The 55,575-nt window shown below is 69.7% G+C and carries 55 protein-coding genes and 1 pseudogene (3 of these 56 running past the window's edge); 23 read left to right on the top strand and 33 right to left on the bottom strand.

All coding sequences use genetic code 11. The features are described from left to right. The 5 genes in view from ccsB to ABC337_RS10910 are tightly spaced (at most 16 nt apart) and all read right to left on the bottom strand, a layout consistent with a single transcriptional unit that may run on beyond the window. Positions 1–973, bottom strand: the 5' portion of a protein-coding gene (gene ccsB / locus ABC337_RS10930; RefSeq protein ID WP_412883936.1) for a c-type cytochrome biogenesis protein CcsB. 137 nt of this gene lie to the left of the window's left edge; only the first 973 of its 1,110 coding nucleotides appear in the window; the start codon lies at positions 971–973; the stop codon falls past the left edge of the window. Next, a complete protein-coding gene (gene resB / locus ABC337_RS10925; protein WP_412883937.1) occupies positions 973–2,832 on the bottom strand; it encodes a cytochrome c biogenesis protein ResB in 1,860 nt (619 codons plus the stop codon). The genes ccsB and resB overlap by 1 nt, the downstream gene beginning before the upstream one ends. Further along, positions 2,832–3,587, bottom strand: a complete 756-nt coding sequence (locus tag ABC337_RS10920; protein WP_290256115.1) for a cytochrome c biogenesis CcdA family protein — start codon at positions 3,585–3,587, stop codon at positions 2,832–2,834. Before ABC337_RS10920 ends, resB begins: the two co-directional genes overlap by 1 nt. Positions 3,588–3,603: 16 nt before the next feature. Next, complete coding sequence (locus ABC337_RS10915; RefSeq protein ID WP_412883938.1) at positions 3,604–4,215, bottom strand: TlpA family protein disulfide reductase; 612 nt, start codon at positions 4,213–4,215, stop codon at positions 3,604–3,606. 2 nt (positions 4,216–4,217) lie between these two features. Next, complete coding sequence (locus ABC337_RS10910) at positions 4,218–4,883, bottom strand: histidine phosphatase family protein (protein ID WP_412883939.1); 666 nt, start codon at positions 4,881–4,883, stop codon at positions 4,218–4,220. 213 nt (positions 4,884–5,096) lie between these two features. Between ABC337_RS10910 and ABC337_RS10905 the strand changes: the two genes are divergently transcribed. The 3 genes from ABC337_RS10905 (at position 5,097) to ABC337_RS10895 (ending at position 7,249) form a co-directional block, all read left to right on the top strand. After that, complete coding sequence (locus tag ABC337_RS10905; protein WP_412883940.1) at positions 5,097–5,645, top strand: YceI family protein; 549 nt, start codon at positions 5,097–5,099, stop codon at positions 5,643–5,645. Between the two features lie 153 nt (positions 5,646–5,798). Then, entirely contained in the window at positions 5,799–6,320 is a 522-nt protein-coding gene (locus ABC337_RS10900; protein ID WP_412883941.1) for a hypothetical protein, read from the top strand. A 140-nt stretch (positions 6,321–6,460) separates the two neighbouring features. Further along, on the top strand, positions 6,461–7,249 hold the full coding sequence (locus ABC337_RS10895; protein WP_412883942.1) for a hypothetical protein: 789 nt from the start codon (positions 6,461–6,463) through the stop codon (positions 7,247–7,249). Between the two features lie 40 nt (positions 7,250–7,289). Here the strand turns inward: ABC337_RS10895 and ABC337_RS10890 are convergent, their stop codons facing one another. Continuing rightward, complete coding sequence (locus ABC337_RS10890; protein WP_290256121.1) at positions 7,290–7,997, bottom strand: redox-sensing transcriptional repressor Rex; 708 nt, start codon at positions 7,995–7,997, stop codon at positions 7,290–7,292. 107 nt (positions 7,998–8,104) lie between these two features. Then, positions 8,105–8,389, bottom strand: coding sequence for a glutaredoxin family protein (locus ABC337_RS10885; protein ID WP_412883943.1), 285 nt, complete (start codon positions 8,387–8,389; stop codon positions 8,105–8,107). Between the two features lie 172 nt (positions 8,390–8,561). Between ABC337_RS10885 and ABC337_RS10880 the strand changes: the two genes are divergently transcribed. Beyond that, the gene (locus tag ABC337_RS10880; RefSeq protein WP_412883944.1) at positions 8,562–9,380 is read left to right on the top strand and encodes an HAD family hydrolase; all 819 of its coding nucleotides are present in this window, start codon (positions 8,562–8,564) and stop codon (positions 9,378–9,380) included. Between the two features lie 116 nt (positions 9,381–9,496). Here ABC337_RS10880 and ABC337_RS10875 read toward each other — a convergent pair whose 3' ends face one another. From ABC337_RS10875 to ABC337_RS10865, 3 genes are all read right to left on the bottom strand, one after another. Then, positions 9,497–9,595, bottom strand: coding sequence for a 30S ribosomal protein bS22 (locus tag ABC337_RS10875; protein WP_003792170.1), 99 nt, complete (start codon positions 9,593–9,595; stop codon positions 9,497–9,499). 193 nt (positions 9,596–9,788) lie between these two features. Continuing rightward, positions 9,789–10,001 carry a helix-turn-helix domain-containing protein gene (locus tag ABC337_RS10870; protein ID WP_290256124.1) on the bottom strand — a complete coding sequence of 71 codons (213 nt, stop codon included), beginning with the start codon at positions 9,999–10,001 and terminating at the stop codon, positions 9,789–9,791. Positions 10,002–10,098: 97 nt separating this feature from the next. Further along, entirely contained in the window at positions 10,099–11,271 is a 1,173-nt protein-coding gene (locus tag ABC337_RS10865; RefSeq protein ID WP_412883945.1) for a 3-deoxy-7-phosphoheptulonate synthase, read from the bottom strand. Between the two features lie 387 nt (positions 11,272–11,658). Here ABC337_RS10865 and ABC337_RS10860 point away from each other — a divergent pair, with 387 nt between their 5' ends. Together ABC337_RS10860 and ABC337_RS10855 are read left to right on the top strand one after the other, a co-directional pair. After that, positions 11,659–13,065 carry an alpha-hydroxy acid oxidase gene (locus ABC337_RS10860; protein WP_412883946.1) on the top strand — a complete coding sequence of 469 codons (1,407 nt, stop codon included), beginning with the start codon at positions 11,659–11,661 and terminating at the stop codon, positions 13,063–13,065. A gap of 98 nt (positions 13,066–13,163) precedes the next feature. Then, positions 13,164–14,606 (top strand): IS30 family transposase, encoded by a 1,443-nt coding sequence (locus ABC337_RS10855; RefSeq protein ID WP_487247082.1) that lies wholly within the window; start codon positions 13,164–13,166, stop codon positions 14,604–14,606. Positions 14,607–14,703: 97 nt separating this feature from the next. Here the strand turns inward: ABC337_RS10855 and ABC337_RS10850 are convergent, their stop codons facing one another. Further along, a complete protein-coding gene (locus tag ABC337_RS10850; RefSeq protein WP_412883947.1) occupies positions 14,704–15,282 on the bottom strand; it encodes an ArsR/SmtB family transcription factor in 579 nt (192 codons plus the stop codon). Positions 15,283–15,337: 55 nt separating this feature from the next. After that, positions 15,338–16,561 (bottom strand): acetoin utilization protein AcuC, encoded by a 1,224-nt coding sequence (locus tag ABC337_RS10845; protein ID WP_412883948.1) that lies wholly within the window; start codon positions 16,559–16,561, stop codon positions 15,338–15,340. A 100-nt stretch (positions 16,562–16,661) separates the two neighbouring features. Here ABC337_RS10845 and ABC337_RS10840 point away from each other — a divergent pair, with 100 nt between their 5' ends. Continuing rightward, complete coding sequence (locus ABC337_RS10840; RefSeq protein WP_412883949.1) at positions 16,662–18,095, top strand: TrkH family potassium uptake protein; 1,434 nt, start codon at positions 16,662–16,664, stop codon at positions 18,093–18,095. Beyond that, a complete protein-coding gene (locus tag ABC337_RS10835; protein ID WP_290256130.1) occupies positions 18,088–18,774 on the top strand; it encodes a potassium channel family protein in 687 nt (228 codons plus the stop codon). The genes ABC337_RS10840 and ABC337_RS10835 overlap by 8 nt, the downstream gene beginning before the upstream one ends. 54 nt (positions 18,775–18,828) lie before the next feature. Here the strand turns inward: ABC337_RS10835 and ABC337_RS10830 are convergent, their stop codons facing one another. The 5 genes from ABC337_RS10830 to ABC337_RS10810 all read right to left on the bottom strand — a co-directional run bounded on the left by ABC337_RS10830 (position 18,829) and on the right by ABC337_RS10810 (position 23,373). Further along, positions 18,829–19,410 carry an HhH-GPD-type base excision DNA repair protein gene (locus tag ABC337_RS10830; RefSeq protein WP_412883950.1) on the bottom strand — a complete coding sequence of 194 codons (582 nt, stop codon included), beginning with the start codon at positions 19,408–19,410 and terminating at the stop codon, positions 18,829–18,831. A 37-nt stretch (positions 19,411–19,447) separates the two neighbouring features. Continuing rightward, positions 19,448–20,281, bottom strand: a complete 834-nt coding sequence (proC, locus tag ABC337_RS10825; RefSeq protein ID WP_412883951.1) for a pyrroline-5-carboxylate reductase — start codon at positions 20,279–20,281, stop codon at positions 19,448–19,450. 273 nt (positions 20,282–20,554) lie between these two features. Further along, the gene (locus tag ABC337_RS10820) at positions 20,555–21,733 is read right to left on the bottom strand and encodes a Ppx/GppA phosphatase family protein (RefSeq protein ID WP_412883952.1); all 1,179 of its coding nucleotides are present in this window, start codon (positions 21,731–21,733) and stop codon (positions 20,555–20,557) included. Between the two features lie 89 nt (positions 21,734–21,822). Next, positions 21,823–22,260 (bottom strand): SseB family protein, encoded by a 438-nt coding sequence (locus ABC337_RS10815; RefSeq protein WP_412883953.1) that lies wholly within the window; start codon positions 22,258–22,260, stop codon positions 21,823–21,825. Between the two features lie 189 nt (positions 22,261–22,449). Next, positions 22,450–23,373 carry a type IV toxin-antitoxin system AbiEi family antitoxin domain-containing protein gene (locus tag ABC337_RS10810; protein WP_412883954.1) on the bottom strand — a complete coding sequence of 308 codons (924 nt, stop codon included), beginning with the start codon at positions 23,371–23,373 and terminating at the stop codon, positions 22,450–22,452. Between the two features lie 194 nt (positions 23,374–23,567). On the opposite strand from ABC337_RS10810, the gene ABC337_RS10805 reads away from it, so the two are divergent. Together ABC337_RS10805 and ABC337_RS10800 are read left to right on the top strand one after the other, a co-directional pair. Beyond that, positions 23,568–23,990 carry a transposase gene (locus tag ABC337_RS10805; protein WP_412882304.1) on the top strand — a complete coding sequence of 141 codons (423 nt, stop codon included), beginning with the start codon at positions 23,568–23,570 and terminating at the stop codon, positions 23,988–23,990. Beyond that, positions 23,954–25,000 (top strand): IS3 family transposase, encoded by a 1,047-nt coding sequence (locus ABC337_RS10800; RefSeq protein WP_412882303.1) that lies wholly within the window; start codon positions 23,954–23,956, stop codon positions 24,998–25,000. Before ABC337_RS10805 ends, ABC337_RS10800 begins: the two co-directional genes overlap by 37 nt. 87 nt (positions 25,001–25,087) lie before the next feature. Here ABC337_RS10800 and topA read toward each other — a convergent pair whose 3' ends face one another. From topA to ABC337_RS10785, 3 genes are all read right to left on the bottom strand, one after another. Next, positions 25,088–27,823, bottom strand: coding sequence for a type I DNA topoisomerase (gene topA / locus ABC337_RS10795; RefSeq protein ID WP_412883955.1), 2,736 nt, complete (start codon positions 27,821–27,823; stop codon positions 25,088–25,090). Positions 27,824–27,956: 133 nt separating this feature from the next. Continuing rightward, complete coding sequence (locus tag ABC337_RS10790; protein WP_412883956.1) at positions 27,957–28,406, bottom strand: SRPBCC family protein; 450 nt, start codon at positions 28,404–28,406, stop codon at positions 27,957–27,959. Positions 28,407–28,460: 54 nt separating this feature from the next. Further along, on the bottom strand, positions 28,461–29,111 hold the full coding sequence (locus tag ABC337_RS10785; protein WP_412883957.1) for an ArsR/SmtB family transcription factor: 651 nt from the start codon (positions 29,109–29,111) through the stop codon (positions 28,461–28,463). A 29-nt stretch (positions 29,112–29,140) separates the two neighbouring features. On the opposite strand from ABC337_RS10785, the pseudogene ABC337_RS10780 reads away from it, so the two are divergent. After that, positions 29,141–30,436, top strand: a pseudogene (locus ABC337_RS10780) (MFS transporter); the annotation flags it as partial. A gap of 48 nt (positions 30,437–30,484) precedes the next feature. On the opposite strand, the gene ABC337_RS10775 reads toward ABC337_RS10780, so the two are convergent. Further along, positions 30,485–32,122, bottom strand: a complete 1,638-nt coding sequence (locus ABC337_RS10775) for a DUF7059 domain-containing protein (RefSeq protein WP_412883958.1) — start codon at positions 32,120–32,122, stop codon at positions 30,485–30,487. A gap of 51 nt (positions 32,123–32,173) precedes the next feature. Further along, positions 32,174–32,932 carry a MerR family transcriptional regulator gene (locus ABC337_RS10770; protein ID WP_412883959.1) on the bottom strand — a complete coding sequence of 253 codons (759 nt, stop codon included), beginning with the start codon at positions 32,930–32,932 and terminating at the stop codon, positions 32,174–32,176. A gap of 134 nt (positions 32,933–33,066) precedes the next feature. Here ABC337_RS10770 and ABC337_RS10765 point away from each other — a divergent pair, with 134 nt between their 5' ends. The 5 genes from ABC337_RS10765 (at position 33,067) to ABC337_RS10745 (ending at position 37,581) form a co-directional block, all read left to right on the top strand. Next, positions 33,067–33,522, top strand: a complete 456-nt coding sequence (locus ABC337_RS10765; RefSeq protein ID WP_412883960.1) for a DUF6023 family protein — start codon at positions 33,067–33,069, stop codon at positions 33,520–33,522. 186 nt (positions 33,523–33,708) lie between these two features. Continuing rightward, entirely contained in the window at positions 33,709–34,596 is an 888-nt protein-coding gene (locus ABC337_RS10760) for an ABC transporter ATP-binding protein (protein WP_412893228.1), read from the top strand. Continuing rightward, positions 34,593–35,924, top strand: a complete 1,332-nt coding sequence (locus ABC337_RS10755) for an ABC transporter permease (RefSeq protein WP_412883962.1) — start codon at positions 34,593–34,595, stop codon at positions 35,922–35,924. The genes ABC337_RS10760 and ABC337_RS10755 overlap by 4 nt, the downstream gene beginning before the upstream one ends. Before the next feature lie 61 nt (positions 35,925–35,985). After that, positions 35,986–37,041, top strand: a complete 1,056-nt coding sequence (locus ABC337_RS10750) for a zinc-binding metallopeptidase family protein (RefSeq protein ID WP_412883963.1) — start codon at positions 35,986–35,988, stop codon at positions 37,039–37,041. 9 nt (positions 37,042–37,050) lie between these two features. Beyond that, a complete protein-coding gene (locus tag ABC337_RS10745; protein WP_412883964.1) occupies positions 37,051–37,581 on the top strand; it encodes a DUF6023 family protein in 531 nt (176 codons plus the stop codon). Between the two features lie 68 nt (positions 37,582–37,649). On the opposite strand, the gene trhO is transcribed toward ABC337_RS10745, so the two are convergent. Continuing rightward, positions 37,650–38,543 (bottom strand): oxygen-dependent tRNA uridine(34) hydroxylase TrhO, encoded by an 894-nt coding sequence (trhO, locus tag ABC337_RS10740; RefSeq protein WP_412883965.1) that lies wholly within the window; start codon positions 38,541–38,543, stop codon positions 37,650–37,652. A 233-nt stretch (positions 38,544–38,776) separates the two neighbouring features. Between trhO and ABC337_RS10735 the strand changes: the two genes are divergently transcribed. Together ABC337_RS10735 and ABC337_RS10730 are read left to right on the top strand one after the other, a co-directional pair. Then, positions 38,777–39,469 (top strand): GNAT family N-acetyltransferase, encoded by a 693-nt coding sequence (locus ABC337_RS10735; RefSeq protein WP_412883966.1) that lies wholly within the window; start codon positions 38,777–38,779, stop codon positions 39,467–39,469. 51 nt (positions 39,470–39,520) lie between these two features. Beyond that, positions 39,521–41,959, top strand: coding sequence for a DEAD/DEAH box helicase (locus ABC337_RS10730; RefSeq protein WP_412883967.1), 2,439 nt, complete (start codon positions 39,521–39,523; stop codon positions 41,957–41,959). Between the two features lie 45 nt (positions 41,960–42,004). On the opposite strand, the gene ABC337_RS10725 is transcribed toward ABC337_RS10730, so the two are convergent. The 7 genes from ABC337_RS10725 to ssd all read right to left on the bottom strand — a co-directional run bounded on the left by ABC337_RS10725 (position 42,005) and on the right by ssd (position 47,516). Beyond that, positions 42,005–42,442 carry an Rv3654c family TadE-like protein gene (locus ABC337_RS10725; protein WP_412893306.1) on the bottom strand — a complete coding sequence of 146 codons (438 nt, stop codon included), beginning with the start codon at positions 42,440–42,442 and terminating at the stop codon, positions 42,005–42,007. A gap of 77 nt (positions 42,443–42,519) precedes the next feature. Beyond that, the gene (locus ABC337_RS10720) at positions 42,520–42,966 is read right to left on the bottom strand and encodes a TadE family type IV pilus minor pilin (RefSeq protein WP_412883969.1); all 447 of its coding nucleotides are present in this window, start codon (positions 42,964–42,966) and stop codon (positions 42,520–42,522) included. Positions 42,967–43,061: 95 nt separating this feature from the next. Next, positions 43,062–43,361 carry a DUF4244 domain-containing protein gene (locus ABC337_RS10715; RefSeq protein ID WP_412883970.1) on the bottom strand — a complete coding sequence of 100 codons (300 nt, stop codon included), beginning with the start codon at positions 43,359–43,361 and terminating at the stop codon, positions 43,062–43,064. A 134-nt stretch (positions 43,362–43,495) separates the two neighbouring features. Further along, positions 43,496–44,113 carry a type II secretion system F family protein gene (locus ABC337_RS10710; protein ID WP_412884947.1) on the bottom strand — a complete coding sequence of 206 codons (618 nt, stop codon included), beginning with the start codon at positions 44,111–44,113 and terminating at the stop codon, positions 43,496–43,498. Further along, a complete protein-coding gene (locus ABC337_RS10705; RefSeq protein WP_412893227.1) occupies positions 44,107–44,535 on the bottom strand; it encodes a hypothetical protein in 429 nt (142 codons plus the stop codon). The genes ABC337_RS10710 and ABC337_RS10705 overlap by 7 nt, the downstream gene beginning before the upstream one ends. A gap of 492 nt (positions 44,536–45,027) precedes the next feature. Further along, positions 45,028–46,332 (bottom strand): TadA family conjugal transfer-associated ATPase, encoded by a 1,305-nt coding sequence (locus ABC337_RS10700; protein ID WP_412883972.1) that lies wholly within the window; start codon positions 46,330–46,332, stop codon positions 45,028–45,030. Further along, positions 46,329–47,516 carry a septum site-determining protein Ssd gene (gene ssd, locus ABC337_RS10695; protein ID WP_412883973.1) on the bottom strand — a complete coding sequence of 396 codons (1,188 nt, stop codon included), beginning with the start codon at positions 47,514–47,516 and terminating at the stop codon, positions 46,329–46,331. The genes ABC337_RS10700 and ssd overlap by 4 nt, the downstream gene beginning before the upstream one ends. A 133-nt stretch (positions 47,517–47,649) precedes the next feature. Between ssd and ABC337_RS10690 the strand changes: the two genes are divergently transcribed. Together ABC337_RS10690 and ABC337_RS10685 are read left to right on the top strand one after the other, a co-directional pair. Next, positions 47,650–49,359 carry a bifunctional 3'-5' exonuclease/DNA polymerase gene (locus tag ABC337_RS10690; protein WP_412883974.1) on the top strand — a complete coding sequence of 570 codons (1,710 nt, stop codon included), beginning with the start codon at positions 47,650–47,652 and terminating at the stop codon, positions 49,357–49,359. A gap of 181 nt (positions 49,360–49,540) precedes the next feature. After that, on the top strand, positions 49,541–49,732 hold the full coding sequence (locus ABC337_RS10685; RefSeq protein WP_412883975.1) for a YegP family protein: 192 nt from the start codon (positions 49,541–49,543) through the stop codon (positions 49,730–49,732). Here the strand turns inward: ABC337_RS10685 and ABC337_RS10680 are convergent. The 3 genes from ABC337_RS10680 to ABC337_RS10670 form a co-directional block, all read right to left on the bottom strand. Then, positions 49,729–50,409, bottom strand: coding sequence for an NUDIX hydrolase (locus tag ABC337_RS10680; protein ID WP_412883976.1), 681 nt, complete (start codon positions 50,407–50,409; stop codon positions 49,729–49,731). The two genes, ABC337_RS10685 and ABC337_RS10680, sit on opposite strands and share 4 nt — an antisense overlap. Then, a complete protein-coding gene (gene nth / locus ABC337_RS10675) occupies positions 50,406–51,176 on the bottom strand; it encodes an endonuclease III (protein ID WP_364134673.1) in 771 nt (256 codons plus the stop codon). The genes ABC337_RS10680 and nth overlap by 4 nt, the downstream gene beginning before the upstream one ends. Positions 51,177–51,267: 91 nt before the next feature. Next, positions 51,268–52,608, bottom strand: coding sequence for a hypothetical protein (locus ABC337_RS10670; RefSeq protein WP_412883977.1), 1,341 nt, complete (start codon positions 52,606–52,608; stop codon positions 51,268–51,270). A gap of 434 nt (positions 52,609–53,042) precedes the next feature. Between ABC337_RS10670 and acs the strand changes: the two genes are divergently transcribed. Beyond that, a complete protein-coding gene (gene acs / locus ABC337_RS10665; RefSeq protein WP_412883978.1) occupies positions 53,043–55,070 on the top strand; it encodes an acetate--CoA ligase in 2,028 nt (675 codons plus the stop codon). Between the two features lie 44 nt (positions 55,071–55,114). Then, positions 55,115–55,575, top strand: the 5' portion of a protein-coding gene (locus ABC337_RS10660) for an SRPBCC family protein (RefSeq protein ID WP_412883979.1). 1 nt of this gene lie beyond the right edge of the window; the window shows 461 of its 462 coding nt (coding positions 1–461); its start codon is at positions 55,115–55,117; its stop codon straddles the right edge of the window (only 2 of its three bases are visible, at positions 55,574–55,575). Continuing rightward, a protein-coding gene (aroQ, locus tag ABC337_RS10655; protein ID WP_412883980.1) for a type II 3-dehydroquinate dehydratase crosses the window boundary here: on the top strand, positions 55,573–55,575 show its start. Its footprint extends 501 nt past the window's final position; 3 of the gene's 504 nt are visible here — the first part of the coding sequence; it begins with the start codon at positions 55,573–55,575; the stop codon falls past the right edge of the window. The genes ABC337_RS10660 and aroQ overlap by 4 nt, the downstream gene beginning before the upstream one ends.

The following is a 55,575-nucleotide window of genomic DNA, read 5'->3' as shown; positions in this document are numbered from 1 at the left end:
GGTATCCGGCGTAGACCACCCAGATCACGAACGTCCAGACTTCCTTGGTGTCCCAGCCCCAGAAGCGGCCCCAGGCCTTCTCGGCCCAGATCGCACCGAACATGAGTGTGAAGGTCCAGCCGACGAAGGCGATGGCATTGATCCGGTAGGAGAGGTTCTCCAGGCTCAGGGCGTTCGGGACCAGCCGCATGAAGCCCAGCTTGTCCTTGCCGCCGGCCGCCACGGTCTTCTGCCGGTGCGACTGCACCAGCTGCAGGGCGGACATCGCGAAGGTCAGGGTGAACAGCGCGGAGGACAGCACCGCGATGGAGACGTGGATCAGCAGCCAGTAGCTCTGCAGCGCCGGTACGAGGTGGCCCACGGGGGTCCAGAAGGCGACGGAGGCGGCCACCAGCATGATGATGGCCAGGCCGATCACGAAGGTACCCAGGAAGCGCAGGTCGCGGCGGATCAGCACCAGCAGGAAGACCGCCACGGCAACGAAAGCGCCAGTGGTGAGGAATTCGTACATGTTGCCCCACGGCACACGGCCGGCGCCGAAGCCTCGGGTGATGACGCCCGCGGCGTGGATGGCCGCACCCAGGACTGCGAGGGCGACGGCGACGCGGGCGGGAACCCGGCGCTCGGAGCCGTAGCGCATGCCGCCGTCGGCCGTCAGACCGGCACCGTCGGCGGCGGATCCCGCGGCGGAGGAGGTCGGCCGCTCAGCCCGGTCGGCGGGACCGGTCAGCTCGGGACCGCCAGTGCTGCCACCGGCGGCGCCGACCCCGGCGCCCACCGGGACGCGCGCGGACTGGGCCGTCGAGCGCTCGGCCGCTGAGAGCTCCGCCGCCTTCTGGTCCACGGCGCGGAGCATCTTGCTGCTCTTAGCCAGGTCCCAGGCGAAGGCGATGAACGCGATCGTGTACGTACCGGCCGCCAGGAGCATGAAGAGCTCGCTGTACTGGCCCATGGTTTCGTTGATGGGGAACATTACTGATCCTTCTTTGACTCGGTAGAGCCGGGTGTGGGCTGGGTGGCGTCTGCGGCGGCGTCCTCCGGGGCTGTTGACTCCCCGGCGCCGGGCAGCGCGGTCTCCGCCCGGCCATTATCCGCCATGGTGCTGGGAGCGGGCTGGGAGGCTGGGCCTTGCGCCCCGCCGCCGGGAGCCTTTCCAGAGTCGGATTCCTCGTCCAGCGGCCAGGCGGCGGCGAGCATGGCGCGGATCGCGGCGGCTTCACCGGCCAGCCGGTGGTCCTCGCCGCGGGCCAGGAGGCCGTATTCGACCATGGTCCGGCCGTCCGGGTGGGTTCCGGTGCGGACCCAGGCCCGGCGCCGGTTGACGTAGAGGGAGGTCACCAGGCCGGCGACGGCGATCAGGGCGAACGCGAGGGCGGAGGCCTGGCCGGGGTTGTGGTGGATGTCGACGCCGACGTAGCGTTTGACGCCGTCGAATGTGATGGAGCCCTTGCCGTCCGGGAGGGTCTGCGTGGCACCAGGGGTGAGCACGATGCCCTTGGTCGGCAGGTTTCGGGCGTTCAGCGGGGTCAGCTTCTTGACGTCGAGCTCGAAGACGTTCTGCGGGGCGCCGTCGTTCAGGCCCAGGTCGCCGTAGTAGGAGTTCAGCGTCAGCTGGGGGTTGAACAGCTCGGGGTCCCCGCTGAAGGAGACACCCTCGGGGGTGATGAAGGCGGTGGGCAGGAAGAACCCGGCGAACGCGAGCTGGTCCGGCTTGGCGTCCGGGACCTTGATGACCACGGAGGAGTAGTAGTTGTCGCCCTGCAGCTTGGCCACCACCGGGCCCTGCATGGCGACGTTGCCGGCGCCGTCGCGGACGGTAACCACAGGGGCGTAGCCGTTACCGGTGAGGTAGACGCTGGTGCCGCCGAGGCTGAGCGGGTCGTTGACCTTCAGCACTTCCTGCTTGGCCGGCGAGTCCGGGGTTTCCTTGGTGGTGACGTCGGCCTTGAAGTCGATCGGCTGGCCGAACTTGCCCTTCGACTCACGGTCGAAGGTGATCTGGAACTTGTCCAGCTGGATCGAGTACGGCTGCAGCTGGCTGGACTGGAAGTTGGTGCCGGGGCTGAACTGGTCGTAGCCCACCAGGGTGTTGACGAAGGTGTCGCCCTCCACCAGGATCCGCTGGCCGCTGTAGCCGAAGAGGCCGCCGGCGGCGACGGAGACCAGCACGCCGATCAGGGCGGTGTGGAAGACCAGGTTGCCGACTTCCTTGAACAGGCCGCGTTCGGCGCCGACGGAGGGCCGTTCGCCGTCGCGGTCCCTGACCTCTACGCGGTAGCCGCGCTTCTTCAGCAGCGCCGCGGCGTCCTCGATGGCGCGCGAGGCCGGGATCCCGGCGTCGGCGGGGATGATCAGGGTGCCGTATTCGGGCAGCCGGGACAGCCGGGCCGGGGTGCGCGGGGGCTGGGACCGCATCGCCTTGTAGTGGACGATGGCGCGCGGCACCACGCAGCCGATCAGCGAGATGAACAGCAGCAGATAGATCGCGGAGAACCACGCCGATGAGTACACGTCGTAGAGCTGCAGCGAGTCGAGCAGCTTGCCGTAGTCCGGGTGGTCCTTGATGTACTGCGTGACGATGGCGGGATTGGCCGCCCGCTGCGGGAACAGGGACCCGGGGACGGCCGCGACGGCGAGGAGCAGCAGCAGGAACAGCGCGGTGCGCATGCTGGTCAGCTGGGTCCAGGCCCAGCGCAACATGCCCAGCGGGCCCAGCGTGGGCAGCACCGCCTCGGACTTGGCCGAGGAGACTGCCTTCTTCCGGGGCTTGGTGGTGGTGCCGCTCTTGCCGTCCGGCGTGGTTTTCGTTTGTTCGTTCACTCGCTCGCTCATCAGATCGGCAACTTCACATCGGTTTGGAACCAGTACTGCAGGCCGGACACCCAGGCGCCCCACACGCCGGTGGCCATCAGCAGCCCCAGGGCTATCAGGATGCCGCCCCCGGTGCGCTGGATGGCGAGCCGGTGCTTGCGGAAAAAGGACATGACGCCGACGCCGCGGCGCACGGCCAGGGCGATCAGCAGGAACGGGATACCCAGGCCCAGGCTGTAGACGAAGGCCAGCAGGGCGCCCTTGGCGGCGGAGGAGCCGCCGGAGAGGCTCAGGAGCTGGACGGCGGAGTAGGTGGGGCCGATGCACGGCGCCCAGCCAAGACCGAAGGTGACGCCCAGCAGCGGAGCGCCCCAGAGACCGGCCGGCGGCTTGGCGTGGATCTTGGCGTCACGCTGCAGCCAGGAGAATCCGCCCAGGAAGACCACGCCCATGATGATCACGAGGATGCCGAGCAGCTGGGTGATCCAGCCGTTCTGGGATCCGGTGATCAGCGTGCCGAGCTGGCCGAACGCCCCGCCGAGCAGGACGAAGATGACCGAGAAGCCCAGCACGAACAGCCCGATCCCGGCCAGCATCCGTCCGCGGCGCTGTTTCTGCAGGTCGACGCCGGTCAGTCCGGTCACGTAGCCGAGGTAGCCGGGCACCAGCGGCAGCACGCAGGGGGACAGAAAGGACACGAACCCGGCCAGCAGGGCCACCGGGATGGCCAGCAGGAGGGATCCGTTGAGGATGGCTTCGGCGAAGGGACTGTTCACGGCGGCAGCTACCGGCTCACTCGGCCACGGCTGCGGCGATGAGGGACTTCAGGGTGCCCTTCTCGATTTCGCCGAGCACGCGGGAGGCCACCCGGCCCTGCTTGTCGAGAACCAGGGTGGTGGGGACGGCGCCGGGCGGAACCAGGCCGGAGACGGCCAGAAGGACCGCCCCGTCCTTGTCGTTGAAGCTCGGGTAGGTCAGGTTAAAGGTCTTGTCGAACGCGTCCGCCGTCGCCTTCTCGTCGCGGAGGTTGACGCCGTAGAACTGCACGCCCTGGTCCTTGAACTCCTGGTGCAGGGCCTCCAGCGACGGGGCCTCCACCCGGCAGGGGGCGCAGGCGGCGAACCAGAAGTTCAGCACGGTGACCTTGCCCTGGAACTGCGCTGCGGTGACGGTGGTGCCGTCGAAGAGGGTGCCCTTGAGGTCCACCGGCTTCTTCCGGTCCGCGGCAGCGAATTCGGTGACGGAGCCGTCGCCGGCAACGTAGTTCTTGTTGTCCCCGGCCTTGGCCTGCTTGGCCAGGTCGTCTTCCTGGGCGCAGCCGGTCAGGCCCAGCACCGCGGCCAGGCCCGCACCGCCGGCGGCGAGGAGGCCGCGCCGGGTGACGCGGACGTTCGTCGTCTTCATGCTCAGGCTCCCGGTGTGCTGGACGCGCCCGGAAGCAGGGCGGCGGCGGGTTCGCTGTAGTCCACGCGCAGCAGCGTGCCGTCGTCGTTGAACACCAGGGAGGTGACGGACGTCAGGGTGCATTCGCGCTTGCGGGGATCGTGCCACAGCCGGCGGCCTTCGGCGCTCAGGCGCGTGGCCCAGATGGGCAGCTGGTGGCTGACCAGGATGGCCTGGGCGTCGTCGCCGCCGAGTTCCACGGCCTTGAGCCGGGCGTCCTGGACGGCGGCGCGGACGCGGGTGGCCTGCTCCTGGTACGGCTCTCCCCAAGAGGGGCGGAGCGGGTTGCGGAGCATGGGCCAGTGCCGGGGCTTGAGGATTTCGGAGCGGGACACCTGCATCCCCTCAAAGTAGTTGGCCGCCTCGATGATGCGTTCCTCGGTGGCGATCGGCAGGCCCAGTGCCTGCGAGATCGGCTGCGCCGTCTCCTGCGCCCGGGTCAGGGGCGACGCCGCCAGATGCACGATATTGGCGCCCTCGGCGACGCGGCGGCTGAAGTGGTCCGCGACGGTCTGCGCCATCTCCCGGCCCAGCTCGGAGAGGTGGAATTCCGGGAGCCTGCCGTAGAGGACGCCGTCGGGATTATGGACCTCGCCATGGCGGAGCAGATGAACAGTCGCGTGGGGCATGTGTACCAGTTTCTCAAAGGGCAGGGGCAATGACGAAATCTTCTACGAGGAGTAGAACTCAAGTTTTTTCCGAAATGTTCCCCGCAGGTGGAATAAAAGATGCAAATGCATGTTTATACTGGGTGAAGCAGTTAGTTGAGACTTCAACCAATGAGGCCGCGACCGACGATCAGACAACGATCCGAACGAACCACTTACTCAAGGAGAACCACCATGGCACTTCCCGCTAACCTCACCGCCGGCACCTGGACCCTCGACAACTCGCACAGCGAGATCGGCTTCACCGTCCGCCACGCGGGCATCAGCAAGGTCCGCGGCCAGTTCAAGGAAGCCGACGCCACCCTCGACCTCTCCGAGAACGTCGCCGACTCCAAGGTCAACGCCACCATCAAGACCGCCAGCTTCGACTCCGGCGACGCCAACCGCGACGGCCACGTCCGCGGCGAAGATTTCTTCGACGTCGAGAAGTTCCCGGAGATCTCCTTCGTCTCCAACGGCATCGTCGAGAAGGGCGACGCCTACGAACTGCAGGGCGACCTGACCATCAAGGGCATCACCCGCCCCGTCACCCTCGAGACCGAGCTCAACGGCGTGGCCGTCGACCCCTTCGGCAACACCCGCGCCGGCCTGACCGCCGAGACCACCATCAGCCGCAAGGACTTCGGCCTGACCTGGAACGCCATGCTCGAAGCCGGCGGCGTGCTGGTCAGCGACAAGGTTGCCATCAACCTGGAACTGGCCTTCATCGCCCCCGCAGCCTAGTCTGCACACCCGGCAGCGCCGGGCACTTCCGGCCACCGCGGCCGGCCCCACGAATGCCCCGCACCTCTTCGGATGGTGCGGGGCATTCGCGCATTTACGCGGTCCCCGGGTGGCGGCTCGAAACCGTCAGCGGGTCCGTCTACAGTGAAATTCATGAGCACCACCGGCGACCTTCCCGAGCCACCCAAGCCAGGCGCCAACCGGTTCGCGTGGCCCGCAGACCACCCCCGGAGCTTCCGCGAAGTTCTGCCGGGGGGCGGTTACGCGGGAATGTTCATGGTCCCGCCGATGCCCGTGCCCCTGAGGATTTCCTACTGGATTTGGGTGGCCGGCGGCCTCCTCGGGCTGCTGGCCGGCGTCGTCGGACTCTTCGGCGGGCTGGTCCTCTTTGTCGTCTCCCCCGGCCCCGGCATCCTGTTGCTGCTGCTGGTCCTGATCGCCCTGGCCCTCGCGGCTGCCCAGGTGACGCTGGCCATGAAGATGAAGGAGGGCCGGGAATGGGCCCGGTACGCCCTGACCGTCGCCGCGGGGGTGAGCCTCCTGCTGGCCGCCGTCAGCACCGGGTTAGCCGGGGGCGGGAGCTGGCCCAGCTTCGTCATCTGCCTCGCAGCCACGCTGCTGATGTGGCTCCCGGCGGCCCAGGCCTGGTTCGACGCCGGCAAGTCCCGGACCTGAGACCGCCGGACTTCAGGGGAAGTGGGCGGCATCCGTTCCCCCACAAGGGCGCGCGGGCGGGGTACGGTGGGACTATCCACGCTGGGGGCAGGGTCTAGGCGCTGATCCCGGCAGTTCGCCTTCGAATGCAGAGGACCGCCATGACCAACCCGCCAGTCGAGCCCTCCAGCCCTGACGGGCACGAGTCCGGCACACCCCAGTACGGACAAAATGCGCCGCAGTCCGGCCAGCCCCAATACGGGCAGAACGCTCCCCAGTACGGCCAGCAGGCTCCCCAATATGGGCAGCAACAGCCGCAGTACGGGCAGCAGGCACCCCAGTACGGGCAGCAGCCGCAGTACGGGCAAAATGCACCGCAATACGGCCAGAACGCGCCGCAGTACGGGCAGCCTCAGTATGGCCAGCAACCCCCGGCGTACACCAACGGCCCCTCGCCGTACGGGTACCCCTCCGAGCAGCCGCAGCAGTCCGCCGCGGGCCAGCCGCAGCTGCTGAACACCGCGTTCTGGCTGCTGGTGACCTCCGGCGTCGTCTGGGTGATCTCGTTGCTCCTGGCCCTCGGCACCCTGGACAACCCCGCGATGCGCAGCACCGTCGAGCAGCAGATGGCCGCCGGCGGCGCGGACATCAGCTATGACAGCATCAAGGGCGCGGTGGTGGTCAGCATCATCGTCTTCGCCGTGATCAGCGCCGGCCTGTACGCCCTGGTGGCCCTGAACGTCCGGAAGGGCCGGAACTGGGCTCGCATCCTGGGCACTGTGCTGGCGGCCCTGTCGCTGCTGAGCCTGTTCCCGCTGAGCCTCGGCACGCTTGCCGTGGTCCTCGGCGTCGCCGGCATCGTGATCCTGTACATGCCCGCCGTCGCGCCGTACTTCAAGAAGCAGCAGCCGTTCGCCAACCCGTACGGCCAGAACCCGTACGGCCGCTAGACTCACGCGCTGGGCGCGGGGGCCGGGGCCGCCGACTGAATCAGTCGGCGTCGTCCGGGTCCTGCGCCCTTTGTGCGTGGTAGGCAAGGATCTGCAGTTCGGTGGCCATGTCCACCTTCCGCAGGTTGACCCCGTCCGGGACCTGGAGCATCACCGGGGCGAAGCTGAGGATGCTGCGTACCCCGGCGGCCACCACCCGGTCGCAGACGCTCTGGGCGACGGCGGCGGGCAACGCCAGGACCACCATGTTGGCGCCGGTGCGGTGCAGGACCGCCTCGAGGTCGGCCGCATCGCTGACCCGCAGCCAGCCCACCTCGCTGCCGATCACCATCTGGTCGGCGTCGAGGATGGCGACGATGTCGAAGCCGCGGGATTCGAACCCGCCGTACCGGGCCAGGGCCTTGCCCAGGTTGCCAGCGCCGACGATCGCGACTTTCCAGTCCCGGGTCAGTCCCAGGGCCGCGGCAATGTGCTGGTTCAGGTACTGCACCTCATAGCCGACGCCGCGGGTGCCGTAGGAGCCGACGTAGGACAGGTCCTTGCGGAGGGTGGAGGAGCTGACCCCGGAGGCCTCGGCGAGCGATTCGGAGGAGACCCGGTCCACTCCCTCGGACAGGAGCGTGGTCAGGGCGCGCAGATAGAGTGTCAGCCGCGCCACGGCCGCGGGCGGGATCTGCTTGGCGGCTGCGCCGGCACCCGCGGCCAGGGCGCCGGGGGTGGGGTCCAGCGAGGTCACTATCTGCTCCATCGAGTTTTGTTGTGTTCCCACTCTAGGGCCGGGCGACTTCGGCCCACAAAGCAGGGGCGGCCGGACGGCTAATCAGTGCCAGGCTGAGTGACCTGCTCAGTGACGGCTTAGTGGCCGGTGCCGAGCGCACGGGTGAGGGTCCGCGTCAGCCGCGCCTCGTCGATCCGCCAGAAGTCACGCTGCACGCCGTCCACCAGCACCACCGGAATCTCCTCGGCGAAGCGCTCCCGCAGGGCCGCGTCGTCGTCGATCGACTGCTCTGACCACTCCAGGCCAAGCGCGGATGTCACCCGGGTCACTGCGTCGCGTGCGTCCTCGCACAGGTGGCAGTTCGGCTTGGTGATGAGGACGACGGCGGGACTGGGCGCCTGGTGCGGGTCGGTGGTGGCCATGGTTTAACGGTAGCCGGGGGCCGCCGCCGTCGTCGACGCAGCATCGGCTGGCCCCGACGAAGGCTCATGGTCCGTCTCCCGGCCCCGTTTCCCCGGCATTTCGGCGCGGCCCTTCGGTGCGGCGGACGGCTCCGATCACGGGGATGCCTGCCGCATTGACTAGACTCGTGGCATGCCCGAGGAGAAGATCGTCGCCGTCGCCGCGCGGACGGCAGCGTCACCGAAGCACGGCGAAGCTGCCTTCTTCGACGTCGACAACACGCTGATGCGCGGCGCCAGCCTCTTCCACGTGGCACGCAAAATGCACCAGCGCGGGGCGTTCACCCTCCGCCAGGCCGCCGGGTTTGGCTGGAAGCAGCTGATGTTCGTCTGCCGCGGCGAGAATCTCGAGGACGTCCACGCCGTCCGCGATACCGCCCTCAGCCTGGCCTCCGGCTTCACCGTCAGGGACATCGAGGCCCTCGGCGAAGAGGTCTACGACGAGATGATTGAGTCCCGGATCTGGCCCGGTACCAAGGCACTCGCCGAACAGCACCTGCGGATGGACCGCCCGGTCTGGCTGGTCACCGCGACGCCGATCGAGGTGGCCACCGTGATCTCCACCCGGCTGGGCCTCACCGGCGCACTCGGCACCGTGGGCGAGATCCACGAGGGCTCGTACACCGGGCGGTTGGTGGGCGACATCCTGCACGGTCCGGCGAAGGCCGTCGCCGTCCGCCGCATCGCCGAGGAGCAGGGCCTGGACCTGTCCCGCTGCTGGGCCTACAGCGACTCGCACAACGACATTCCCCTGCTGAGCATGGTGGGCCACCCCGTGGCGATCAATCCGGACGCCCGGCTGCGCCGCCACGCCCGCGAGAACAACTGGCCGGTCTACGATTTCCGGTCCGGCCGCCGCGCAGCAACCCTGGGCCTGAAGGCGGCCACGGTCGGCGGCGCCATCTACGGCCTCTGGCGCAGCTACTCCCGCTTCCGCGGCCCCTCCGCCTAAGCTCCCCCGTCTTCTCCCGGCCGTAAACCACGGACGTCCCGCCCGCGCCTAAATCCGGGCAAAGAAAATGCCCGCTGCCGGAAGGCAACGGGCATTTCACGCTGAACGAAGTATCTCTACTTCTTGTTGCGGCGCTGGTGGCGGGTCTTGCGAAGCAGCTTGCGGTGCTTCTTCTTGGCCATACGCTTGCGACGCTTCTTAATAACTGAACCCACGAAAGTTCCTTACCGGCTAGATGCAGTACCTGCCCGTTGGGAAGTGTCCGCGGGCTTAGCAGCAGACTGAAACAACTGACAGGTTCTTACAATGACGTAAAACGTTCCTTAACAGGGTACCGCCTTTGCGGCCCCTACCACGACCGCGGCCCGGGCAAGGGTGTACTGCGGCCCGGGCTGAACGGCGGCGGACTCAGGCTGTTTCGGTGTGCCCGTCGACCACAGCACCCTTGAGGTACTGTTCGACGGCGCTTTCCGGAACCCGGTAGGAGCGGCCAAAACGCACCGCCGGCATTTCACCGGAGTGCACCAGGCGATACACGGTCATCTTGGATACGCGCATGACCTCCGCGACCTCGGCCACAGTGAGAAAGCGCGCGTTGGAGAAGTTGGCCTCCGAAGACATTTCCCTTATTCCTTTTGCTCAAGCGAACGGCTGCCCCGTCTGAACGACATGGCGGTGTGCCGATGCTGAGCCATCAAACAACCATGTGCTAGATACTCTAGGGGTTTCTGGTGCCAATGTGAAAGAGTTCCTCAGGAATTGGGCAGGACGACTCCGCCGAAACCCGGTCCCGGCGGGCGCGGGCCGAAGCCGCCAGCTGATCCAGGACGGACGCCGTGACGTCCCAGTCCATGCAGGCGTCCGTCACGCTCTGGCCGTAGGTCAGGTCGTCGGTCCCGGCGGCGTGCGCCTCGACGTCGAGCGCCTGGGCCCCGCCCACCAGGAAGCTCTCCAGCATCACGCCGCCGATCGCCGCCGCGGACGCCCCGCCGTTCTCCAGCTGCGCTCCGACCTCCAGGGCCACCTCGGCCTGCCGGTGGTGGTTCTTGCCACTGTTGGCGTGGCTGGCATCCACGATCAGGCGCGGGTTCAGCTGCCGTCCGGCCAGCTTGGCGGAGGCCTCCTCGACGTCGGCGGCGGCGTAGTTCGGGCCGCCACTGCCGCCGCGCAGGATGACGTGAGTGTCCGGGTTGCCGGCGGTGCTGACCATGGCGGCCCGGCCGTCGCTGTCGATGCCGAGGAACGCCTGTGCGGCGGCGGCCGCGCTGCAGGCATCGAGCGCCACCTGCAGGCCGCCGTCGGTGCCGTTCTTGAACCCGATCGGCATGGACAGGCCCGAGGCGAGCTGGCGGTGGATCTGGCTCTCGGTGGTGCGGGCACCGATCGCACCCCAGGACACCAGGTCGGCCATGTACTGCGGGCTGATCGGCTCCAGGAACTCGGTGGCGGTGGGCAGGCCCAGGGCGGTGACCTGGCGCAGGAACTGCCGGGCGGCCCGCAGGCCGCCCGCGATGTCGTGGCCGCCGTCGAGCCCCGGATCGTTGATCAGGCCCTTCCAGCCCACCGTGGTCCGCGGCTTCTCGAAGTAGGTCCGCATGACGATCAGCAGGTCCCCGCGGTGCTTCTCGGCCTGGCTGACCAGCCGGCGGGCGTATTCCAGCCCGGCCTTGGGGTCGTGGATCGAGCAGGGGCCCACGATCACCAGGAGCCGGTCGTCGACGCCGTCCATCACCGCGCGCACCTCGTCCCGGCCGCGGGCGACGACGTCGGCGCAGCGCTCGTCGAGCGGCAGGTCGGCAATCATCGCCTGCGGGGTGGGCAGCGGGGTGAAGTCGTTGATCCGCAGGTCAGAGGTGGACTGCTGGCGGGCCGGGGCTGCTTCGATGCTCATGATGGGTCCTGTTCCGGATGGGGAGCGGGCCCTGATCAGAACCCGCCGGAGAAATGGCGAAGGGCAGAGAATGATCTCTGCCCTGTTGGCTCTGAAGGAAAGTTGGATGCGTGTCAGTTAGACGCGGGCCCCTCCAGAGCCAACGAAAAATACGCATACCAACGGTTAGTCATGGCAATGACCATAGCCCCGCGGCCGGGCCGCCGCAAAAAGCGGCCCGTAACATTCGCCCGGGCGGACGATGGTTGAACTGGGCGCCCCGCCGTCCTACAGTGTGGTTAGACCACACGATCCAGGGCCACCTTCCCGCGATCCATGGACCATGGCATGCACCGAATTCCAAAGACCGACACCGCAATCCACAGCGTGAGAGACCCGGAGGCAGCAATGACGCAACCCGTAGGGACCACCAACCCCGAGGCGCCCACCACACCGCAGGACACCGGAGCGGATGACGCTTCGGGCACCTTCGACGGCGGCGCCGGGGCGGACGCCGGCGCACCTGCCGCCCAGCCGGCGTCCCAGCAGACAGGCGCCCAGGCGCACGCCCTGCCGCACGCCCTGCCCGACGCCCTGCGGCGCAGGATCCCGAAGTACGCGGACCTGGCGCCGCTGATGCAGTTCAAGAAGCCGGAACTCGGCCGTGCCGCCCGCCTCCGCCGTGCCAGCACCATCTGGGACCTCCGCGCCATCGCCAAGCGGCGGACGCCCAAGGCCCCGTTCGACTATACGGACGGCGCCGCCGAGGCAGAGATCACCCTGAACCGCGCCCGGCAGGCCTTCCAGGACATCGAATTCCGCCCGGGCGTGCTTCGCAACGTCTCCGCCATTGACCTGGGCACGGACATCCTGGGCAAGCCCTCCCGGCTGCCGTTCGGCATCGCCCCCACCGGCTTCACCCGGATGATGCAGTCCGAGGGCGAGTACGCCGGTTCCCGGGCGGCCGCCGCGGCAGGCATCCCCTACACCCTCTCCACCATGGGTACCGCCTCCATCGAGGACGTCGCGACCGCCGCGCCGGAGGGCCGGAACTGGTTCCAGCTCTACCTCTGGACGGACCGGGACCGCTCGCTGGAACTGATCGAACGGGCGGCGAAGGCCGGGAACGACACCCTGATGGTCACCGTGGACACCGCCATCGCCGGGGCACGGCTGCGCGACGTCCGCAACGGCATGACCATCCCGCCGGCCCTGACGCTGAAGACGGTCCTGGACGCCTCCTACCGGCCGGAATGGTGGTTCAACTTCCTCACCCACGAGCCGCTCACGTTCGCCTCGCTCTCGCGGTACACCGGCACGGTGGCCGACCTGATCAACTCGATGTTCGACCCCACCCTGACCTTCGAGGACCTGGACTGGCTCCGGGAAACCTGGAAGGGCAAGCTGGTGGTCAAGGGCATCCAGACCGTCGACGACGCCCGCAAGGTCGTCGATCACGGGGCCGACGGCGTCGTGCTCTCCAACCACGGAGGCCGGCAACTGGACCGCGCCCCGATCCCCTTCCACCTCCTGCCGGAGGTCACGGCGGCGCTCCGTTCCGACAACAGCGACGCGGCCGTCATCCTGGACACCGGCATCATGAGCGGCGCGGACATCATCGCGGCACTGGCGATGGGGGCGGACTTCACGCTGATCGGACGGGCCTACCTGTACGGGCTGATGGCCGGCGGCCAGGCCGGCGTGGAGCGGGCCATCGAGATTCTGGCCACCGACATGCGCCGCACCATGGCGCTCCTGGGCGTGAGCCGCATCGCGGACCTGACCCCCGACCACGTGCACCTGCTGCAGCGGTAGGAGCCGCCCGCCCCAGAGGACACACAGATCAGGCCGCCATGAACGGCGGGTTCTAGCGGTCGTTGCAACACCCAGAATTTTTGGGAGTTGCAACGACCGTGTCGTCTTTAACGGCAAAGCCACGAACCAGCAAGAGATACACCCAGGAACAGAAGGATCAGTTCTTTACCGTGTTTGACCGGCTGAGGAGCACGCGGGCAGCGGCCAGGGAGCTTGGATTCAGCCCGGATACGTGCGCTGCCTGGGTGCGTAAAGCTGGCTTGAAAGGTCAGGGGAAGCCGGGGGCGCGCCCGCACCAGGGACGGGACGAGTACTTCCGGTTGCGCGGTACCGGCTGGAGCCGGCGGGAGGCGGCCACGATGGTCGGCGTGCATCCCAGGACGGCGGCGGAGTGGGACCTTGGGATCCGTAAGTCCAACGGCCGACGTATTTACGCTGATGGTCGCATGGTCGATTACAAACGTGGTGTGACCACAATGACCACGCCCGCTGCCGGGCTCGGAATGGCGCCCGTTCCTGCGATGCCGGTGTCGGCGCTGGAGAAGACCATCGATTCGCGGTTTCTGAGTGTGCAGGAGCGGGAACTGATCCGGGATCTGCAGGCCGCAGGCTCCTCAATCAGGGCAATCGCCCAGGCGCTTGGTCGTGCGCCGTCATCGATCAGCCGGGAGCTGCGCCGGAACGCCGATGCGCGGATGGGGTATCTGCCGCACGGGGCTCACCGGAAAGCCGCCGCCCGCCGGAGACGCCCCAAGATGGCCAAGCTCGCGGGCGGGTCGGACCTGCGTGACTATGTGAAGGGGAAATTGCTCATACGCTGGTCACCGGAACAGATCAGCCACACACTGGTCGAGGAGTTCCCCGACAACCCGGAGATGCGCGTGAGTCCCGAGACGATTTACCAGTCCCTCTACGTCCAGGCGCGGGGCGGGCTTAAACGCGAAGTCCAGGCGGCGCTGCGCACCGGCCGGACCCGCCGTAAATCCCACCGGACAGGGGAACAACGCACCCCCAGGTTCGTGGATCCGATGGTCATGATTTCCGAGCGGCCACCAGAGGTCGAGGACCGCGCGGTGCCCGGGCATTGGGAAGGAGACCTCATCACCGGTGCGCTGAACCAGTCAGCGATCGGCACCCTGGTCGAACGCACCACCCGCTACGTCATGCTCGTCCACCTGCCCGGGAACCACACGGCCGAAACCGTCCGCGATGGACTCATCAACACCATGGCCGCCCTGCCGGCGCACCTGCGCGGCTCACTGACCTGGGACCAGGGAGCGGAAATGGCAGGGCACAAAACCTTCACCCTCGCCACCGACATGCAGGTCTACTTCTGCGACCCGGCCAGCCCATGGCAACGCGGCTCGAACGAAAACACCAACGGGCTGCTGCGCCAGTACTTCCCCAAAGGCACGGACCTTTCCGCCTACGGCCCCGAAGACCTCGAACACGTAGCCCAGGAACTCAACGGCCGCCCACGCAAAACGCTCGGCTGGAAAACTCCAGCCGAGCGTCTGCGTGATTTACTAATACCCACCTAACCAGCAGGTGTTGCAACGACCCCTAGAAACCGCCAACATTCATGGCGGCCTGATGTGTGCGGTCAGGGTCTTGCGGCCCGAGTCGTGCGGCCCCGCGTTACTTCTTGCGGCCGAACTTCGGCAGGTTGGCCAGCAGGTCCGCGGCGCGGGTGGCGGCGCGGCCCACGGTCCGGCCGATCTGCTGGGGCCGCCGGTCCTCGGCCACGGCGCCCGGCGCAAGGGTTCCGTCGGGCAGGGTGCCGACGGGGAGCGCCACGGCGGGGCTCAGCGAGCTCTCCGCCGGGAGCCGGGTGGACTGGCCATTGTCGGACGGCGTTCCGGTGACGGCGTCGGCCAGGCTCCCGGGCGCCTCGGCCGGCGCGGCATCGACCGCCACAGTTTCGGCAGGCGCGGTGGCAACGGGTTCGGCGGGAGCAACGCCGTCGAACGTGCCCAGCCAAGAGGCGACGTCGGCGAGCGGCCCGGGGTTCAGCGCGTAATAGCGCTTCTGGCCCTGAGCCCTCATGCTGACCAGGTCCGCCTCGCGCAGGACCTTGAGGTGCTTGGAGATGGTGGGCTGGCTGGCCTCAAGTTCCTGCACCAGCTCCCCCACGGCCTTGTCCCCGTCGCGGAGGGCCATCAGGATCTCCCGGCGGGTGGACTCTGCAATGACGGCAAATACGTCGTCTGTCACCATGCCCTCCACCCTAGCGACATATACGCCGGATGGCATCCACCGGGCGGGGCCGGGCTCAGTCGAACCAGGGGTCCAGGCCGTAGAGCGGGAAAACTTCCTTGCGGGTGGCCATAACGGTGCGGTCCACGGCGTCGTTGGGATCGAAGCCGACCTCCCAGGAGCGCCACCAGAGATCCACGTCGTCGCCCATCACCGTGGGCGGTTCCACGCCGTACTTCGCCCCGTAGGTGTCCTTGACGTGCTGGCGCCAGTCCTCCGGCACCGCGGTGCGCAACGGCACGGGCCGGCCGGCGGCGATCGCCACCAGGTGGCTCCAGGACCGCGGCACCACTGTGATGACGTTGTACCCGCCGCCGCCGGTGGCGATCCACCGGTTGTCGCAGTAGCGGGCGGCGAGGCCGGCGACGGCGGACGCCGCCTCCCGCTGGCCGTCCACGCTGATGTTCAGGTGCGTCAGCGGGTCCAGCTTGTGCGAGTCGCAGCCGTGCTGGCTAACGATGACCTCAGGTTCGAACGCCCCGATCAGCTGCGGGACGACGGCGTGGAAGGCGCGCAGCCAACCGGCGTCGCCGGTCCCGGCCGGGAGGGCCACGTTCACGGCGCTGCCCTGCGCGTTGGGGCCGCCGATCTCGTTGGCGAACCCGGTGCCGGGGAACAGCGTCAGCCCGGTCTCGTGCAAGGAAATGGTGAGCACGCGCGGGTCATCCCAGAAGATGCTCTGCGTCCCGTCGCCGTGGTGGGCGTCGACGTCGATGTACGCCACCCGCTGCACCCCGCCGTCGAGCAGCCGCTGGATGGCAAGGGCGGCGTCGTTGTAGATGCAGAAGCCGCTCGCCCGCTCACGGGAGGCGTGGTGCATGCCGCCGCCGAAGTTCACGGCACGGACCGCGCTGCCGTCCAGGATGGCACCGGCCGCGAGCAGCGACCCGCCGGCCAGGCGCGCGCTCGCCTCGTGCATCCCGGCGAAAGCGGGGTCATCCTCGGTCCCGAGGCCCCGCTTCTCGTCCGGGGTCGCGGGATCGGCGCTGACGCGGCGGACGGCGGCGATGTAGTCCTCGCTGTGGACGGCGGCGAGTTCTGCGTCTGTGGCGACCTCCGGTGCGGCCACCGTGACGTGGTCGAGGTCCAGCAGGCCGAGGCTCCGGGACAGCCGGGCGGTCAGTTCCATCCGCTCCGGCGCCATGGGGTGGCTGTGGCCGAAGTTGTATGCCGTCATAGCGGAGTTCCACACCACCGTCGTTGGTAATGCGGCCTGGGCGAGTCCGGGCAGGAAAGTCATCCCTCACAGGCTACCGGAGCGGACACCGCCTCCCCCGTCCGGCCGCGGAATATAGTGGTTTACTACTGTGGACGCCGTTTCAACCGAGGACAAACCGCACATGAAGCAAAGCCAGTCGAGGTCAACCCACCCGGCCAGCTGGCACCCCGGCCAGCCGGACCGGGAAGGTTTGTGGGTCCTCACCCGGTTGCGCGACTTCGTGGACGACATCGCGAACACGTCTCCGGCCCGCCTGGCGGTCACCGCGTTCGCCGTCGTCGTCCTGGCCTTCACCGCCCTGCTGTCGCTGCCCGTGTCCTCCGCAACGGGCCAGGTCACGCCGCTGCACCAGGCTCTGTTCACCGCCGTCTCAGCGGTGTGCGTGACCGGCCTGACCGTAGTCTCCACCGCCGCGCACTGGTCCTTCTTCGGGCAACTCGTGATCCTGGTGGGAATCTTCGTGGGCGGCCTCGGCACCTTGACCCTGGCGTCCCTGCTGGCCCTGGTGGTGAGCAAGAAGCTCGGCGTCCGCGGCAAGCTCATCGCCCAGGAGGCCATGAACAACGCCGGCCGGCTCGGCGAGGTGGGCGCGCTGCTGCGGATCGTGATCGTCACCTCCGTGGTGATCGAGGCGGTGCTCGCCGCCGCACTGGTGCCGCGGTTCCTGTCCCTGGGCGAAAGCTTCGGCCAGTCCCTCTGGCACGGGATCTTCTACTCCATCTCCGCGTTCAACAACGCCGGGTTCACGCCGCACTCGGACGGGATCGTGCCCTACGAGACGGACCTGTGGATCCTGGTTCCGCTGATGGTGGGCGTCTTTCTGGGCAGCCTCGGCTTCCCGGTGGTGATGGTGCTGCAGCAGAACGGCCTGAACTGGAAGAAATGGAACCTGCACACCAAGCTGACCATCCAGGTCTCGCTGATCCTCCTGGCCGCCGGCGCCGTCCTCTGGGGCCTGCTGGAATGGAACAACGTCCGCACCATCGGCAGCATGAGCGTTGGCGACAAGATCACGCACTCGCTGTTCGCCTCCGTCATGACCCGCTCCGGCGGCTTCAACCTGGTGGACCAGAACCACATGGATTCGGCCACCATGCTGCTCAGCGACGCCCTGATGTTCGCCGGCGGTGGCTCGGCGTCGACGGCGGGCGGCATCAAGGTCACCACCATCGCCGTGATGTTCTTGGCCATCGTGGCCGAGGCCCGCGGCGACGCCGACGTGAAGATTTACGGCCGCACCATCCCGGAGGGCACCATGCGGGTGGCCATCTCGGTGATCGTCGCCGGAGCAACCCTGGTGGCGGTGTCCGCGCTCTTGCTGCTGCAGATCAGCGGCGCCACCCTGGACCGAGTCCTGTTCGAAACGATTTCCGCCTTCGCCACGGTGGGTCTGAGTACCAACCTCAGCGCCGAACTGCCGCCGGCAGGCGTCTATGTCCTCACCGTGCTGATGTTCGCCGGCCGCGTCGGGACCGTCACGCTCGCGGCCGGACTGGCCCTGCGCCAGCGAAGCCAGCTGTACCACTACCCGGAAGAGAGACCGATCATTGGCTAGTTCCTCAGGCGCCGTCAACCGCCCCGCCCACAATGCCCCGGTCCTGGTGATCGGGCTGGGCCGCTTCGGCGCGTCCACCGCCGAACAGCTCGTTAAGCAGGGCCGCGAGGTGCTGGCGATCGAACGCGACCGCACCCTGGTGCAGAAGTGGTCCAGCGTCCTCACCCACGTGGTGGAGGCCGACGCCACCAACATCGACGCCCTCCGCCAGCTCGGCGCGCAGGAGTTCAGCTCCGCCGTCGTGGGCGTGGGCACCTCGATCGAATCGTCCGTGCTGATCACCGTCAACCTGGTGGACCTCGGGATCGAGCACCTCTGGGTCAAGGCGATCACGCCCTCGCACGGCAAGATCCTTACCCGGATCGGCGCCAACCACGTCATCTACCCCGAGGCCGACGCCGGCGTCCGCGCGGCGCACCTGGTCTCCGGCCGGATGCTGGACTTCATCGAGTTCGACGACGACTTCGCGATCGTCAAGATGTACCCGCCGCGGGAGACCGTGGGCTTCACCCTGGAGGAGTCCAAGGTCCGGTCCAAGTACGGCGTGACCATTGTTGGCGTGAAGTCCCCCGGCGAGGACTTCACCTACGCCCGGCCGGAGACCAAGGTTTCCGCCCGGGACATGCTGATCGTCTCCGGCCACGTGGACCTGCTGGAACGCTTCGCCGCCCGGCCGTAGGGGCCGACGGCGGACGACGACGTCGGGTGTGCGCCCACCGTCGGACGCCGTCCGTCAGTCCGTGCCCTTGGCCGCCTTCGCCGCGGCCTTCGCGGCCTGCTTGCTGGCCCGCACCTTGACCAGGGAGTCGGGGTCGACGATGTCCGCCACGGACAGGTAGGCGTCCGCCTGGCCGTAGTGCCCGGCGGCCTCGCGCCAGCCCTCGGCCTTGAGGCCGCACTGCTTGCCCAGCAGCGCCAGGAAGATCTTCGCCTTCTGTTCGCCGAAGCCCGGGAGGGCCTTGAGCCGGCGCAGCACCTCGGCGCCGTCGGGGTCGCCCTGGGTCCAGATCGCGGTGGCGTCCCCGCCCCACTCCTTGTCCACGGTCTCGGCCAGCGCCTGGACCCGGCCGGCCATGGAGCCGGGGAACCGGTGCACGGCGGGCTTTTCCTTGAACACCTCGACGAAACCCTGCGGGTCGTAGCCCGCAATAGTGCCGGGCTCCAGCGATCCGATCCGGGTGCGGATCTTCTCCGGCCCGGCGAAGGCCGATTCCATGGTCACCTGCTGGTCCAGCAGCATGCCGGTGAGCAGGGCGAAGGCGTCGTCGCTGAGGAGCTTGTCCGCGGCGTCGTCGCCGGTGATGTGCAGTTCCATGCGTGCTGTCCTGTCCGTGTGCGGGTGGGGTTGGGCGTCAGCCCAGCTGTTTGGTGATCTCGGCGGCGCGCTCCGCGGCGGCCCGGGCACCGTCGGCGATGATGCCGGGCAGCCCCTGCTCGTCGAAGGTGGCGATCGCGCGTTCGGTCGTCCCGTTCGGGCTGGTCACGGCGATCCGCAGGGCGGTGGGGTCGGCGCCGGGTTCGGCGAGCATCAGGCCGGCACCGGCCACGGTCTCCCGGGCCAGCAGCTTGGACAGCTCCGGGTCCAGGCCCAGCTCAACGCCGGCGGCGGCCATTGCCTCGGCGAGGTAGAAGGCGTACGCCGGTCCGGAGCCACTGACCGCGGAGAGCGCGTCCACCTGGGCTTCCGGGATCTCGACGACGGTGCCTACGGCGGCAAAGATGTCCTTGGCCTGCTGCAGCTGTTCCGCCGAGCAGTGCGTCCCGCCGGAGACGGAGACGACGCCGCGGCCCAGGCGTGCGGGCGTGTTGGGCATGGTGCGGATCACCGGCTGCCCGGCCGGCAGCGCTGCTTCCAGCTGCTCCAGGGACACGGCCGCGGCGACGCTGACCACCAGCGTGTCCGGGGAGAGCGCCCCGCTGATTTCCCGGGCCAGCGCCGCGGTTCCCACGGGCTTGACGCCCAGGATCACGACGTCGGCACCGGTGGCGGCCTGCACGTTGTTCTCGGGTTCCTCTTCGCCGGCGATCGCGGTGATGCCGGCGTGCCGTTCGGCCAGTTCCGCGGCCCGTTCGGCCCTCCGCACGGTGGCGACGATGTCCGCGGGATCGGTCCCGCCGGCGATCAGTCCGCCCAGGATTGCCTCGTTCATTGACCCACAGCCCAGGAAGGCGATTCGGTTGCTCATGCCCCCATCATTGCAGTCGGCCCCGATTCACAGCCAGCTCACAACTTCGGGCCAGCTTGCTCCCATCCTCGGCCCCTACCGTAGTTAGTACCTCATCAAGAGGGTGCGAGTGATGCAGCAGGCATGCGGATGCCTGCCCCGGCACCGGTCGTCAGCAGCGGGTTTCCCCCATTTTCCCGCGAGCGACGGCCGGTGCTTTCGCGTTAACGAATGGTTCAGCGCGGAGCCGACGACGACGGCGGCCCGGCGCCCTCTCGAGCGGGGACAGCCCGGCTAGTGTTTCTTGTCCTTCTTGCCGTTTCCCTTTTCGTGGCCGTCCTTCTTCCCGCTGTCGTGTTCCTTGTCCTTCTTGGCGGCATCCTTCTTGTCGTCGTCGTCCGAGTCGTCGTCGGAGTCGTCGTGCTCGTCGTCGTCCTTGTCGGCGGAGTTCTTGCCCTCGTCGTCCGGGGCCTCGTCGTCGGGGGCCTGCAGCTCGGCGGGCTGGCTGGCCAGGGCTACATGGGGCGGCGGCTCCAGGGGCCCCTCGGTGACCAGCTGGTCCAGCCGGCGGAGGATCAGGCCTTCGCGGAGCGCCCAGGGGCAGATCTCCAGGCTGGGGAACTCGAACATCTCCAGGGCGGCCTCTGCCACGAGCGCGCCGGCCAGCAGCTGGGGTGCCCGGGCCTCTGAGACGGCGGGCAGGTGCAGGCGGTCCTCGATTTCCATGGCGGAGATGCGCTGAGCCCAGAGACCCAGGTCCGTGGCGTAGAGCTCGCGTTTGACGTAGGGGCCGGCCCCGCTCGGGGCCGCCCCGGCGATCCGGGCCAGCGACCGGAACGTCTTGGAGGTGCCGGCCACGTGGTTGGCCCGGCCCAGGCTCTGGAACTCCTTGACAACGGGTTTCAGGGTCTCCCGAATGTACTTGCGCAGTTCCTTGACGCTCTTGGCCGAGGGCGGGTTCTCCAGCAGCCAGTCGCGGGTGAGGCGGCTGGCGCCGAGCGGGACGGACGTTGCCAGTTCCGGCAGCTCGTCCTCGCCGTAGGCCATTTCGAAGGAGCCGCCGCCGATGTCCAGGTTGAGCATGGGCCCGGCACCCCAGCCGTACCAGCGGCGCACGGCAAAGAAGGTCATGGACGCTTCCTCGCTGCCGCTGAGTTCGCGCAGCGTCACGGTGGTCTCATGCTTGACGCGGGCCAGCACCTCGCTGCCGTTGGTGGCCTCGCGGATGGCGGAGGTACAGAAGGCCAGCAGGTCCTCGGCCTTGTGCTTGGCGGCGAATTCCCAAGCCTCGAGGACGAACTCCACGAGCTCGTTCTGGCCCTCGTCGCTGATGTTGCCGTCACCGTCCAGGTGCTGGACCAGGGAGAGGGAGCGCTTATGCGAGGCGAAGGCCACCGGCCGGGCACCGGGATGGGCGTCCACGAGGAGAAGGTGGACGGTGTTGGACCCTATGTCGAGTACGCCTAGTCGCATAGGCACATTATTGCCCGGCGGGTACCGGCCGCCTAAAGAGCCGCGCCCGCGGACCACTGCCGGTCCGCTGGCGCTGGTGGGTGCCGGTCTTAGGCCTCGGTGCCGGCCTCGTCCTCGTCGGCGGGCTTGAAATCGCGGCGGATGTTGGCCACACCCTCCGGGTCGATCTCGAAGCCGTAGGCCGCGCCGGGGTTGATCACCATGCCGAGCTCGTCACCGAGGTTACCGAGGATCGCGGCGCCCTGGGTTCCCAGGATGTTCGGCGCGGCGGCAAGGTACTGCTCCGTGACGCGGCTGGGGTGAGAGAAGACGGCCAGGACGGGGTTGCCCGAGGCGTTGGCCAGAACCAGCGGCTCCACCTGCGAGTCGGGGCCCTCCAGGGTGTCCGAGCTGGCGATGTAGACCTCGTTGTTGAGGAAGGACAGGATGACATCCACCGGGTTGGCGTCCGGCTGTTCGCCCCTGGCGAGCTTCTCCTCGAGGTCGTTGAGCGGCTGTGAATCCATGGGTGTGGGCTGTTCAGTCATTGTCCCACTCGATCACTTTGCGGCCCGGGGCGCAATTCCCGACGACGGCGGCCGCGGCTCCGTCCGTCCCCGGCGAGGCCTGCTTCCGCTCGCAGGTTCGGCCCGCCGTCGTTGTTTCCAGACGGCGAGCCTGCACCGAACCCGCGAGCCGGGCGGGTGGACGAACCGGACCCCGCAGCCCGCCGAAGCTCACCGTCCCGTGAGCACCGCCTGCAGCCGGGTCTTGAACTCCCGTTCCCGGAACAGGTCCCGCCATTCCATCCGGATCACCGTCCAGCCCAGTTCCTGCAGGGCCTTCTCGCGGCGGCGCTCATTGAAGACGGTCTCGGCCGTGGGTGCGTAATCGAAGTACTTGCGGCGCCCGTCGAACTCCAGGGCCACCTTAGCCTCGGGCCAGGCACAGTCGAGCCGGCAGGTCCCCAGCCTCGTCCTGACCTCAAACTGAAGCGCCGGTGACGGCAGCCGCAGCCTGCGGATCAGGTCGCGGGTCAGGGTTTCCCCAGGCGACTCGGACAGCGGATCCGCGTGAGCGAGGACCCGCCGGAGTGTGACCACCCCGGCGCTTCCCGCGTACCGATCGCAGTACCGGGCCAGCTTCTCCGGATCCGCGCCCAGGCGGAGGGCGTGGTCCATCAGGATCAGCCCCTGACGGTAGCCCAGGATCAGGCAGCTGTCCGCCGCGGTCCGTTCGAGGCTGGTAGCCCTGAGGCCGCCCAGGGTGACGACTTCCGCGGGTGCGAGCGGCCGGGTGTGGGCGGCGACGTCGGCGGCGTGCGCCTGTGACGACGGCAGGTACGGGACCGTGAGGTGGATGTTCCCGTCCGCCTGCCAGAGGAACAGTCCGTGCAGCCGGGCCGCGGAGGTGTGACTGAAGGCCGAACCTCCGCCGGAGCGGGTCAGGGTGGCGTGGGCGTAGGCCTCGATCCGGCAGCGTGCTGCACAGTCCGGATCCAGGCCGGCCCAGTACGAGGCCCGGACGAAGCAGCCCCGGCGCAGGCGGATCAGCGTGCCGGCGGAGACGAGCCGGGCGATCCGGCGGTGCGACAGGCCTCGGTCCAGCAGTTCGTCGGTCCGCCAGAGATTGCCGTCATCCGGCAGGGGGAAGGGTTCCATTCCGGAATCCTCCGCCTGCCGCGGACATAGCCCCAGCCCGAACCGCTGCTATGTGCACTCCACTCGCGGGTTCGGGCCGCCGTCGCCGTTTCCACCCTGTGTGTCAGGCTGTTGTGTGACAGGTTTCCTGTCGTTCACGGTCGGGCGTTCGGGGCGGGGAAAGGTCCGTAATGGATTTTGTGATCCCTTCGCGTGTGTCTAACCGGAGCCACTTCACTCTCGCGCAGAAACACGCGATTCTCGAGGAGTACGACAAGTGCCTTGAACGCGGTTCCAGGACCGCGTTCAGCAGGGCGGTCGGCATCACCGATGGAACTCTTCGGCTCTGGGTCCGGCAGCGTGAGGCCGGGGAGTTGAGGTCCAATGCCGCGCCAGGAAGTGAGGACCAGCGCTTGAATGCCGGAGATAAGCAACAGCTCAAACGGGTCTTGAGAGAGAACGAGATCCTTAAAGCCAAACTGGCCCGGTCCGAGGCCGCGGTGGACATTCTGGGAAAAGCTTCCGCGCTCTTGGACGCGATGGCCAGGAGCGCGGCGGCAACGGACCCGCACCTTCCGGACCCGGACCCGGGCCGGCCCGAATGGTTGATCCCAAAGTCTGGAAAGGAATCGCCCTGACCTTTGCCGGGCACCTGGTCTCGGCCGGCTGGTCAGCGGTGAGGACCTGCGCCCTGCTCGGTCTTCACCGCACCACCTGGTACCGGCATCTGAACCCCGCTCCTCCCGCCGGAGTCACCCTCCCGCATAAGGGCCGGGCCTACCCGAACCGGATCAGCACGGCTGAGGCTAAGGAATTCATGGAACGGCTCAACTCCGAGGACTACGGGAACCTCTCGGTCACCCAGGCCTACTACCGGATGCTCGATTCCGGGCGCTGTTCCTTCTCGATCGCCTCAGCCCACCGGATCGTGGCCGCGCACGGGCAAAACGGGGACCGCCGGGTTCAACGCGGCGGCACCGGCTCCCGGCAACGGGTCAAACCTGTCCTGAACGCGGACGCCCCGAACCAGCTCTGGAGCTGGGACATCACGATGCTCCACGGGCCCGGGAGACACACCTACCGGCTCTACACCATCATGGATGTCTACTCCCGCAAGGTCGTCGGGCACCGGGTTGAACACACCGAAACAGCCGCCCTCGCCGCCGCCCTGATCCGGGACGCCGTCACCGGAAACCACCACAGCCCCACGGTCCTGCACGCCGATAACGGGGCCCCGATGCGGGCCGGCACAACCCTGGACCTGGCCCGGGCACTGGGCATCGAGCTCTCCTACTCCCGGCCCCGGGTCTCCGATGACAACCCGTACTCGGAGTCCCTGTTCAAGACCGTCAAATATGACCTCGACTTCCCCCGCCGGTTCCAGGACCTGGACCACGCCCGGGACCACATGGCCGCGTTCTTCACCGACTACAACACCAACCACCGCCACAGCGGACTGAACTACTACACCCCCGACACCGTCCACCACGGCCGGATCGAGCAGGCACGCAGCCAACGCCAAGCCACCCTCGACGCCTCCTACAACCGCAACCCGCACCGATACCACCGCAAACCCACCGCACCCGGAGCCCCACCCCCAGCCGGCATCAACCACAAACAAACCACCCAGCTGTCACAAACAGCTTGATACATACCGTCCAGACGGCGACCCTGCACCGAACCCGCGAGCCGGGCGGCCGGGCGCGACGCAAAGCCCGGGCCCGAACCCGAGCGCCTACTTCTTGGCCGCGGCCTTCCGGGCCGGTGCCTTGCGGGCTGCCGGCTTGCGCTTGACCGGGCCCTTGGCGCGCTTCTCGGCCAGAAGTTCCACGGCCTGTTCCCGGGTGAGCTCCTCGACGGAGGTGCTGCGCGGGACGGTGATGTTGGTGACGCCGTCGGTGATGTACGGGCCGAACCGGCCTTCCTTCACCACGATGTTCTTCTCCGAGACCGGGTCCGGGCCGAACTCGGCCAGCGGCGGCACCGCGGCACGGGCACCGCGCTGCTTGGGCTGGGAGTAGATCTCCAGCGCCTGCTCGAGGGTGATCGTGAAGATCTCCTCCTCGGAGCCGATCGAGCGGGAGTCCGTGCCCTTCTTCAGGTACGGGCCGAACCGGCCGTTCTGCACCGTGATGGGGGTGCCTTCGGCGTCCTGGCCCACGACGCGCGGCAGGCTCATCAGCTGCAGGGCCTCGTCCAGGGTCACGGAGTCCACGGTCATCGAGGCGAAGAGGGAGCCGGTGCGCGGCTTGGCCTTGACCGGCTTCTTCGGCGGCTTCGGCTTGCCGTTCTTGTAGTACTCCACCGGCCGGCTGGCCAGCTGCTCCTCGGTCATCTCGGGGATGATCTCGGTGACGTAGGCGCCGTAGCGGCCGTTCTTGGCCACCACCGTGTGGCCGGTGTGCGGGTCCTCGCCGAGGACGCGCTCCTCGGGGGCGGCGGTCTCCATGAGCTCCACGGCCTTGGCGGCGGTGAGCTCGTCCGGGGCCAGGTCCTCGGGGACGTTGGCGCGGGCGGACTCGACGACCTCGCCGGTCTTCGGGTCCACGCTGGGAACGGAGCTCTCCAGATACGGCCCGAACTTGCCCACCCGCAGGGTGATGCCGTCCGTGATCGGGATCGAGTTGATCTCGCGGGCGTCAATCTCGCCCAGGTTGTTCACGATGCTCAGCAGGCCCGGCTTGGCGTCGGCGCCGAAGTAGAAGTGCTTCAACCAGGACGGGCCGGCCTCCTGGCCGTTGGCGATCTTGTCCAGGTCCGCTTCCATGTCGGCCGTGAAGTCGTAGTCCACGTAGTCGTGGAAGTGCTGTTCCAGCAGCCGGACCACGGAGAACGCGATCCAGCTCGGGACCAGCGCGGAGCCCTGCTTCCGGACGTAGCCGCGGTCCTGGATGGTCGAGATGGTGGAGGCGTAGGTCGACGGGCGGCCGATGCCCTTCTTCTCCAGCTCGGCGGTCAGCGACGCTTCGGTGAAGCGCGGCGGCGGCGAGGTCTCGTGGCCGACGGCGGTGATGTCCGCGGCGGTGAGGATGTCGTCCTTGGCCACGTTCGGCAGCCGGCGGGCCTCGTCGGAGTCGTCGTCGCCGCGGCTCTCGTCCTTGCCTTCCTCATAGGCGGCGAGGAAGCCCGGGAAGGTGATGACAGTGCCGGAGGCGGAGAATTCGGCGTCCCGGCCGTCGGTGGCGATCGCGCCGAGGCGGATGGTCGCCGTCGAACCCTTGGCGTCGGCCATCTGGGAGGCGACGGTGCGCTTCCAGATCAGCTCGTAGAGGCGGAACTCGTCGCCGGAGAGCTGCTTGGCCACCTGCGCCGGGGTGCGGAAGGAGTCGCCGGCGGGACGGATGGCCTCGTGCGCCTCCTGGGCGTTGGCGGCCTTGCCGCTGTACACGCGCGGCGAGGCCGGGACGTACTCGGGGCCGTACAGTTCGGACGCCTGGCGACGCGCGGCCGTGATGGCCTCGTTGCTCAGTGCGTTCGAGTCGGTACGCATATAGGTGATGTAGCCGTTTTCGTACAGCCGCTGGGCCACCTGCATGGTGCTCTTCGAAGAGAAGCGCAGCTTGCGGCCGGCCTCCTGCTGCAGCGTGGAGGTGGTGAACGGCGCCGTGGGGCGGCGGGTGTAGGGCTTGGTGTCGACGGAGCGGACGCGGAATTCCGCCTCCTGCAGGCCGGAGGCCAGGGACAGGGCGAGTTCCTGGTTCAGGTGGACGACGCCGCGGGCGGTGAGCTCGCCGTCGTCGTTGAAGTCCCGGCCGCTGGCGACCTTGGAGCCGTCGACGGACGCCAATTTCGCTTTGAACGAGGACGCCGTGGCGGCGTCGGTGCCGAACTGGCCGGTCAGGTCCCAGTAGGAGGCGGCCTTGAAGGCCATCCGCTCGCGTTCCCGGTCCACCACCATGCGGGTCACGACGGACTGCACGCGGCCGGCGGAGAGCCCGCGGGCCACCTTGCGCCAGAGCACCGGGGAGATCTCGTAGCCGTAGAGCCGGTCCAGCACGCGGCGGGTTTCCTGGGCGTCCACCAGGTCCTGGTCCACGTCGCGCAGGTTGTCCATGGCGCGGTGGATGGCTTCCTTGGTGATTTCACCGAAGGTCATCCGGTACACGGGGACCTTGGGCTTGAGGACCTCCAGCAGGTGCCACGCGATGGCCTCGCCCTCGCGGTCCCCATCGGTTGCGAGGTAGAGCGCGTCGGCGCCCTTGAGCTGGGCCTTGAGTTCGGCGACCTTTTTCTTCTTGTCCGGGGACACCACGTAGTAGGGCTTGAAGTCGTGGTCGACGTCGACGGCGAACTTGCCCACGGAGGTCTTTTTCAGTTCCGCGGGGAGCTCCGAGGGCTGCGGGAGGTCACGGATGTGACCGATGGAGGCCTCGACAATGAAGCCCTCGCCCAGGTACTTGGCGATGGTCTTGCTCTTGGCCGGAGACTCCACAATCACGAGTTTCTTGCCGGTGGGGGCCTTGCTTGGCACGGTGCTCCTACAGAAAAAAGGTTGCTCGGGCAGAACCGCCCATATCCGCCTAGTTCACCATATTTTGCGGAATACCGCGCATTGATGCACAAATGCGCGGCGGCTTCGGACCCGCGCCGCCGCCGCCGTGAGGCTAGGGCGCGATGCGGCCGAGGGTGTCCTTCAGGCGTGTCAGCAGGTGGCCCTGCCAGCCTCCGGACATGATGCGGTGCGCGACGGCGTGGCTGGGCTCCGCGGGGTCGAATCCCTCGTGGACCATGGTCAGCCGCGTCCCCGTTTCTTCGGGTGCCAGGGTCCAGGTGACGGTGCTTTGCAGGTCGTTGCCCGCCTCCGCGTCCCGCCAGGAGATCCGCAGCAGGCGCCCGTCCCGGAGCTCCAGGACGCGGCTGGCGACCAGGCCGCTGAAGCCGACGGCCGGGACCGGGGTCCCGCGCATGGTGTAGTCGTGGCCGACGACGGGTTTCAAGTCGTTGTCCATGAGCCAGTCGGCAATCAGGGCCGGCTCGGTCAGGGCGCGCCAGACGGCCGCCGGCGGGTGCGGCAGGTATTCGTCGACGTGGATGGGGACAAGCGGTGCAGTCACGGACACTCTTCCGGTCGTCGGGGGCTTTTCAGGGGGCGCCGGGCGGGTCGCCGGTCAGCCGGCCGCGGGGCCGCCGCGGTCGTCGGGAATCATCGACCACATGGTGGCCATCCGCACGGCCCCGTCCGGGATCGCGTCCGGCGCCTCGAGTTCGTAGTCGCGCAGCAGCCCGAAGATGCGCTCGGTCAGCTCGGCACGCTGGGCCGGCGTGAGGTAGAGCAGGTTGCTGGCCAGCACCACCGAGGCGGGCGGTTCCCCGGTTTCGCCGCGCCGCCGCTGCTCATCCCGGGCCTCGGCGTGTGCTTTGACCCGTCGGCGGTAGGCGTCCAGTTCCAGGTCCAGGACCGCGAATTCCGGGCTGGCCGGTCCGCCGCCGGATTTGATGGTGAAGTCCGTTCCGGCGGCCTTCCAGCGGCGCTCGCGGGCGTCCCCCGCGGTGGCCGCGGGTACCACGATCCCCCACTTCTGCAGGGCGCGCAGGTGGTAGCTCATGGCGCTGGGGGTCAGGCCGGTCTGAGCCGCCAGCTCGGTGGCGGTGCGACTGACCTGGGTGGAGTACAGCTCCGAGATCACTTCCAGCCGTGCGGCGTGGGCCAGGGCCCGGATGGCCTTGGGGTCGGTGATCTCCACCTTCTGTTCCGGGCGCTGCCTGCGCTTGCCGGCCGGCGCCTCGGCGGAATCCGCCGGCGGGTTCTCTGTCTTCACTCCCCCAGTCTAGCGACGGTTTCCAAACTATGAAAGGAATGCTTGACACCCACACGGCGCGGACCTATCGTCCAGTTATGAAAGAAACACTTCATAAGACTGCCGCGCCGGCCGCCCCCTTGTGGCGCAACCACGACTTCCTGCTCGCCAGCGGCTCCCGCTTTTTCGCCGCCGCCGGCATGGGCGCCGTCGTCGTCACCGTGATGCTGCGGCTGCAGGGGGAATCCGCGGGCAACGGTCCCGGCGCCGGGCCGTGGCTGGTGGCCGCCTACCTTGCTTGCTCCGCCCTGCCCCTGGTCCTCCTGGCCCCCTGGGCCGGGCGGCTGGCGGACACCCGGGATTCACGCACGCTGTCGACGGCGGCGTCCCTGGCCAGCGCCGCGGCGGTGGCAGGGATGGCCTTCGGGCTGCAGGACGGTGCACTGAACCTTCCGCTGCTGTTTGCCATGACCTTCCTGCTGGACGCGGCCCAGGCCGTGGCGGGCCCCACCTGGCAGGCGCTGCTGCCCCGGATTGTCGGCGAGGAGCGCACCCCCAAGGCCGTGGGCACCATGCAGGCCACCACCATGATCGCCGGCATGGCGGGGCCGGCCGCGGGCGGCCTGCTGACCGGCTGGGGCGGCCCAGGGCTGGTGATGGCGGTGGCCGGCGGCTGCTACCTGGCAATGGGAGCCGGTGCCCTGCTGATACGAACCCGGCGCGGCACGGCCGCCGAACGCGCGGGGCGGCCTGTCCCGGCGCTGCTCGACGGGTTGCGCCTGCTCCGGCGGGACACCCTGGTGTGGGCGCTGGTACTCGGCGCCATGTTCTTCATCGTCGCCGGCGAGGCCACCAACGTCCTTGAGGTGTTCCTGGCCCGCGGCGAACTGGGCGCCAGTGAGGCGGAGTACGGGCTGCTGGCCGCCGCCTTCGGACTGGGCATGGCCGCCGGCGCGGCCCTCGCCAGCCGGATCGGGAACGGACGGAACCGGCTCCGGGCCCTGCTGTCGGCGATGGTGCTGACCTCGGCCTTGCTCGGGGCGACGGCCCTGGCGCCCACGGTGGGGTGGCTGTTCGCCGCCTACACCGCGACCGGCGCGGCCTGCGGCGTCCTCAACGCCTGCTTCGGGGCGATCACCATCCTCCGGATTCCCGAGACCGGGCGCGGCCAGGCGATGGCAATCCTCGGCGGGATGACGCGGGCGGTGTCAATCGCGGCGCTGGCCCTCGGCGGCCTCCTCGGCGCGGCGCTGCCGGTCCGCACCAGCTTCCTCGCCACCGGCGCCGCGGGAGTGCTGGTCGCGGCGGCCGTGGCCGTGGTGGTCTTGCGCATCCCGGGCCCGGAACAGTCAGGCACGGACCATTCGGGTACGGACCAGCCAGGCGGGACCCAATCAGGCTGGAATCAGGAATCCGTCCCGGACCAGGTTGGCGACGTCGTCGAGCAACCCCTGCCGGAAGGCGCCGCTGTCGTGGCCCTCGTACCCGCCCAGGAGGGCATCGAGCGCCCCGGCGATCTGCCCGGCGGTGAGCTCGCCGTCGCACGCTGAGACGAAGCCGGCCAGCTCCGTGCTCAACAGGTTCGTGCGGCGGAGCCCGGCACCCTGGCGCAGCAGGATCACGCCGGGGTGCTCGGCGCCGGGGCGCTGGTGCCGTTCCTCCGTGACGTCGTCGGCCACGAGCAGGTGGGCCGCCTCGACGTCGTGGCCGGCAAGCCAGTCGGCCCGTACCACGGCCGCCCCGAGGTGCGGCCCCACGGGCTGTTCGATCGGGTAGGTGATCTCCTCGAAGCGCCGCAGCACCGGCCCGGCTCCCGCGGCGGGACGGCGCAGGAAGATCATGCCGAAGCCGATCGCGGTGACGCCGCGGGAGGCGAAGTCGTCCAGGTAGGCAGCGTAGGAACGGCGGTACAGGTCCCGGTCCCGGCCCTCGGAGGCGTCCTGCAGCCAGGTTTCGGCGTACTGCTCGGGACCCACCTGCTCGCGCTGGATGAACCACACGTCGGCGTCCTGCGGGGCCCACTGCTGCGGCCCGGCGGACCAGTCCTGGCCGGCCGGGATTTCCCAGTTGCCCAGCATCTGCGCGGTGCCGCCGGGTGCCAGGACGGAGGGGAGATCCCGGACCAGGGCGGCGACGATCTCATCGCCGGGCAGGCCGCCGTCGCGGTAGGTGAACTGGTCCGCCGTCGATTCCCCCGCGGTGCGCGGGGTGATCACAAACGGCGGGTTGGAGACCACCAGGTCGAACTCCTCCCCGGCAACGGGTTCCAGCAGCGACCCGCGCCGCAGGGTGACGCGGCTGCCAAGGTCCTCCGGGTCCAGGTGCAGCTCCCGGGCGTTGAGGACCAGGTTGAAGCGGGTGAACGCCAGGGCGCGGTCGGAGATGTCCGTGGCGGTGACGTGCTCGGCGTGGTGGAGCAGGTGGAAGGTCTGGACGCCGCAGCCGGTGCCGAGGTCCAAGGCCCGGGCCACGTGCCGCCGGGCGGTGACCTGGACCAGGGTGGTGGACGCCTGGCCGATCCCGAGCACGTGGTCGCGGCGCAGCACGCCGGGGCTCTGGTGCGCGGCCAGGTCGCTGGCGACCCAGAGGTCGGCACCCCCGTTCGGCTGCCCTTCCTCATCCGTCGCCGGGTCCCAGCCGTAAGGCCGCAGGTCCACGCTGGCCCGGACCAGGCCGGCCTCCGCCGCTTCCACGATGCCGAGTTCTGCGAGGCCGGCGGCGCCCAGCGAGGGCAGGGCGGCGTCGAGGGCGGCAGCGGCCTGGGGTTCGGCCAGCAGCCAGAGGCGGACGACGGCGGCGAGCGCGGCGGCGGCTGGGTCGGCAGCGACGGCGTCGTCGACGGCGATCAAGGCCGGGATCAGCTGGTCGCGGGCCAGGGCGGCGTGGGCGGCCTCACCGAGGAACGCGGCGACCCCGTCGACGGTGTAGCCGATGGCGAGCAGGTCCCGCGCGAGGGCCCCGGTCAGGTCCGGAAGGTCGCTGCGCGGGGCATCGGGGGTGTTGCCGGCGGTGAAAAGAGTCGAGGAGGTCACCGGTCAAGTTTAGGCGCGGCCCGGGACCCCCGGCTCAGCTCACCAGCCGGGCTAAGGCTGCCCCTCGACGAACCCCCGGAGCGCGTCCCGGACGAAGGCCGCCCCGGCAGCACCGCCGTAGTTCGCGGCAAACCGGGGATCCGCCACGTACAGCTCTCCCAGACCCAGGACGTAGGCTTTCAGCCCGTCGCCGCCGTCCGCCGCCGGAGTTCCGGGGATGGCGGCAAGCCAGCGGACGTGGCGGGCGGCCAATTCCTGGGCCGCCGGGCTGTCCGGGGCCGCGCCGGACTCCGCCGCGGCCTGCCAGTCGGCGCTGAGCTGTTCCGCGGCCCGCTTCCAGGCGTCCTGGTCCGTGCCCCCCATCCCCCGCCACCAGGCGTCCGCCCGGGCGTAGGCCTCCTTGCCCCAGCGCTCCTCAACCTCGGTCTGGTGGCCGGTGTGATCGAATCCGTCAAACATTGCCTCTGCCATGATGTTCTCTCCTGTCTTCACTGCCTCGAGGGTGCGCCGGACCGAGGCGATCTGCCGGGCCAGGCGGTCCCGTTCCTGGACCAGCCAGCGCAGATGCCCGGCGAGCGCGCGTTCGGCCTGCTGTTCGTGGGCCAGCGCGTCGGCGATCGCCGGCAGACCGAGCCCCAGTTCCCGCAACAGCAGGATCCGTTGCAACCGGAGCAGCGCGGCGTGGTTGTAGTAGCGGTAGCCGTTACTTCCGGTGCGGCTGGGCTTGAGCAGGCCGACGGCGTCATAGTGCCGCAGCGTCCTGCTGGTGGTGCCGGCCAGCCTGGCCAGCTGCTGCACGGACCATTCCATCCCGGCTCCCTCCTTTTGGTCCCCTCCGCGGCCCTGCCGGGCCGTCTCTTCGAGGGTAAATCTTGACGCTGCGTCAAGGTCAAGGGTCCGGCCGGCGGCCATCGGCCCTGCCGCTGACCCGGTAAGTTGGAAGTATGCCCACTGCTTCCCCGATGCCCGTCCCGCGCCGCCTGCTCCGCGGGGCGTACGCCGCGGCGGCCGGCGCCGCCGTCGTCCTCGGCGCCTCCGCCTGCGCGCCCGTCACATCGGTGGAGTCAACGGATGCGAACGCATGGAAGGCCACGGCACTCCCCTCCGCCAGCGGGATCGTCCTGTCGGATGCGGGGAAGATCCTCAACCGCACCCCCGTGGTGAAGAGCGCCCCCCTCGGGGCCGGCACCTACACCTTGACCATGAGCTGCGACGGCGGCGGCAAGGAATTCTTCGCCGTCAGCCTGGACGGCAAACAGCTTGCGGAGGCGGGAGCGGCCTGCAACGGCAGCCGGGAGACCGCAACGATCAAGGTGCCGGCCGCCGGGACCGTGGCGATCAGCGCCTCCAGCGTCGACGCGCCGCTGATCTACGCCTACCAGCTGACCCCCGCGGCCTGACCCGGGGGCTGGCCGCGCCTGACCCGGGCTGGCCGCGCCGGCCTGCCATGCTGGGGCCCGCACCGCTTGCGCGGGCCACGCCGGGGGAACCCGCGGCACCTCACGTCGGCTGCCGGCGGCTAAAATGGCCGCATGACGTTGGGGGGCGCGGCACCGGAGCCGCTGGTACACATTCAAGACTTCCGCATGGACTTTGGCGAGAAGACGGTCATCCGCGACCTGTCGTTCGACGTCCGGGCCGGGGAAACATTCGGCTTTCTGGGCAGCAACGGCAGCGGGAAGACCACCACGCTGCGGGCCCTGCTGGGCATCTACCAGCCCACCGCCGGCACCCTGCACATCGGCGGGAAACCCTTCAGCCCGCGCGACGGCGCCCGGCTGGGGTACCTGCCGGAGGAACGCGGCCTCTATAAGAAGGAATCCGTGCTGGACGTCATGGTGTACTTCGGCCGGCTCAAGGGCCTGGACAAGTCCCGCGCCAGGGCGTGGTCCCGGGAGTACCTGGACCGGGTGGACCTGGGCGACAAGGCCACCACCCGGCTGGACAAGCTCTCCGGCGGCCAGCAGCAGAAGGTCCAGCTGGGCGTCACTATCATGAACGACCCCGAGCTGCTGATCCTGGACGAACCCACCAAGGGCTTCGACCCGGTGAACCGGCGGCTGCTGATGGACATCATCGACGAACAGAAACTTTCCGGCGCCACCGTCATCATGGTCACCCACCAGATGGAGGAAGTGGAGCGGCTCTGCGACCGGGTCATCCTGCTCAAGGACGGCACGGCCCGCGCCTACGGCACCGTCTCCGAGGTCCAGGAACAGTTCGGCGGCACCCGCTACCGGCTCAGCTACTCCGGTACCCTGCCCGCGTCGGCCCGTTACGACGTCGTCAGCGACGCCGGCGGGAACGCCGAACTCTCGCCGCGCGGCGGGACGGACGAGGCGGCCGTGCTGCGCGAACTGATCGACCACGGAGTGGCGGTCCGCTCCTTCACCAGCGCCCGGACGTCCCTGGATGAGGTCTTCATCAAGGTCTACGGCGAACAGCACGAACTAGCGGAGGCCCGGACCCGATGACGCACCACAGCACCCTCCCCGAGGCGCCCGCCAAGGCCGCCCCCGCCCCGGTCCCGCCGCGCCGGCCGTTCGCCCGGCACAACCTGCGCACCGTGATCGCGTTCGAGTTCACCCGGACGCTGAAGAAGCGCGGCTTCTGGATCGCCACCCTGGCCATCCCGGTGGTTATCGCCATCGTGTTCGCCCTGGTCTACCTGAGCAACTCCTCCACCGAGGCCCGCTCCGACGCGCAGAAGACCGCGTCCTTCTCGTTCACCTACACCGATGACTCCCGGCTGGTCTCGGACACCATCGCCCGTGCCATCGGCGGCACGAAAGCTTCGGACCCGGAGACGGCCATCCGCGACGTGAAACAGGGACGCAGCGACGCCTACTTCGCGTTCCCTGCGGAACCGGCCACCCAGACGGTGAAGATCTACGGCGCGGACCGGGGGATCTTCGAGAACGGCAAGTACGACGCCGTCGCCAAGCAGCTGCTGACCGTCTCGGCGCAGGCCGCCGTCGGCTCCCCGCAGCTCACCGCGGCGGCCAGCGGCAACGTCAAAACCGAGGCGCAGACCTTCAAGGACGGCCGCCTGACCGGTGGCATCGGCTCCGCGATCCCGCCGCTGATTTTCCTGGTCATCTTCTACGTCTCGATCATCCTGCTCTCCAACCAGATGCTCAGCAGCACCCTGGAGGAGAAGGAAAACCGGGTCACGGAGATGATCCTGACCACCCTGAACCCCACCACCCTGATCATTGGCAAGGTGGCCGCGCTGTTCATGGTGGGCGCGGTGCAGATCCTGGTCCTGCTGACACCGGTGGCGGTGGGCTTCCTGTTCTTCCGCGACAAACTGGCGCTCCCGGCCCTGGACCTGTCCACCATCACCTTCGAACCCGGACCCATGGTGGTGGGGGCACTGCTGCTGCTGGGCGGCTTCACCGTCTTCACCGGCGTGCTGGTGGCCATCGGCGCCGTCATGCCCACCACCAAGGACGCCGGCACCATCTTCGGGCCGCTGATGGCGCTGATCTTCGTGCCGTTCTACGCGATCAGCCTGATCATCTCCGACCCGCAGGCACCGATCGTCCAGGTCTTCACCTACTTCCCGATGTCCGCCCCGGTCACGGGCCTGCTGCGGAACGCGTTCGGCACCCTCAGCCCGCTGGAGTCGGTAATCATCATCGTGGAGCTCCTGGTGGTGGGCGTCCTGATCCTGCGGCTGGCCGCGCACCTGTTCCGGTACGGCTCCATCCAGTACTCCGGCAAACTCTCCATCGCGGGCACGTTCCGGCGCCGCGGTCAGGCCCGCGGTCCGGCCCGCGGTCAGTCCGCCGCGAAGTAGCCCTCCGGGCCGGCACCCGGGCCCCGACCAGCGCGCCCGGCCCGGAGCGTAGGATCGGGAGGTGAAACGACACTCCTGTGATTCCTGCGGCTCGGCCGTGTACGTCGAGAACGGGGAGTGCCTGCACTGCGGCGCCCGGCTGGCCTACTTCCGGCCCCGCGGCGCCCTCGTCACCGTCGACGCGGCGGGCGAATACCGGGACGGCGCCGGCACCCCCTGGTTCCCGTGCGCCCGCGCCGGGCTTGCGGCCTGCACCTGGCTGGCCGCTAAGCGCGGCGGCGAGTGCTTCAGCTGTGGACTTACCCGCACCCGGCCCAACGACAACGACGCGAACGGCCTCACACAGTTCGTTAAGGCGGAGCGGTCCAAACGCCAGCTGGTGGCCGAACTCGACGCCCTGGGGCTGCCGATCGTGCCCCGGAGTGAGGATCCCGACGGCGGCCTGGCCTTCGACCTGCTCTCCAGCGCCCACGAGCACGTGGTGACCGGTCACGCCGACGGCGTCATCACCATCAACCTGGCGGAGAGCAACGACGGCTACCGCGAACGGATGCGTAACGAACTCGACGAGCCGTACCGGACCCTGCTGGGCCACTTCCGGCACGAGGTGGGCCATTACTTCGAGACCGTCCTGGTCTTCGCCGACCGGGACACCACCGCGGCGGCCCGACGGCTGTTCGGCGACGACACGGAGGACTACCAGGCCGCCATCGACCGGCACTACAGCGAGGGCGCCCCGAAGGACTGGAACGAACGGTTCATCTCCCGCTACGCCACCATGCACCCCTACGAGGATTTCGCCGAGACCTTCGCGCACTACCTGCACATCAGCGACACCCTGGACACCGCCCGCGAATACGGACTCATCTCCGGGGCGGACGGCAGGTCCTTCCGGGAAACGGTGGATACCGAGTGGCTGCCGCTCGCGATCGCCCTGAACCAGATCAACCGGAGCATGGGCGAGGAGGACCTGTACCCGTTTGTGCTGTCGCCGGCGGTGATGGAGAAACTGGAGTTCATCGGGGGTGTGCTCCGCGGCCGCCTCCCGGTAAGGGCCTCCGGGCGCGTTCTCCCGGGTGGCGACCGGGCTCTGGCAGCCGGGCGTTCACGGGCTTAAAGTCGAACTATGCCCACCGCGCCGGCACCGACGCCGCGGCGCCCGCGTGGCCGCCCCGCCGCCGTCGCACTCGCCGCGGCCCTGGCCTGCGGGCTGAGCGGCTGCGAGTACCAGTACGACGACGGAAGCCGGACGACGGCGACCGGCCCCGCGACGCCCACCGGCGGCGCGATCACCCGTGGCCCTGCCTTGAACCGCCCGGTCATGGGGGCTGAGCTTGAGCAGTGGGCCCGGGAAATCCTGCCAGCCACCACCGCGCAGATCTTCCAGTCCCGTGCCGGGCTGCTCGACGCCGGGGCTGACCGCACCGAGGCCACCGACCGGCTCCCGGCCGGCACCTACGCCCTGTCGCTGGCGTGCCGGAGCACCCGCCGGGTGGCCTTCACCATCAGCGACAAGGAGAGCGCGCTGGTGGACCTGAGCCTGCGCTGCGGTTCCTCGCGGGTCACGGTGGTTCAGCTGGCCGCGGACTCGGTCCTAACGGTGAAGGTCGAGGCGCTCGCACCGGCCAATTTCGCCTACCGGGTGGGGCGGCTGTGACGCCTGCTTAGTGGTGCCGTTGCCGGCGCTCCCTCCCTCGGCGTCGCGCCCTCTGCGTTGCCCAGAGGTCAGGCGGGGCAGCCGTCCGGGCAACGCAGGGTGGCCGGGTCCGACGCGCAGTCCGCGCAGTACAGGGTCAGCGTACGGCAGCTGGGGTTGGAGCAGTTCTCGAATTTGCTGGTGGGCGCCTCGCACCGGGCGCAGCGGCCGACGGTCTTCGCCTCGTCGCTGAATTCCAGGTGCATGCGCTTGTCGAAGACGTAGAGCGAGCCTTCCCAGAGGCCGCGGTCCTTGAACGCCTCCCCGTAGCGGACGATCCCGCCGTCGAGCTGGTAAACCTCCTTGAAGCCGCGGTTCACCATGAGGCTGGAGAGCACCTCGCAGCGGATCCCGCCGGTGCAGTAGGTGACCACGGGCTTGTCCTTGAGCGAGTCGTACTTGCCGGAGTCCAGTTCGCGGATGAAGTCGTGGGTGGTGGCGACGTCGGGGACCACCGCGTCCTTGAAGCGGCCGATTTCCGCTTCGAAACCGTTCCGGCCGTCGAAGAAGACCACGTCCTCGCCGGCCTGTTTCTTCGCCTCCACGAGGGTGTGCAGTTCCTCGGGGGCCAGGTGCGTTCCGCCGCCGACGACGCCGTCCCCGTTCACCGTGAGTTCCCCGGGCGCGCCGAAGGAGACGATCTCGTCCCGGACCTTGACGCTGAGCCGGGGGAAGTCCTCGGCGCCGCCGTCGGACCACTTCACGTCGATCCCGCGGAAACCCGGGTATTGGCGGGTGGTCTTGACGTACTGCTTGACCGCCCCGATCTCGCCGCCCACGGTGGCGTTGATGCCGTCCTTGGAGATCAGGATGCGGCCGGTGAGACCGTGTTTTTCGCAGAGGGCGCGCTGCCAGAGGCGCACCGCTTCCGGATCGAGCACCGGGGTGAAGCCGTAAAAGAGGACGATTTTGTTCAAAGCCACGCCTTTAAGCGTACTGGGCTTTGCGGTGCGGCCACCCTGCCGGGCGCGGTCCATGACCCTGGTGACGGGGGTCCGGGACCCGCCCGATAGACGAGCCTCACCCGCGTCGCAGGACGCCCGGGACCGGGGCGGCCGCAGCGCCGGGCCGACACACGGGTCACAATTGCGTAAGCAAGCACCCGCTCCCCGGCCTGACCCTGTTGCTGGCGGCGGGGCTGGAATACTCTCATCCCATGAGTCTGGACGCGATGGTTGAAGACACCACCCACCTCCTGGAGGTCTGGGTCGCCGGCTGGGCCGGATGCCGCGGCTACGAGACCGGACGGGAGGGCCGTTTTCCCTCGGCCCTCCGGGCGGACTCGACCGGGGACTGGGAGTATTTCGCCCACGATCCCTCCGACGATGAGTTCTCCGCCTTGGCCGCCAAGACTGCCGAGGCGCCGGCCCGGGTCCTCACCATCCTCACTAACGACGTTGACCGTTACGCCGGGCTGGCCGCCCGGCACGGGCTGAACGTCACCTCGCAGTCGCAGACCATGATGATCGTGGACATGGAAACCCAGGACGCCGAGGACCCGTGGCTGCCCGACGACGACCTCCGCTGGGTTCCGTCGACGGAGGGCGGTGTCCACCACGCCGTCGTCTACGCCGGAGACCGGGTCGCGGCGAGCGGGCGCGTGTTCGTCGCCGACCACACCGCCGTCTTCGACAAGATCGTGACCGAACCCGGTTTTCAGCGCCGGGGCCTGGGCAGCTTCGTGATGCGGGCCCTCGCCGCGCAGGCGTTTGAGCACGACGTCGAGGCCGGGCTGCTGCTGGCCTCCCTGGACGGCCAGCAGCTCTACTCGCATCTGGGGTGGACGACGGTCTGCCATGTCCTGATGCTCTCCGCTTCCGATGAAGGGGCCGACCTCTCGGTGGGGTGAGCCCGGTGTGACCCCGGGACCCGATTTGAGCCCGGGTGAAACAATGTTGGAGTGAATCCGCACGAGTCCCTGATCCCGCTGCTGGGCCGCGGCGCGGACCCGGAACAGCTCCGGCATGTGCGGACCATTCCCGCCCGAGAGGCCGTCAACGAGCCGTGGCCGGCGTGGACGCACCCCGATCTGGTGGAGGCCTACGGCAGGCTCGGCATCCACGAGCCGTACCGGCATCAGGTACGGGCCGCCGATCTCGCCCACGGGGGCCGGCACGTCGTGATCGCCACCGGCACCGCCTCCGGGAAGTCGCTGGCGTACCAGCTCCCCGCCCTCGACGCCGTGCACCGGTCCGAGCTGCGGGTGCGCGCGGACCCCGGGAAGATCCACGACGACGGCGCCGTCGCCCTCTACCTCTCCCCCACGAAGGCGCTCGCCGCGGACCAGCTGGCCGCCATCCGGTCGCTGGGGCTCTCCACCGTCCGGGCCGAGACCTACGACGGGGACACGGACCCGTCCTCCCGCCGCTGGATCCGGGACCACGCGAACGTGATCCTGGCCAACCCCGACATGCTGCACTTCGGGATCCTCCCCAACCACGCCTGGTGGGCGCGGTTCTTCCGCCGACTCCGCTACGTGATCGTGGACGAGGCGCACAGCTACCGCGGGGTCTTCGGCTCCCACGTCGCCAACCTGATGCGCCGGCTCCGCCGGATCTGTGCCTACTACAACTCCGGAGCGGAGGCCGGGGCCGGCACGGGCCAGTCCTGGCCGGTCTTCATCGCCGCATCCGCCACCGCCTCAGACCCCGGGACCTCCTTCGGGCGGCTGATCGGTGCGCCGGTCGAGGCGGTCGCCGAGGACTGCTCCCCGCACGGGGCGACCACCGTGGCGTTCTGGGAACCGGCGCTGACGGAACAGCGCGGCGAGAACGGGGCCCCGGAACGGCGGACCGCCGTGGCTGAAACCTCAGACCTCCTGGCAAACCTGGTCTCCTCCCGGATCAGGACGATCGCGTTCATCAAGTCCCGGCGGGGTGCCGAGACCATCGCCTCCATCACCAGACGCCTCCTCGACGAGGTCGATCCCAGCCTTCCGCAGCGCGTGGCCGCCTACCGCTCCGGGTACCTCCCGGAGGAGCGGCGGGCCCTGGAGCGGTCTCTTCGGTCTGGCGAGCTGCTGGGCGTCTCCAGCACGTCCGCCCTGGAGCTCGGCATCGACATCTCCGGCCTGGATGCCGTCCTGGTGGCGGGCTGGCCCGGGACGAGGGCGTCGCTGTTCCAGCAGATCGGCAGGGCGGGCCGCGCCGGCCAGGATGCCGTCGCCGCGTTCGTGGCCAGCGATGACCCGCTCGATACCTACCTGGTGAACCATCCGGAGGCGATCTTCGACGTCTCAGTAGAGGCCACCGTCTTCGACCCTTCGAACCCCTACGTCCTAGGCCCACACTTGTGCGCCGCCGCTGCCGAGCTGCCGCTCGGACCGGCGGAGGTCCCCCTCTTCGGACCGACGGCAGAGAGGCTCCTGGACCGCTTGGTGGCACAGGGTTATCTCCGGAAACGTCCCGCCGGTTGGTTCTGGACCCACCCGCAGAGCGCTGCCGCCATGGTGAACCTGCGGGCCGACGGCGGCGGACCCGTGAGCATCGTGGATGCCGACACCGGCTCGCTGCTGGGCACCATGGATTCGCCCCAGACGCACTACCAGGCACACACAGGGGCGGTGTACGTCCACCAGGGCGAGAGCTACGTCGTCGAGGACCTGAATGAGGCCGAGCACTGCGTCGTGGTGCGCCGGGCCAACCCCGACTACTACACGACGGCCCGGGACATAACCCAGATCGAGGTGCTGGAGACCCAGCGGACCACACGCTGGGGAGATGTCGTGGTGCATTTCGGCGATGTGAAGGTAACGACACAGGTGGTCTCCTTTCAACGGAAGGCCCTGATCTCGAATGAGGTGCTCGGCGAGGAACCGCTGGAGCTCGGGGCCCGGGACCTGTTCACCAAGGCGGTCTGGTTTGTCATGGACAACCGCTCCCTGACCGCGGCCGGGCTCATCGAGCCGCAGTTCCCCGGGTCGCTGCATGCTGCGGAGCACGCTGCCATCGGGCTGCTGCCGCTGGTGGCCTCCAGCGACCGGTGGGATATCGGCGGGGTCTCCACCGCGATCCATGCCGACACCGGAGTGCCGACCATCTTCGTCTACGACGGCCACCCCGGTGGCGCCGGCTTCGCCGAACGCGGCTACGAGAAGGCCCGCGTCTGGCTCACCGCCACCAAGGAAGCGATCGAGGCCTGCGAATGCGAGTCCGGATGCCCGTCCTGCGTGCAGTCGCCCAAGTGCGGTAACAAGAACAACCCGCTCGACAAGGACGGCGCCGTTCGCCTGCTCGGCATGCTGCTGGCAGACGCCACCGACCAGATGGCCCCCGATATCGGGGGCAGCACTGCTCCGGCGGATCCGGACGGAGCCCCGCAGGCACCGGCCGTCCAGTAGCACCCGACAGGTTCCAGGGCCGGGCCGCCTGCCACACCTGGTCGCTCATGGGGTGCCTTCCCCTGCGGGAGGGCCCGCTCGGGCCAGACCGGTGGCGGTCCCGAACGGTGACCGGGTGTGGAGTTCGGTGCCGACCTGGACCGTGTCCCCGCCCTCGATGCTGCAGGAGCTGATCCGGGCGTCGTTCCGGGCAGCGACCTCCGCGGCGACGGCGCAGGGCTCCCCCGGCGCCAGTCCGCGTGCGGCATCGGCGGCCGCGAGGGCGGCGAGGTCCGCTGCGGCGGCGGCCCGCGAGGCGAGGACCCCCGCCTGGGCGAGCAGTCCCACTGAAGTCCCCGCCACCAGTAGCACCAACACCAGCGCGAGCGCCAGTACGGTACCGGAGCCCCGCTCGGACCCCGGGATATGCCTCTCCGTCCCAGCCACCACCGGACTAACACGGCGGACAGAGCCGACGTGGCCTTCGGACTCCCGGGCGCGCATCCCCTTCACGATGCCCACCGGCCGATCACAGCGGACAGCGCCGGCTAGGACTTTGGAAGCCCGGATACGCATCACCGTCACGAAACCCACCGGCCACGCAGATCGGACGGGGCAGGCCTCGCGCCCGTGAGCGGCCAGGGAGCCGTGGGGCTGAGCGCTGTGTCGGGCCGCTGCCCGGTCGTCGGTGTCGATAGTGCCGCACCGTCGCCGGTCTCCTGGCGGGCCGAGGCCCTGGCCGTCAATGCCCACGGCATGAGCCTGCCGGCGGGGCCCCGGACCGGTCCGGTCACCGTGACGCTGAGCCACCCGCCGTCGCAGGCCACCGCCGCACTCGCCGAGTCTCCGGCCACCTGGCGGACCACGGCGGAGACGGACACCTGGTCCTCACCGCGGGCCAACGCCCGGGCCCCGGCCCTCGCGGCCTCCTCCAGCCTCAGTTGCGTCAGTCCCGCTGCGGCCCCGGCCAAAAGCAGCCCCAGCACCAGCAGCACTGCCGGCAACGCGACGGCAAATTCGGCAGTCACGGCACCACGTTCGCCGGGAGCAGCGGTTGGACCATGACGTTCCGGCAGTGCGGGCACCCTCCGATCCGTCGGGGCCCTGCCGTCCGGCCAGAGGGTCATGGCAGGGCCAGCGCGGTCCGGATCACGTTGAGCAGGAATCCCCGCACCTCGTCGCTGCGCATGATCAGGACCAGCAGTCCGGCGAAACCGACGGCGGCCAAGGTCGCGATCGCATATTCAGCGGTCGCCATTCCCGCCTCCGAACCGCGCCAGGAGCTTCTCCGGCTGCGGTGAGGCGAGACGCTCCGGACGGGAGGGGCCTGCCGTGCGCCGGGATAGATTTCCCGGACCTCGGCCGACGCAGCGTCAGCGGAGGCGTCCTTCGGGGCGCCGGGGATCTGTGGATGAAAGCTCATGGATAGTCCTCTCGGGTTGTCCGGCGCACCGGCCGGCTTCTTCCAATCTCTCCGCCGCGGCGCCCCCTCGACAGGCCGGCATGCGTCCAAGTGGATAACTCAGGCTGTGGAGGAACCGTCGCCCGGTGCCTGCTTCAGGGGCCCGAGGGAAGCATGGCCAGCAGTACCGGAACGATGCCCAGGCAGACGAAGGCCGGGAGGGAGCACAGACCCAGCGGCACCACCAACCGCACGCCGAGGGCGGCGGCGCGGCGCTCCGCGGCCCTGAACTGCTGCCGCCGCATCCGGGCCGCCTGCGCGTACAGCATGGCCGACGAAGGCGCCCCTGTGACTGCCGCGAACCGCAACGCCTCCCGCAGGGCGTCCAGCTCCTCCGGAATCCCCGGCGCGCCCCGCCAGGCCGTGTCCCAGTCGGCGCCGAGGGCCAGGGCGGCAGCAACCGGTCGCAGGTGGACGCGTAACTCAGGGTCGGCTCGGCCGGCCAGAAGCTCCAGGGACCGGCCGAGGCCGGCACCGGCGTCGAGCATGGCCCCCATCAGCTCCATCATCATGGCGGGATTCCGCAAGCCGCCCGTCGGTTCCGGAGGCTGGCCGCCGCCAGGATTACGACCGGACAGCGGATCTTCCACGGCTCCGTGCCGCGCCTGAAAGAGCCACCGCCGCGGCAGCATCGCCCGGTCCAGGAGCAGGACCGTGGCGGCCACGGCGAGCAACAGTGCTACGCCAAGGCTCCCGGCGAGCGCGGTCACCAGCGGTGCCCCTCGGCGGAGCGGACCAGGCGGCCCGACCAGATCCTTCCGGCCGCTGCGAGGCCGGCACCGGCCGCCAGGCAGAGCAGGCCGAGCGGGGTTCCGAGCAATATCCCTGCCGCGTCGACTCCGAGCAGCATTGCGAGCGCGAGGCCTGCAAACGGCAGCCACGTCAGGATGGCAGCGGTTGCCTTGGGACCGGCCAGCGCGGTCCGCCGGGCGCCGGCAGCGTCGTCGCCGGCTTCGAGGTGTGCGGCGTAGCGGGTCAGGATGTCTGCCAGGGGGCATCCGCTGGCCTCGGCAATGTCGAAGCAGGCGGCCAGCTCCAGCCAGAACGCCCCGCTCCGCAGACTGTCCCGCCGGTTGCCGGTGGCCTGCCGCGGTTCCTTCGTCGCGGGCCAGTCGTCGGCGGATGGCCCCGCCAACGGGAGCCCCTTGGCCGGCCGCGGCCCGGGCTGCGGACAGAAGCTCCAGCGATCCGGCGCTCAGCGTGGGTACCCCCGGGCGGCCTCCGGTCAGCGGGCGCACCCAGCGGCCGGGTGCGGGGCCAGGATGAGGGGCCGTCGGAACGGGCGCGTGGTCTGCGCCCGCGCCGGGGACGTCGTACCGCGCCCCGTGCAGGAGCCAGAGCTCGTCCCAGACCCGGCCGACGGACCGCCCGCCCTTGAGCAGGGCGGACAGTTGTTGCACCAGGACTGTCATGGAGGCCTCCTCGGCACCGGCGTCACGCCGTCGATGAAGGAGCCGAAGGGCGTTCCGGACTGGGCCGCTTTCCGTACCGGGCGCAGTCGGTCGATGCCCCGGTACCGGCAGCGCCGATGGATCGGCGAGCGCCGCACGCATCCGCCGCCGGGAAGGGCGGACCGAACCACTCAGGACCCCGGCGGCCAGCACCAGGGCAACCCCCAGCAGCACGGTCACGGCGTCGTTCCCGGCTGGAAGAACCCCGGGCCCGGCGCCTCCGCACCCATAGTCCCCGACGGCGAGGGGCCAGTGACCGCCGTGACCGGCAGCCCGAGCCGGGCGGACAGTGCCGGCCAGGCCGGGCCGGCCCGCACGGCGCCGTCGGCCGATTCTAGGGCGGTGGCCACCACAAGTCCGGAACCGTCGTCCCGCATCAGCCCCACCGATGCCACCTGCCGTCCGTGACGGGTCCGGTCCAGGTGCACCACCGCGTCGAGGGCGCTGGCGGCCTGCAGCCGGACGGCGTCCGGGCCGAGTCCGGCGAGCGCCCCGAGCGCCGTGAGCCTGGCCGGCACGGCAGCGGCGGTATTCGCGTGGACGGTGCCGCCGGCTCCGGTGTGGCCGGTGTTCATGGCGGTGAGCAACTCCCGGACCTCCGCCCCGCGGCACTCTCCGACGATGAGCCGGTCGGGCCTCATCCGCAACGCCTGCCGGACCAGTTCGCCCAGGTCCACGGCACCGCCGCCCTCGATGTTGGTATGCCGCGACTCCAGGCACACGACGTGCGGATGCACCGGGTTGAGTTCCGCGGCGTCCTCGATGAGGACCAGCCGTTCCCGGGGACTGCAGAGCCCCAGCAGGGTGGCCAGCAGCGTCGTTTTTCCGGAGCCCGTGGCGCCGCTGATCAGGAAGCTGAGCCGCCGCTCCACGATCCGCTCCAGCACGGTACGCAGCAGCGGCCCGAACATGCCGGCCCGCCCCAGTTCGTCGAGGGAGAAGACAGTGGCGCGGCGGATCCGCACACTGAGCAGCGTTCCGGCAGTGGAAATGGGCGGCAACACCGCGTGCACCCGGAAGCCACCCTCCAGGCGGACGTCGACGCACGGGGAACTGTCATCGAGCCGTCGCCCGCCGGCAGCCACCAGCCGCGCCGCCAGCGCACGGACCTGTGCCTCGCCCGTGAAGGTCACCGGTGCGCGTTCCAAGCCCCGGCCGCGGTCCAACCAGACGGAGGCCGGCCCGTTGACGAAGATGTCGGTCACCAGCGGGTCCCTCACCAACGGCTGCAGCGGGCCGAGCCCGGTCAGCTCCGCGCTGATGGTCTCCACGGCGGCGAGCGAGCCGGCGGTGCCCAGCAACCGTCCACTTGCTTGGACAGCGGCCGCCACCCGGGAGGCGGTGACCGGTCCGGCGTCGGCCAGGACCGAGGTCCGGACCGCATCGAGGAGCCCGGCATCGGGGCCGAGGCTGGACTCCCGCTGCCGCCGTCGCCCGGGGCTTGGCGCGTCCACCGGACCGGCCGCGGCGTGGGCGCTCACGGGACCGCCGCGCTCGCAGCATCCAGGGCCGCCGCGGCAAACCGCTGCACGTTGCGCCGGTTCCCTGTCTCCAACAGCCGGCCGAACTCGGTGGCGGCGGCGATCCCGCGGATTTCGGGCAGCACGCCCGCCACCGGCAGCCCGACGCATTCCGCCAACAGTTGCTCGTCGACGGCGACGCCGGGACGGCTGCGGACCACCAGAGAGGTCTCCACAGGCGGCAGCTCGGGAACGAGCCGGGCCGCGGCCACGGCGGCGCGCAGCTGGGCCGGCAGGACGACGAGGAGCCTGTCGCACTCCCAACCAAACACCCGAAGTGCCTCCCGTCCGCGGCCGGTATCCACCACCACGAGCTCGTAGCCGCGCCGGGCCGCGTCCAGCACAACCGCCGCCGCGGCAGGACCGAGCGCCGGTCCCGGTTGCCGGTTCCCGGGCCACGACAGGAAGGAGAAACCCCCTATGACCGGCAGGGCCCTGTGCAGCGTGGCCGGGTCGATACTCCCGCTGGCATCCGTGAGGTCGGGCCAACGGAGGCCGGGCTCCTCCTCGGCGGCCAGCGCCAGCTCCAGGCCACCGCCCCAGGGATCGCCGTCGACCAGCAGGACCCGGACACCCTGGCGGGCGGCCTCCTGGGCCAACCAGACCGCCGTCGTGCTCGCGCCCGCCCCGCCGCAGCCGCCCACGACGCCGAGGACGTGACCGCCCGGTTCTTCACTCCCGGAACGGCTGAGGTACTCGGCCAGCCACGGGCCGCCTTCGGGGAGCACCGCGACGCGTTCGGCTCCCACGGCGGCCGCCAGGCGCCAGAGTCCGTCCCCGTCACCGCTCAATCCAACGACCACGGCGGGTGCCCGCCGCCGGTAGGGCAGCTCCGTGATGTCACCGCCCACCAACACGGCTCCGGCCGCGGCCCAGTAGGCGGCCGCCTCCTCGACTCCGGCGACGCAGGTCAGCTGCCGCCCGGTAACCGCCACGATGCGCTCGACCTCCAGGCGCAGCGGCTCGGACGCGGTGACCAGAAGGGTTTCGGTACCGCCGCCGGCCCCTTCGGTGTCCGGCAGCCACCGGTCCCCCGGACCCGCCCTCCTGCCGCCGGCGCCCGTGCCCTGCCAAGGCGGACCGGGAAACGGCGCCCCGGCCGTCGACCGCTCCGGAGGGACACTCGTCAGCTCATGCCTGTTCATGTGTTCACCATCCCCACCAGCGCGGCGGAAAGGGATCCCCCCGAGCTGCTATGTGGACAACCGGGTGCTATGTGGAGAACCGGCCAAACCACCGTGACCAGACGGGCCCCGACCACAGGGCAGAATTGATCCCATGCATGTGCTGCTCGCCGCCCACCCCGACGGCGCAGCCCTCCAACGCCTTACCCCGGACGGCGCCCCGGATCCCGCCGCACCCGACATCCGCGTGGTACCCGCCGCCGACCTGGCCGGCGTCGTCCGCACCCTGGAACGGCAGCGGCCCCGCTGGATCTGGCTCCGCACCCAGGACTGGTACCCGTCCCTTCTCGCCGCCGGCGTCGACGTCGAACGCTGCTACGACCTGACCCTGTGCGGGGCCATCCTCGCCCACGCCGAATTCACCGCCGAGACGCCGTACGCGCGGACGGCCGAAAAACTCACCCAGGACGGGGACGAGCAGCAGCCGCCCCGGATGCTGCAACCCCCGCCCCCGCCGGCGGACCAGGGTGCCCTCTTCGATGACCTGCTGCCCGCCGCCTCACCCCGGCATTCCCCCGAGCAGCTGCGGGTCGAATACGCCGCCCAGCAGGAAGCCCTGGCAGGCGCTCCGGACCGCGGCGACCGGCAGAAGCAGCGCCTGCAGCTCCTCCTCGCGGCCGAATCCGCCGCCGCCATGATCGCCGCGGAAATGCAGCACGCGGGGGTGCCCTGGCGCGAGGAACTGCACGAACAGATCCTCGCTGACTTCCTGGGTCCCCGTCCCGCCCCGGGACACCGGCCGGCCAAACTCGAGGCCCTGACCGTTGAACTGCGCGCCCTCCTGCAGTCGCCGGCCCTGAACCCTGACTCCCCGCAGGACCTCATGCGCGCCCTTCACCGCAACGGCATCGAGGTCAAGAGCACCCGCCAATGGGAACTGAAGGAGGCGAAGCACCCGGCGATCGGTCCCCTGCTGGACTACAAGAAGCTGGCCCGCCTGTACACGGCGAACGGCTGGGCCTGGCTGGACGCCTGGGTCTCCGGCAGCCGCTTCCGGCCCGAGTATGTGGTGGGCGGCGTCGTCTCCGGGCGCTGGGCCTCGCGCGGCGGCGGAGCGCTGCAAATCCCGCGGCAGATCCGCGGTGCCGTCCATGCTGACCCGGGCCACAAACTGATCGTCGCGGACGCCTCCCAGCTGGAACCGCGGGTGCTGGTGGCGCTCGCGCAGGACGCCCGGATGGCCGACGCCGCGCGGGACAAGGACCTGTACGCCGGCATCGCGGCGCAGGGATTCGGCGGAGACCGGGCCAAAGCGAAGGTGGCCCTGCTGGGCGCCATCTACGGGGCCACCTCGGGCGAATCGGGCCGGTTGATGCCGCAGCTGGCCCGTACCTACCCGCAGGCGGTGGGATTCGTCGAACAGGCCGCCCGCGACGGCGAGGCGGGCCGGACCGTGACCACGCGCCTTGGCCGCAGCAGCCCGCCGCCCTCCGAGCGGTGGCTGCGCAGCCAGCGCTCGGCCACCGCGGAGGAGCAGCGCCGCGCCGAGTCCCTGGCCCGTTCCCGCGGCAGGTTCACCCGCAACTTCGTCGTGCAGGGCTCGGCGGCAGACTGGGCGGCCTGTTGGCTGGCGGAACTACGACGGCGGCTGCGCACCATGCGCGCCGCCGGCGGACCCGTGGGGGAACTGGTCTTCTTCCTGCACGACGAGGTCATGGTGCACTGCCCCGACGACGCCGTCGAGGCCTGCACCCGTGCCATCGAGGAATCGGCCGCCGCGGCCAAGGACCTCTTGTTCGGTCCGATCCCGGTGGAATTCCCGGTCAGCGTCGCCGTCGTCGACTCCTACGACAACGCCAAGTAGCGACCGCACGCGAACGCCCCCGCTCCCCCGGGACCCGCGGCGTAACGTACCCGGCGGTAGCGTTGCAGCGCCCGTACGGGCCTTGTTACGTTCACAAAGTCCCCCGTCAACACCCGGCCCTCCGGCCGGGCGGGCGGAAGGGACCACTTAGAGATGCAGGCAGGAAACGAGGGACAGCAACGTGGCTGGCACATTCGAAATCGCGGCGGCAGGGAACGAGTCGTACTACTTCAAGCTGACGGCGCCGGACGGCACCGTCGTCGCCGTCTCGCCGCTGTACAACAGCCTGCAGGGAGCCTCCGCCGGGATCACCGCGGTGCGGGAAAACGCCGCCACCGGACTGGTGGTGGACAAGTCCGCGACGCCTGTTTAGGCGTCCACCCCGTGCAGGCGGGTCCGGTCCCACGGGACGGACCAGCCCAGCTGGTCGAAGAGCTGGTTCAGGATCATCCCGGTGAATCCCCAGACCACCACGCCGTTGACGGCGAAGGCGGGGCTCTTGAACGTCTGTCCGGCGCGGCTGACGGTGGCCATGATCCGGTTATCCGGATCCAGCAGGTCCCGCACGGGCACGCGGAACACCTGCGACGACTCGCCGTAGTCAACCACTCGCACCGGCGACGGCGACGCCCACCAGCCCAGGACCGGTGTGACCAGGAAATTCCCGCGCGGCAGGGCCAGCTCCGGCATGATGCCCAGGACCTCGACGCCGGCGGGATCCAGGCCCGTTTCCTCCTCGGCTTCCCGGAGCGCGGCTTCGGTCACCGTTTCGCCCGGATCGATGCCGCCGCCGGGGAAGGCCACCTGGCCGGGGTGGTCATCCAGGGTCTGGGCGCGCTGCAGCAGCAGGACATCCAGGTCGGCGGGGGCCAGCAGTTTGACCGAGGCGGCCGGGACGTCGTCGAGGGACCCGAAGAGCATGAGCACCGCGGCGCGCCGCACCCGCTCCCCCGGGGACACGGAGAGCTCGCGCCAGCGCGGGTCCGGCGGCGGCGCGGTTCCGGCCTCGACGGCGGCCACCAGGTCGATCAGGTCCTGCCGGGCCGTCATGGCGTCCTCCGCTGCGATTCCATCCGGATTTCCGCGGCGCGGTGGGTTTCGGCGAGCAGCTTCCCCAGCAGCTCTTCCTGTCCGGGCGCCAGCTCGTACTTGAGGAGTTTTCGGGCCTTCTCCGGGTCCGTTTCGCCGGCACCGTAGCTGGGGCACCAGTTGGCCACCGCACAGGCACCGCATGCGGGTTTGCGGGAGTGGCAAACCCGCCGGCCGTGGAAGACGACGCGGTGCGACAGCATCGTCCAGTCGCGGGGTTCGAAGAGTTCGGCGACGTCGGATTCGACCTTGACGGGGTCGTCCGAGTCGGTCCACCCGAAGCGGCGGGCCAGGCGGCCGAAGTGGGTGTCCACGGTGATTCCAGGGATTCCGAAGGCATTGCCGAGGACGACGTTGGCGGTTTTCCGGCCGACGCCGGGAAGCGTCACCAGATCCTCGAGCCGGCCGGGCACCTCGCCGTCGAACTCGTCGACGAGCCTGGTGCCCAGCGCCATCAGGCTCCGCGCCTTGGCCCGGAAGAATCCGGTGGGCTTGATGATCGCTTCCAGTTCGGCCGGTTCCGCCTCGGCCAGGCTGCGCGCGTCCGGGTAGCGGGCGAACAGCAGCGGCGTGATCTGGTTGACGGTCACGTCCGTGGTCTGGGCGGAGAGCACCGTCGCGACCACGAGTTCGAACGGGCTGCGGAAGTCCAGTTCGGCGTGGGCGTAGGGGTACTGCTCGGCCAGCGCGCGGTTGATGCGGCGGGCCCGGCGCTTGAGCGCCAGCATGCTCTCGCCGGAGGCACCCCGCGGCGCACCGGCCGCGCCGGTGCCTGCCCCGGCCGCCGTCTGCTTCCCCGCACTGCCGGCCATGGCGGGTCTAGCCGCGCTCGATGTTGCTGAGGTCCCGGAGCACTCCGACGCGTCCGTCCGTGTGCTGGACGAGGAATTCGTGGCCGCGGTCTTCGAGCGCCAGCACCCATCCGCCAGGCTCGACCACGAAGGACGGGGTCCCGGTGCGCTCGTCGACGGCGGTGCGTGGCTGGGCGACGGCGAACCAGAAGGCCTCGTATGCGGGCTGGGCGCTTCCCTGCTCCGGACGGCTGGCCGGATCCACGGTGGCACCAATGGGTTCCTGCTGGCGGACCTGCGGCGTGAGGGCCGTCGGGGCGTCGTGACCGGCGGACGGGACTGGCGCCGCGGCGGCCTGGGTCTGCTCGGAGGCGGGCGCCGCGGCGGCCTCCTTGCCGGCGGGGGCCGCGGATTCAGCGGGTGCAGATGCGCCGGACCCGGCCGGTGCCGACCCTGCCGCCGCGGCTGCAGCCGGGGCCGGGTGGGCGGCGGTGGCGACATCTGCGGCGGGGGCTGCGGGGGTGTGCACGGCTTCCGGCTGGCCGGCGGCCGGCGCGACCACGCCGTGAGCCTGGGTGGCGGGCTCGGCGGACGGGCGGGCAGTCCGGGCCGCGTCGTGGGCTTCGTACCCGCGCGGGGTTGGATCGGAGGCGGCACCGGCAGCGGCGCCGCCGGAGGGGGTGATCCGCTTGGCCCAGCCGGCCAGGGCGGCGCCCGGCTTCGAGGCGGAGCCTTCGGCGGCCGGCTTGGCGGCCTTGGGGGCGCGGGGGCGGCGGACAGGGGCGGCGGCCTCCCGGGCGACGACGTGGGCGGGGGCCTCGGGGCGGTGCAGGAAGTCGCCGGCGAGCGCCGGGATCAGGCGGGCCAGGACCGTGGCGGTGAAGAGGCCGAGCGCCCCGATGAGGCCGAGCAGCATGCTGGGAACGAAGGCACCGGCGGCGGCCAGGAAGAAGAACGCGACGCTGAAGCTCGCGACGACGGAGCCGAACTGGTCCACGGAGAGCGAGCCGACCCGGAGCCTGGTGCCCGGGCTGACCCTGCGGGCGACGAAGAGCGCGGCGACGATCAGCGGCAGGAGGATTCCGAGGCCCAGGAAGAACAGGCTGCCCAGGTTCCAGAGGTTGTACCGGACCGCGAACATCGGGATCAGGGAGGCGACGAAGAGCACCAGGACGGACCCGAAGACGGTGAGGTCCCGGACGGTGAACGGGCCGGCAACAGCCTCGTTGTTCTTGATGTTCGGCTTGTCCACGGTGAAGCGCGGCTGCTCCGCCTTGCCGTGGGACGGCGCCTGCACGGAGGATTGCTGCTCCGCCGGTCCGTCGGTGCGGTTGGGCGCGCGGAGCTGCCCGTTGCCTTGCTCGTTCATTCTGTTCTCCTTAGCGTGGCCGCACCCTGGACAGTGCGGCCTAACGGCAGGCAAAAAAGGGACCCTTAGCGGTCCCCTTTGCCCCCATCGGATGTCACGACTTCATCTCAGCCTAACCAAGTGCCGGACCGATCACTAGCTGACCGGCCGTCACTCCAGCACCAGATTGCGAAGTCTTTCGCGATGCCTCCTACGGCGCGGCCGCCCCCGGCGGAGCGGGGCACCGGGGCGCCGCTCGGCGCTAAATAAACACCGCTCGCGGCGGTCGATGTGACGGGGCACACGTTCTGTCAGACCCGGGCGCTAGGGTGTATTTCGGAACAGCACACGAGGCACGTCCGTGACCAGCCGGTGCCCGGCGCCGCGCAGGCGGGACCGGGAGCGGTTGAGCATGGCGTCCGCGCAGCACGGATCGATGAATGATGAGGTTCACCATGTCCCAGCAGACCCCCGGGTCCACCGTCCCCGCCCGGCAGGGCGACGCCTTCGAAAACCTGTCGCAGGAAAACCGGAAGTTCGCCCCCTCGGCGGAGTTCGCGGCCAATGCCGTGGTCACCGAAGCCGAGTACGCGGAGGCCGACGCCGACCGGCCGGCATTTTGGGCCAAGCAGGCCCGCAGCCTGCTGAGCTGGAACAAGGACTTCACGCAGACGCTGGACTGGTCCGATCCGCCCTTTGCCAAGTGGTTCGTCGGCGGCGAGGTCAACGCCGCGTACAACGCCCTGGACCGGCACGTCGAGGCCGGCCACGGCGACCGTGTGGCGATCTACTTCGAGGGCGAGCCCGGCGACACCCGGACCTACACCTATGCCCAGCTCACCGAGGAAGTGAAGAAGGCCGCGAACGCCTTTGAGTCCCTCGGCATCGTCAAGGGCGACCGGGTCGCCGTCTACCTGCCGATGATCCCCGAGGCGGTCATCACGCTGCTAGCCTGCGCCCGGATCGGCGCCATCCACTCGGTGGTGTTCGGCGGCTTCTCGGCCGAGGCACTCCGCTCCCGCATCGACGACGCCGAGGCCAAACTCGTTGTCACCGCCGACGGCACTTATCGCCGCGGCAAGCCCAGCCCGCTCAAGGCCGCCGTCGACGAGGCCCTGGCCCACGAAGGTGACGGCACGGGCCACACGGTCCAGAACGTCGTCGTGGTCAAGCGCAACGGCCAGGACGTGGACTGGCACGAGGGCCGGGACCACTGGTGGTCGGACACCGTGGACGCCGCCTCGGCCGAGCACACCGCCGTCGGCCACGATTCCGAGCACCCGCTGTTCATCCTCTACACCTCCGGCACCACCGGGAAGCCCAAGGGCATCCTGCACACCACCGGCGGCTACCTCACGCAGGCGGCCTACACCCACCGCGCCGTCTTCGACCTGCACCCCGAGACGGATGTCTACTGGTGCACGGCCGACGTCGGCTGGATCACCGGCCACTCCTATGTCGCCTACGCGCCGCTGATCAACGGTGCCACCCAGGTGATGTACGAGGGCACGCCGGACTCCCCGCACCAGGGCCGCTGGTGGGAGATCGTGGAGAAGTACAAGGTCTCCATCCTTTACACCGCCCCGACGGCCATCCGGACCTTCATGAAGTGGGGCAAGGACATCCCCGGCAAGTACGACCTCTCCTCCATCCGGGTCCTCGGGTCCGTGGGCGAACCCATCAACCCCGAGGCGTGGATGTGGTACCGCGAGGTCATCGGCGCCAACGCCGGAGCCAACGGCGAGAAGAAGGACAATCCCGCACCGATCGTGGACACCTGGTGGCAGACCGAGACCGGCGCGCAGATGATCGCCCCACTGCCCGGCGTCACGGCCACCAAGCCCGGCTCTGCACAGGTGCCGCTGCCGGGCATCGCCGTGGACGTGGTGGATGAGGCGGGCGAGTCCGTCCCCAATGGTGCCGGCGGCTACCTGGTGATCCGCGAGCCGTGGCCCTCCATGCTGCGCGGCATCTGGGGCGACCCGGAGCGGTTCAAGGACACGTACTGGTCCCGGTTCGAGACGATGTACTTCGCCGGCGACGGCGCAAAGAAGGACGACGACGGCGACATCTGGCTGCTGGGCCGGGTGGACGACGTCATGAACATCTCCGGCCACCGGCTCTCGACGGCGGAGATCGAGTCCGCGCTGGTGTCCCACCCGGCGGTGGCCGAGGCCGCCGTCGTCGGCGCCGCGGATGAGACCACCGGCCAGGCCGTCGTGGCCTTCGTCATCCTGCGCGGCGACGCCGTGGATTCCGGCGATGCGATGGTGCAGGAACTCCGCAACCACGTGGGCAAGGAGATCGGTCCGATCGCCAAGCCCAAGACCATCCTGATCGTCCCGGAACTGCCGAAGACGCGGTCCGGCAAGATCATGCGGCGGTTGCTCAAGGATGTGGCGGAGGGCCGCGAGGTGGGAGACGCCACCACCCTGGCGGACAACACCGTGATGGCGCAGATTGCGGCCTCGCTGAAGAAGTGACCGGCCGGCGGCCCGGAAAGCCCCGGACCGGGGCTACTGCGCTGGTGGGCGGGAGACGGTGGAGCGTCTCCCGCCCCATCGCCGCGCCGGCCCCGGTGGTGTGGCGCCTGCTCACCGACATCCGGTTCTGGCCGCTTTGGGGCCTTTCGATCACCAGGGCGGAGCTGGAAGGGTCAGGCCCCGCCGGCGCGGACCACGTGCTCCGCGCCGGGAGCCAGGGCAAGGTCCGGACCGCGGCGGGCGTGAGCCTGCCGTTCGCCGTCACCTCCTTCGAGGAGGGCTCCGTCCAGGATGGCTCCCTTGAAGTTGGCAGCGCCTGGTCCTGGGCGGTCGCCGGCGTGGCCGCTACCGGACACCGCGTCGTCGCCGTCCCCGGCGGTTGCCGTGTCACCTTCACCGTTCCCTGGTGGGCTCCCCCGTACCTGCTCGTCTGCGCCGTCGCCCTGCGCCGGATCGATCGGCTGGCGGCGCAGCATGCCCGCGACGCGCTAGATTGTCAACCATG

Origin of the sequence: Arthrobacter phoenicis (assembly GCF_047238215.1) — a bacterium.
Classification (GTDB): domain Bacteria; phylum Actinomycetota; class Actinomycetes; order Actinomycetales; family Micrococcaceae; genus Arthrobacter.
Note: the sequence above shows the minus strand (reverse complement) of the source record. Positions and strands in the feature narration are given on the sequence as shown.

Excerpts from the sequence above, each read along its gene's own strand:
- resB (WP_412883937.1), bottom strand. The coding sequence starts at position 2,832 with ATGAGCGAGCGAGTGAACGAACAAACGAAAACCACGCCGGACGGCAAG.
- ABC337_RS10810 (WP_412883954.1), bottom strand. The coding sequence starts at position 23,373 with ATGGAACCCTTCCCCCTGCCGGATGACGGCAATCTCTGGCGGACCGAC.
- ABC337_RS10895 (WP_412883942.1), top strand. The coding sequence starts at position 6,461 with ATGACCAACCCGCCAGTCGAGCCCTCCAGCCCTGACGGGCACGAGTCC.
- ABC337_RS10865 (WP_412883945.1), bottom strand. The coding sequence starts at position 11,271 with ATGAGCATCGAAGCAGCCCCGGCCCGCCAGCAGTCCACCTCTGACCTG.
- ABC337_RS10690 (WP_412883974.1), top strand. The coding sequence starts at position 47,650 with ATGCATGTGCTGCTCGCCGCCCACCCCGACGGCGCAGCCCTCCAACGC.
- proC (WP_412883951.1), bottom strand. The coding sequence starts at position 20,281 with ATGAGCAACCGAATCGCCTTCCTGGGCTGTGGGTCAATGAACGAGGCA.
- ABC337_RS10900 (WP_412883941.1), top strand. The coding sequence starts at position 5,799 with ATGAGCACCACCGGCGACCTTCCCGAGCCACCCAAGCCAGGCGCCAAC.
- ABC337_RS10735 (WP_412883966.1), top strand. The coding sequence starts at position 38,777 with ATGAGTCTGGACGCGATGGTTGAAGACACCACCCACCTCCTGGAGGTC.
- ABC337_RS10670 (WP_412883977.1), bottom strand. The coding sequence starts at position 52,608 with ATGAACGAGCAAGGCAACGGGCAGCTCCGCGCGCCCAACCGCACCGAC.
- ABC337_RS10800 (WP_412882303.1), top strand. The coding sequence starts at position 23,954 with ATGGTTGATCCCAAAGTCTGGAAAGGAATCGCCCTGACCTTTGCCGGG.
- ABC337_RS10770 (WP_412883959.1), bottom strand. The coding sequence starts at position 32,932 with ATGGAATGGTCCGTGCAGCAGCTGGCCAGGCTGGCCGGCACCACCAGC.
- acs (WP_412883978.1), top strand. The coding sequence starts at position 53,043 with ATGTCCCAGCAGACCCCCGGGTCCACCGTCCCCGCCCGGCAGGGCGAC.
- ABC337_RS10905 (WP_412883940.1), top strand. The coding sequence starts at position 5,097 with ATGGCACTTCCCGCTAACCTCACCGCCGGCACCTGGACCCTCGACAAC.
- ABC337_RS10880 (WP_412883944.1), top strand. The coding sequence starts at position 8,562 with ATGCCCGAGGAGAAGATCGTCGCCGTCGCCGCGCGGACGGCAGCGTCA.
- ABC337_RS10870 (WP_290256124.1), bottom strand. The coding sequence starts at position 10,001 with ATGTCTTCGGAGGCCAACTTCTCCAACGCGCGCTTTCTCACTGTGGCC.
- ABC337_RS10840 (WP_412883949.1), top strand. The coding sequence starts at position 16,662 with ATGAAGCAAAGCCAGTCGAGGTCAACCCACCCGGCCAGCTGGCACCCC.
- ABC337_RS10915 (WP_412883938.1), bottom strand. The coding sequence starts at position 4,215 with ATGAAGACGACGAACGTCCGCGTCACCCGGCGCGGCCTCCTCGCCGCC.
- ABC337_RS10890 (WP_290256121.1), bottom strand. The coding sequence starts at position 7,997 with ATGGAGCAGATAGTGACCTCGCTGGACCCCACCCCCGGCGCCCTGGCC.
- ABC337_RS10830 (WP_412883950.1), bottom strand. The coding sequence starts at position 19,410 with ATGGAACTGCACATCACCGGCGACGACGCCGCGGACAAGCTCCTCAGC.
- ABC337_RS10885 (WP_412883943.1), bottom strand. The coding sequence starts at position 8,389 with ATGGCCACCACCGACCCGCACCAGGCGCCCAGTCCCGCCGTCGTCCTC.
- ABC337_RS10755 (WP_412883962.1), top strand. The coding sequence starts at position 34,593 with ATGACGCACCACAGCACCCTCCCCGAGGCGCCCGCCAAGGCCGCCCCC.
- ABC337_RS10850 (WP_412883947.1), bottom strand. The coding sequence starts at position 15,282 with ATGGTGACAGACGACGTATTTGCCGTCATTGCAGAGTCCACCCGCCGG.
- ABC337_RS10725 (WP_412893306.1), bottom strand. The coding sequence starts at position 42,442 with ATGCGCGCCCGGGAGTCCGAAGGCCACGTCGGCTCTGTCCGCCGTGTT.
- ssd (WP_412883973.1), bottom strand. The coding sequence starts at position 47,516 with ATGAACAGGCATGAGCTGACGAGTGTCCCTCCGGAGCGGTCGACGGCC.
- ABC337_RS10760 (WP_412893228.1), top strand. The coding sequence starts at position 33,709 with ATGGACTTTGGCGAGAAGACGGTCATCCGCGACCTGTCGTTCGACGTC.
- ABC337_RS10715 (WP_412883970.1), bottom strand. The coding sequence starts at position 43,361 with ATGAGCTTTCATCCACAGATCCCCGGCGCCCCGAAGGACGCCTCCGCT.
- ABC337_RS10860 (WP_412883946.1), top strand. The coding sequence starts at position 11,659 with ATGACGCAACCCGTAGGGACCACCAACCCCGAGGCGCCCACCACACCG.
- ABC337_RS10765 (WP_412883960.1), top strand. The coding sequence starts at position 33,067 with ATGCCCACTGCTTCCCCGATGCCCGTCCCGCGCCGCCTGCTCCGCGGG.
- ABC337_RS10910 (WP_412883939.1), bottom strand. The coding sequence starts at position 4,883 with ATGCCCCACGCGACTGTTCATCTGCTCCGCCATGGCGAGGTCCATAAT.
- ABC337_RS10745 (WP_412883964.1), top strand. The coding sequence starts at position 37,051 with ATGCCCACCGCGCCGGCACCGACGCCGCGGCGCCCGCGTGGCCGCCCC.
- nth (WP_364134673.1), bottom strand. The coding sequence starts at position 51,176 with ATGCTGGCGCTCAAGCGCCGGGCCCGCCGCATCAACCGCGCGCTGGCC.
- ABC337_RS10820 (WP_412883952.1), bottom strand. The coding sequence starts at position 21,733 with ATGCGACTAGGCGTACTCGACATAGGGTCCAACACCGTCCACCTTCTC.
- ABC337_RS10815 (WP_412883953.1), bottom strand. The coding sequence starts at position 22,260 with ATGACTGAACAGCCCACACCCATGGATTCACAGCCGCTCAACGACCTC.
- ABC337_RS10680 (WP_412883976.1), bottom strand. The coding sequence starts at position 50,409 with ATGACGGCCCGGCAGGACCTGATCGACCTGGTGGCCGCCGTCGAGGCC.
- ABC337_RS10845 (WP_412883948.1), bottom strand. The coding sequence starts at position 16,561 with ATGACTTTCCTGCCCGGACTCGCCCAGGCCGCATTACCAACGACGGTG.